The organism is Rhodococcus sp. 1R11 (assembly GCF_004563845.1).
GTDB lineage: Bacteria > Actinomycetota > Actinomycetes > Mycobacteriales > Mycobacteriaceae > Rhodococcoides.
On record NZ_SPNG01000012.1, the window covers coordinates 114,457 to 172,127 of the forward strand.

Here is a 57,671-nt window from a genome sequence, read left to right on the forward strand (position 1 = left end):
AACTCGTCGCTGTTCATGGTGATGCAGTCGGCGTACGCGCTGTTGCTGGCTCGATTGAGCGGCACCACCGACATCGCCATCGGCGCGCCGGTGGCCGGTCGCGGTGAGCCTGCACTCGACGACCTCGTCGGAATGTTCGTCAACACGTTGGTACTTCGTACCGACGTCGATCCGGCACTGTCGTTCGAGCAGCTGCTCGCTCGCGTCCGCGACACGGATCTGTCGGCATTCGCGCATGCCGACGTTCCGTTCGAGCGCCTGGTCGAGGTTCTCAATCCGGTCCGATCGACATCACGGCACCCGTTGTTCCAGGTGGCGCTGTCGCTGGAATCGGCCATGTCTCGTGAACTCACCGTCGGTGGGCTCCGCGCCGTGGCCGCCGAATTCGACGTCCCGATAGCGAAATTCGACCTCCAGCTGTGGCTCACCGAGCACCAGGTCGACGGAACTGCCGCGGGTATCGATGCGGTGTTCGAGTACGCAACCGATCTGTTCGACGCCGATCTGGTCGACAGCTTCGCGCAACGCTTCCTGGGAATTCTGGACGCAGTCACCACCGACGCGTCGGTTCCGGTCGGCGACGTCGACATCGTGGACGCCGCCGAATACGAATCCGTCGTGTCCACCTGGAACGTGTCCGGGCCGGACGTCTCTCGCGACGTGACGCTGATCGACCTGCTCGACGCCGCGGCCTCGGCACGGCCGGACGGAGTGGCCGTGCGCTTCGGTGACACGTCTCTGACGTACGCCGAGTTCGATGCTCGGACCAATCGCCTTGCCCGCGTACTGATCTCGCACGGCGTCGGCCCCGAGAGCCTCGTCGCAGTCGCCCTGCCGAGGTCGGCGGAACTCGTCGTCGCGCTGGTCGCAGTGGTGAAAGCCGGTGGCGGTTACCTCCCCGTCGATCCGAGCTACCCGCTGGACCGCGTCGAGTACATGCTCGACGATGCGCGTCCGACATCAATTCTCTTCTCGGGAACAGACCCGATCGAGCTGCCCGCGGACGTCGAATCTCGCATCGGCGCAACGTTCGTCGACATCGACACGGTCGATCTGTCGTCGATCTCGGACGCACCGGTCACCGACACCGATCGCATCCGCCCGCTTCGCCCCACCAACGTCGCCTACGTCATCTACACCTCGGGTTCGACTGGTCGCCCCAAGGGCGTTCTGGTTCCGCACCGCAACGTGGTTCGGCTGCTCGCGAACACCGATGCGGTCTACGGCTTCGGAGCCGACGACGTGTGGACGATGTTCCATTCCTACGCGTTCGACTTCTCGGTGTGGGAGCTGTGGGGTCCGTTGCTGTACGGCGGCACTCTGGTGGTCGTCGACTACTTCACCTCGCGCTCACCCGAAGCGTTCCATCAGCTGCTCGTGGACGAACGAGTGACGGTGCTGAACCAGACTCCGTCGGCGTTCTACCAACTCTCCGAGGCCGATCGCACAGCGGCCTCGACCGGCGGCGAGCTGTCTCTGCGTTACGTCATCTTCGGCGGCGAGGCCCTCGAACAGCGTCGATTGAGCGGCTGGTTCGAGCGGCACGGCGATCGTGCACCGCAGCTGATCAACATGTACGGCATCACCGAGACCACGGTGCACGTGTCCTATCAGGCGTTGGGCTCCGCGTCCGTCGCAACGACCGCATCGGTGGTCGGCAAGCCGATCGCAGGGCTGCGCGTCTACGTTCTCGATACCCGGCTCCATCCGGTCCCGGTCGGGGTGCCCGGCGAGATGTACGTTGCCGGTGGACAATTGGCCCGCGGATATCTGGGACGCGCGCCGCTCACCGCGGTGCGGTTCGTGGCCGATCCGTTCGCCTCCGGCTCCGATGCCGGGTCGTTGCTGTACCGCACCGGCGACCTGGCGCAGTGGAACGCGTCAGGCGAGCTCGAGTATCTGGGCCGTTCCGACGATCAGGTCAAGGTGCGCGGCTTCCGAATCGAGTTGGGTGAGGTCGAGGCCGCGGTCACCGCGCACCCCGCCGTCACCCAGGCTGCCGTCGTCGTCCGTGAGGATTCGCCCGGGGCGGCCCGGTTGGTCGCCTACGTGGTCTCGGCCGTGGTGAACGGTCGGCCGACACTCGACCTCGAGGACCTGCGAACCGGCATCGCCGAACTGTTGCCGGAGTACATGGTTCCGTCGGCGTTCGTTGCGCTGGAGACGATTCCGTTGACGGTCAACGGAAAGCTGGACCGGCGCGCACTGCCTGCGCCGGTGTTCGAGGTGCGAGATTTCCGCGCACCGACGACACCGATCGAAGAGATCGTCGCCGACGTCTTCGCCGACGTCCTCGGCGTCGAGCGGGTAGGACTGGACGACGACTTCTTCGAGCTCGGCGGCAACTCGCTGATCGCCACCCAGGTGGTCTCGCGGCTCGGAGTCGCTCTCGACGCCACCGTGCCGGTGCGCATGCTGTTCGAGGCGTCGACGGTCGCGCTGCTCGCGGTGCGCGTCGAGCAGGCCGCGGGGGAGGGCGGCCGGACTGCACTGGTTGCGACCGTCCGGCCGGAACGCATCCCGTTGTCGCTTGCGCAGCAACGCATGTGGTTCCTCAACCGGTTCGACGTCGACTCCGCCGCCTACAACATTCCGTTCGCGTTAAAGCTGACCGGCGACTTGGACGTCGCCGCACTGCAGGTCGCCATCATGGATGTGATCGACCGGCACGAGTCGCTGCGCACCGTCTATCCCGACACCGCGCACGGACCGCAGCAGTCCATTCTCGACGCCGCTCAGACGGTGCCGAACCTGATGCCGATTCCGACCTCGGCAGCCGACATTCAGCGACAGGTCTTCGCACTCGCGTCGACGACGTTCGACGTGACCGTCAACGTGCCGATCCAGGCCCGACTGTTCGAGATCGGCCCACGCGAACACGTGATCGCCATGGTGGTCCACCACATCTCGGCCGACGGCTGGTCGATGGGACCGCTGGCCAGAGACATCATGATCGCCTACGCCTCGCGCACCGCGTGGGAGAACCCGGCCTGGATGCCGTTGGAAGTGCAGTACGCCGACTACAGCCTGTGGCAGCGTTCGGTTCTGGGCTCCGAGGACGATCCGCAGTCGCTGATCTCCGGTCAGGTGAACTACTGGGCCGACATCCTCGCCGGCCTACCCGACCAGCTCGATCTGCCGACCGACCGGCCGCGCCCCAGCCGCCAGTCCTACCAGGGCTCCTCCATCGGATTCGATGTGCCTGCCGATGTACACCAGGGCCTGTCCGCTCTGGCGCACACCCACAACGCATCGCTGTTCATGGTCGTCCACGCCGCACTGGCCGTGCTGCTGGCCCGACTGTCCGGCACCGAGGACATCGCCATCGGTACTCCGGTCGCCGGCCGCGGTGACGCAGCGCTCGACGACGTCGTCGGCATGTTCGTCAACACGCTCGTTCTGCGCACCGACATCGACTCCGGACGCACGTTCTCCGAACAGATCGGCCGCGCGCGCGAGGTAGCGCTCGGTGCCTTCGGCCACGCCGATCTACCGTTCGAGCGTCTGGTCGAGGTTCTCAACCCGTCTCGGTCGCAAGCTCGTCACCCGCTGTTCCAGGTGATGCTGTCGTTCGAGAACCTCACCCGTACCCATGTCGACCTCCCGGGCCTGTCGGTGGACAGTGTCGCCCTCGACGCCGAGGTCGCCAAGTTCGACCTGCAGCTCACCGTCACCGAGTCCATCGGACTGGACGGCCGCGGACAGGGCATGGCCGCCGAACTGACCTACGCGACAGACCTTTTCGATGCCGAGACCGTCCGCGGTTTCGCCGATCGATTCGTCCGGATGCTCACGGCCGTGGTGGCCGATTCGTCGGTGGCCGTCGGCGACATCGATCTGCTCGACGACGGCGAGCACGATCGCGTGGTGGCCGAATGGAACGACACCGAACACGAGGTCCCCGCCGACATCACTCTGGTGGACCTGTTCGACCGACAGGTCGACCTGACCCCGGACGCAACTGCGCTGGTCTTCGAAGGTGAGCGGCTGACGTACGCCGAGTTCGATGCACGAGTCAATCGTCTTGCGCGCCATCTGGTGTCGGTGGGCGTCGGGCCCGACACGTTGGTCGGCCTCGCGATCGCCCGCAGCCTCGACCTGTTCGTCGGCATGTACGCGATCGTCAAGGCCGGGGCCGGATACGTGCCGATCGACCCGACGCAACCGGCGGATCGCAACGACTACATCGTGGCCACCGCGGCACCGATTCGGGTGTTGTCCACCGTGCGCGATCACGTCGAATTCCCTGGCGTCGACACGATCGACATCGACACGCTCGATACTTCGAACCTGTCGTCGGAACCGTTGCGCGACAACGATCGCCGCGCCCCACTGCACTCGCAGAACCTGGCGTACGTCATCTTCACGTCGGGTTCTACGGGCCGCCCCAAGGGCGTCGGGGTGTCGCACGACGCGATCGTCAACCGACTGCTGTGGATGCAAGGCGAGTACGCCCTGACTCCGCGCGACGTGGTGCTGCAGAAGACGCCGTCCACTTTCGACGTGTCGGTGTGGGAGTTCTTCTGGGCGCTCCAGGTCGGTGCCTCGGTGGTCATCGCCGTTCCCGACGGTCACCGAGATCCCATCTACCTGCTCGATGTCATTGCGCGCGAACGCGTTTCGGTGGTGCACTTCGTGCCGTCGATGATGTCGGTGTTCGTACCCGAAGTCGAGCGGCGTCGCAGCGCGGGAGCCTCGCTCCGGCTGATGTTCGCCTCCGGCGAGGCGCTACCGCCCACCACCGCTCGTGCACTGCGGCGTGCGGTCGCCTCGGTGGAACTGCACAACCTGTACGGACCGACCGAGGCGGCCGTGGACGTGACGTACCACGCCGTTACGGATTCGGACTCCGACGTCATGCCGATCGGTGCTCCGGTGTGGAACACCGCTGTCTACGTGCTGGATTCGCGACTGCATCCCACCCCGGTCGGTGTTGCAGGTGAGCTCTATCTCGCCGGCACCCAGCTCGCGCGCGGCTATGTGGGTCGCCCCGACCTGACCGCGGACAGGTTCGTCGCTCACCCGTTCGCCGATGGCGGTGCGCGGCTGTACCGCACCGGCGACGTGGTGCGCTGGAATCGCGACGGCGAGCTCGAATACGTCGGACGTTCGGACTTCCAGGTCAAGTTGCGCGGCCTGCGCATCGAACTGGGTGAGATCGAGACGGCGCTGCTCGCCCAGCGGTCGGTCTCTCAAGCCGTCGTCGTGGTCCGCCGCGACCAACTCGTCGGATACGTGGTTCCTTCGGGAGTGTCGGTAGACACCGGAGCCGTTCTGTCTTCGCTACGCGGCCGTCTGGCGGAGTACATGGTGCCGTCGACACTGATCGTGCTGCCCGAGTTCCCGCTCGGCGCCAGCGGAAAGCTCGACCGAAAGGCGTTGCCCGACCCCGCGTTCGAGGTCACCGAGTACCGCGAACCGACCAACGACATCGAACGCACCGTCGCCGAGGTGTACGCCCAGGTGCTGGGCGTCGAGCGCGTGGGTCTCGACGACGACTTCTTCGAGCTGGGCGGAAACTCGCTCATCGCAACGCAACTCGTCTCCCGACTCGGCGTCGCGCTGGACACCCGGATCGCCGTTCGCGAGCTGTTCGACGCGTCCTCGGTGGCCGACCTCGCAGCCAGACTGGGCACCCTGGTCGCCACCGGCAGCAGGCCGCCGCTGGTACCGCAGCAGCGTCCGCAGCACATTCCGCTGTCGCTGGCGCAACAGCGGATGTGGTTCCTCAACAAGTTCGACGTCGAGTCGGCGGCCAACAACATCCCGATCGCCGTCCGGTTGTCCGGTCTGCTCGATCGCCGGGCCATGCAGATCGCGGTCGCGGACGTCGTCGCCAGGCACGAGTCTCTGCGGACGGTGTTCCCGGAGACCGACGGCACGGCTCATCAGGTGATCGTCGACGCGCAAACGGCCACACCGGAATTGACGCCGATCGACATTTCCGCGCACCAGGTGGCCGATGCCATGCGCGAGCTGGCGACGACAGGATTCGACCTGTCGAAGGACCTCCCTTTCCGTACCCGGTTGTTCGAGGTGAGCCCCACCGAGCACCTGCTGGTGTTCGTGGTGCACCACATCGCCGCCGATGGTTTTTCGCTGGGCCCGCTCACTCGCGACGTGATGAATGCCTACGCGGCGCGGTCGATGAACCAGGAGCCGTACTGGACTCCGCTTCCGGTCGACTACGCCGACTACAGCCTGTGGCAGCGCGAGGTGCTGGGCTCCGAGGACGACCCCACGTCCGTGGTCTCGCAGCAGATCGACTACTGGACGACGACGTTGGCCGGTCTACCCGATCAGCTCGATGTGCCCTCCGACCGTCCCAGGCCGGCAGTGGCGTCGAACAGCGGTGCGCTGGTGCGTTTCTCGATCGACGGAGAACTGCATCGCGCTCTGATCGAGGCGTCCCGACGTGAGAACGCGTCGCTGTTCATGCTGGTGCACACCAGCCTTGCGGTACTGCTGTCGCGGTTGTCCGGCGAGACCGACATCGCGATCGGCACACCGGTCGCGGGCCGCGGTGAGGCGGCGCTCGACGACCTGATCGGCATGTTCGTCAACACCCTCGTGCTCCGAACGGAGATCGACACCGCGCGCAGGTTCGACCAGGTACTCGCCGATGCTCGCGAGACCGATCTGTCGGCGTTGGCACACGTGGACGTTCCCTTCGAGCGTCTGGTGGAAATCCTCAACCCGGTACGGTCCACGGCACGTCATCCCCTCGTTCAGGTGGTGCTCGCGTTCCAGAATTTGGGGCAGAAGGATCTCGAACTACCGGGACTGTCGGTCTCTGGCGTCGACTTCGAGACCCTGGTTGCACTGTTCGACCTGCAGTTCACGTTCGTCGAATCGTTCGGACCCAGTGGCGCGGCGCAGGGTATGACGTTCGATGTCACCTACGCCACCGACCTGTTCGACGAGTCCACTGTGGTCACCCTGGGTGAGCGTCTGATCAAGGTCCTCGAATCCGTCGCCGACAACCTCTCGACCGTCGTGGGCGACATCGAACTGCTCGACGACGTCGAGTACAAGCGCGTGCTCGACGACTGGAACGACACCGACCACGACGTCGACCGGTCGCAGACGCTGGCCTCCCTCGGGCGGTCGGTCGAATCCGACGGAACCGCACTGGTATTCGGTGACGAGTCGGTGTCCTACGGTGAGTTCGACGCACGGGTGGCTCGTCTGGCGCGGTACCTCGTCGATCGTGGTGTCGGGCCCGACACCACCGTGGCGATCGCTGCCCGTCGTTCGGTGGAGCTCCTCGTCGGAATTCACGCGATCGTCGCGGCGGGCGGTGCCTACGTACCGATCGACCCGGATCAGCCTGCCGAGCGAATTGCGCACATCCTGCGCACCGCGGCACCGGTGTGCGTACTGAGCACGTCACGAGACTCGGTGGATGCCGACGGGCTCGACGTGATCGACATCGACGTTCTCGACCTGTCCGGGGTCTCCGATGCACCGATCACCGACGCGGACCGAATCGGTGCACTCGCACCGACGAACACCGCGTACGTCATCTTCACGTCCGGGTCGACCGGGCAGCCGAAAGGCGTGGCCGTCACACACGAGGCAATCGTCAACCGTCTGCTGTGGATGCAGTCGGAATACGAGCTCGCCGCCGACGATGTCGTGCTGCAGAAGACCCCCGTCACGTTCGACGTGTCGGTGTGGGAACTGTTCTGGCCGTTGCAGATCGGTGCGACGCTGGTCATCGCGAAGCCGGACGGGCACCGAGACCCGCAGTACCTGCTCGAGACCATCGAGGCGCAGTCGGTCACGACGGCACACTTCGTGCCGTCGCTGCTCGAGGTCTTCGTCTCCGTCGTCGCAGCCGAGCAGTCCTCGTCGGCTGCGTCGCTGCGGACTCTGTTCGCCTCCGGTGAGGCGCTGCCCGCCGAGGTCGGCGAACGCGTCCGACGCGTCCTGCCGGGCGTGGCGCTGCACAACCTCTACGGACCCACCGAAGCGGCTGTCGACGTCACCTATCACGAGGTGTCGCAGGCGGACGTCGACCTGGTTCCGATCGGTGTTCCGGTGTGGAACACCAGAACGTACGTCCTCGACTCCCGACTGTCCCCGGTCGCTCCCGGGGTCGCAGGTGAGCTGTATCTGGCCGGAATCCAACTGGCCCGCGGCTACCTCGGTCGAGTGGATCTGACGGCAGACCGATTCCTACCGGATCCGTTCGGCGAACCGGGTTCTCGCATGTACCGCACCGGCGATCTGGTGCGCTGGCGGGAATCCTCGTCTCACACCGGGCGTCTGGAGTATCTGGGCCGCACCGACTTCCAGGTCAAGTTGCGTGGTTTGCGCATCGAACTCGGGGAGATCGAGACCGTGCTGCGCCGGCACCCGTCGGTGGAGTCGGCCGTGGTGCTGGTTCGGCAGACGGCCGTGGCAGGCGATCAACTGGTCGCCTACGTGGTCCCCGCCGCCGGTGCGACCGTCGACGTGGCCGACCTGGCGGCGTTCGCCGGCCGCTCGCTCGCCGGTTACATGGTTCCGGCTGCGACCGTCGTGCTCGACGCACTTCCGCTGACCGCCAACGGCAAGCTCGACCGGCGTGCCCTCCCGGCACCGAATATCGAGCAGCGTGCTTTCCGTGCTCCGACGACCACGTCGGAAATCGTTGTGTCGCAGGTGTTTCGCGACGTACTGGGCGTCGATGTCGTCGGAGCCGACGACGAGTTCTTCGCTCTCGGCGGTAACTCGCTCGTTGCCACCAGGGTGGCGTCGCGCATCGGTGCCGCGACGGACACCACGGTCAGTGTTCGGACCATCTTCGAGGCGTCGACGGTAGCGGCTCTGGCGGCGAAGCTGGACGAACTCTCGGGATCGGGTCGCAAGATTCCGCTCGTGCGCACCGAGTTGCCGGACTTCGTTCCGCTGTCGCTCGCACAGCGCCGGATGTGGTTCCTCAACCGTTTCGACGTCGATTCGGCAACGGAAAATCTGCCCGTAGCCATCGAATTGATCGGCGACCTCGACGTCGCCGCGCTGCGCTCTGCCGTGGCCGACGTGATCGAACGGCACGAATCGCTGCGCACCGTCTACCCCGAGGTGGACGGGGTGGCATCTCAGGTGATCGTCCCCGCAGCGCAGGTGGCCCCGGAGCTGGCACCGACGAAGGTCATCGCCGACGACGTCACCGCCGCCCTGGCGGAGTTCTTCGTGCAGGGTTTCGACGTCACTGCCGCACCCCCACTCCGCGCCATCCTGCTCGAGCTCGACTCGAACCGGCATGTGCTGGCGTTGGCCACACATCACATTGCCGCAGACGGTTTCTCGATCGGACCGATGACCCGCGACCTCATGGTCGCGTACGCAGCCCGGAGTGCAGGAAACGAACCGGGTTGGGCACCGCTCGCGGTTCGCTACGCCGACTACACCCTGTGGCAGCAGACCGTGCTCGGTTCCGAGAGCGATCCCGATTCACCGGTGTCCGGCCAGATCCGACATTGGACGCGAACGCTGTCGGGGTTGCCGGACGAGAGCACGTTCCCCGGCGACCGAGTGCGCCCCGATCGGTCGTCGTACCGCGGCGGCAACATTCGGCTGACGCTCGATGCCGAGACGCATGCGCGCCTCGGCGCGGTAGCCCGCGCCAATCAGAGCTCTCTGTTCATGGTGCTGCACTCTGCTCTCGCGGTGTTGCTCTCCCGGTTGTCGGGCGAAACCGACATCGCCATCGGTACTCCGGTCGCCGGTCGCGGTGAGGCGGCACTCGACGACGTTATCGGTATGTTCGTCAACACCCTCGTGCTGCGTACCGAGATCGATCCCGGTGCTGCCTTCACCGAACTGCTCGCCCGAACGCGCAACACCGATCTGTCGGCGTTCGCGCACGCGGAGGTGCCGTTCGAGCGACTCGTCGAGGTACTCGACCCACCGAGGTCGGCCGCGCGGCATCCGCTGATCCAGGTGATGCTCACCGTGCAGAACATGGAGCAGACCGAACTCGAGCTCCCTGGCCTGACCGTGCGCGGAGTCGATCTCGACGTCGAGACGGCGAAGTTCGACATCCAGTTCACGTTCACCGAGAATCAGGCGGACGGCACCTCGGCCATCGACGTGACGTTCGCCCGTGATCTCTACGACGACGACACAGCCCGCGCCTTCGGTGAGCGCCTGATCCGCGTGCTGGAGTCGGTCGGTACCGATGCCGAGCAGCCCGTCGGGGACATCCCGGTGATGGATGCGGCCGAGCGCGATCACGTTCTCGCCCTTGCCCAGGACGCACCGGCGGTCGCGGATTCTGCCGACTCCATCGTCTCCCTGTTCGCCGCCAGGGTCGCGGAGAACCCGGACGCTGCCGCCGTCGTCTTCGACGGTCGGTCGCGCACGTACGGAGACATCGACACCGAGTCGACGGCACTGGCGAGAGTTCTTGTCGCACAGGGTGTCGGCCGCGAATCCGCGGTCGCAGTCGTACTGCCTCGCACGGCCGATCTCGTGGTGGCGCTGCTCGCGGTGCTCAAGGCCGGAGGTGCATACGTACCGATCGATCCGTCGTACCCGGCCGATCGCATCGAGTTCGTGCTCGCCGACTCGCGTCCCGCCGCGGTACTGACCTGGACCGGCGTCGAGGTCGCGCTGCCGCCGGAGCTGTCCAGGGTCGACATGGACACCCCAGCGGACGAGTCCCAGTTCGCGACGGGCGTTCTTCCCGCGGTCACGGCTGCAGAGGCTGCGTACATCATCTACACCTCGGGTTCGACCGGCACCCCCAAGGGTGTCGTCGTCCCGCACCGCAACGTCGTTCGCCTGCTGGCGAACACCCAGCGGCACTTCGATTTCGGTCCCGCCGACGTCTGGACTCTGTTCCACTCGTACGCGTTCGACTTCTCCGTGTGGGAACTGTGGGGCCCGCTCACCACGGGTGGCACCGTCGTCGTGGTCGACTACTTCACGTCGAGGTCGCCGGAAGCGCTGCGCGAGTTGTTGATTCGCGAACGCGTGACCGTGCTCAACCAGACCCCGTCTGCTTTCTACCAGTTCGACCAGGCCGACCGCACGGCATCGGGTGCTGCAGAGTACGCGCTGCGCTACGTCGTCTTCGGCGGAGAAGCGTTGGAGCTGCGTCGATTGAGCGGTTGGTTCGATCGGCACGGTGATCGTTCCCCACAGTTGGTCAACATGTACGGCATCACCGAAACCACCGTCCACGTCTCGCATCGGGCTCTCGATGCGCAGGCGGCCGCGGAGGCATCGGGGTCACTGGTGGGTCGGGCGATCTCCGGGTTGTCGGTGTACGTGTTGGACGCGCGACTCGGCCTCGTGCCGGCGGGTGTCCCGGGAGAGATGTACGTCTCGGGCGGTCAGGTGGCGCGGGGATACCTGGGTCGGCCGGACCTGACGGCGACACGATTCGTGGCAGATCCCTTCGCCGGCGACGGATCCGTGCTCTATCGCACCGGTGACGTCGCCCGGTGGTCGCCCACCGGTGAGCTCGAATTCGTCGGTCGCGCAGACGATCAGGTCAAGATCCGCGGCTTCCGCATCGAACTGGGCGAAGTCGAATCGTCGGTTCTGTCGGCTCCGGCCGTCGGACAGGCCGCGGTGATCGTGCGCGAGGACGCTCCGGGTGCCGCGCGCCTGGTCGCTTACCTGGTGCCCGCAACCGGTTCGACGATCGACGTCGACGCCGTCCGCGCGTCGGTGGCCGAGCAGCTCCCCGAGTACATGGTCCCGTCGGCGTTCGTGGTGCTCGACGCAATTCCGTTGACCATTAACGGAAAGCTGGACCGGCGAGCGTTGCCCGAACCGGCCGCACGAACCCGTGAGTTCCGGCAACCGACGACTCCGATCGAGTCCATGGTCGCCGAGGTGTTCGCCGACGTCCTCGGTCTCGACCGGGTCGGTCTCGACGACGACTTCTTCGAACTCGGCGGCAACTCGCTGGTGGCCACCCAGGTGGTGTCCCGGCTCGGTGCCTCCGCCGACACGACGGTCCCGGTCCGGGCATTGTTCGAGGCCCCGACGGTCGCGGCACTCGCCGCGAGGGTCGAGCAGGGCTCGGGCGCGCGGCCGGCGCTGGTGCCGGGGCCTCGTCCCGATCGAGTTCCACTCTCGCTCGCGCAGCAGCGGATGTGGTTCCTCAACCGGTTCGACTCGGACTCGACGGCGTACAACATCCCGTTCGCCCTGCGGCTGAGCGGCGCTCTGAATGTCGGCGCGTTGCAGAGCGCGGTCTCGGACGTCATCGAGCGGCACGAGACACTGCGATCGGTGTACCCGGATTCGCCCGAAGGTCCGCATCAGGTTGTGGTGCCGATGTCCCAGGTGCCGACGACTCTCGACGTGATCGACACCGACGCGGAATCGGTGACCGCTCGGGTGCTGGAACTGCTGGCGTCGACGTTCGACGTGACTGCAGAGGTTCCGTTGAAGACCTCGCTGTTCCGAGTCTCCGACACCGAGTTCGTGCTGGCGATGGTGGTCCATCACATCAGCGCCGACGGTCTGTCGATGATGCCGTTGTCGACCGACGTCATGACGGCCTATGCCGCCCGTACCCGGCAGTCCGATCCCGCATGGGCACCGCTGCCGGTGCAGTACGCCGACTACGCGCTCTGGCAACGGGACGTTCTCGGCTCCGAGGACGACGCCGAATCGATTGCAGCGCAACAGATTCGATACTGGTCTGCCGCGTTGTCGGAGTTGCCCGAGCAGATCGAGTTACCTCTCGATCGCCCGCGTCCGGCGAGCCAGACCTTCCGCGGCAATCGCATCGATTTCCGAATCGACGTCGACGCGCACGCCCGTCTCGCGGAACTGGCACGCGCGCACAACGCGACCGTCTTCATGGCCGTGCATGCGGCCTTCGCGGTGCTGCTCTCGCGGATCTCGGGGTCCTCGGACATCGTCGTGGGTACACCCATCGCAGGTCGCGGCGAGGCCGAGATCGAGAACCTCGTCGGCATGTTCGTCAACACCCTGGTATTGCGACTCGATGTACCGGGCGAGGCGACCTTCGGCGATCTCCTCGACGCCGCACGTGAAACGGATCTGCAGGCGTTCGCCAACTCGGACATCCCGTTCGAGCGGCTCGTCGATGTGGTCAACCCCACGCGCTCGACGGCTCGGCACCCGCTGTTCCAGGTCGGCTTCTCGTTCCAGAACTTCGCTCGCCGCGAGTTCGAGCTCGACGGGTTGGAGATCTCGGCGCTCGACACCGAGACCGGGAACTCACAGTTCGATCTGCATCTGATCGTGTCCGATGCCCCACAGGGCGACGGTGCGGCAGGTGGCTTCGATGCCCTGTTGACCTATGCGACGGATCTGTTCGACGAGAGCACCGCTCGTTCACTCGTGGCCCGTTTCGAGGCCGTGCTGGCCGCCGTCGTGGCGTCGCCGTCGACACCCATCGGTGATCTCGACGTGCTGCTGGACGGCGAGCGATCTGCGATCGTCGAGGACTGGAACGCCACGGTTCACGATTTCGGTGCCGTCGAAGACACGACCCTGCCCGATCTGTTCGGTGCAGCCGCCGAACGCGACCGCGCTGCAGTCGCACTCGTCCACGACGACGGCGTGGTGACGTACGGAGAGTTCGCCGAGCGGGTCTCGCAGCTCGCGCGTCATCTGATCGGCATGGGTGTCGGGCCGGAAGTGCCTGTCGGCCTTGCCGTTCGGCGCTCGGTCGATCTCCTCGTAGGCATGTACGCCATCTCGACGGCAGGCGGGGCGTACGTTCCGCTCGATCCCGACCAGCCGGCCGAGCGCAACGCGTTGGTCCTCGAGACAGCCGCTCCTGCGTGCATTCTGATCTCCGGCGATGTGGGTGCCGAGATCACCGATGCTGCCCCGATCGTGGATCTGGCCCGGTTCGACGCCGATGCCTACTCGGGTGCTCCGGTGGACGCGTCCGAACGCACCGGTGCACTCACTGCCGCCAACACCGCGTACGTCATCTTCACGTCCGGATCGACCGGTCGTCCGAAGGGTGTTGCGGTCTCGCACGGTGCCGTCGTCAACCAGCTGAACTGGCTGCGTGCGGAGTACGCACTCGACGAGACCGACGCAGCGCTGCTCAAGACGTCAGCCACGTTCGACCTGTCGGTGTGGGAGTTCTGGTCGCAGCTGACCTCCGGCGGACGGCTGGTCGTGGCCGAGGCCGACGGTCATCGTGACCCCGACTACCTGCTGGAGCTGATTCGCACGCAGTCGGTGACGACACTGCACCTGGTGCCGTCGATGCTGTCGATGCTCGGCACCGTAGCCGCGGGCGAGGTATCGCCGAGCCTGCGGCGGGTGCTGGCGATCGGTGAGGCACTGCCTGCTGCCGTTGCACAGGAGTTCCGCAAGCGGAACGGATCGACCGAACTGCACAACCTGTACGGGCCGACCGAGGCAGCGGTGTCGGTGACCGCGCACGCGGTGACGGACGCCGATGCGACCGCGGTGCCGATCGGTGTTCCCGAGGCGAACACGACGGTGTTCGTGTTGGACTCGCGGCTACATCCGGTGCCTGTGGGTATCAGTGGCGAGCTCTACCTGGCCGGCGCGCAGCTGGCGCGCGGCTACTTCGGGCGCGCGGACCTGACGTCGGAGCGATTCGTCGCCAATCCGTTCGACGCGAACGGTTCTCGGATGTACCGCACCGGCGACCTGGTGCGCTGGCGGGTGCCCGTCGTCGACGGAACGCCGGCCCCGGCGCACCTCGAGTACATCGATCGTGCCGACTTCCAGGTGAAGATTCGCGGATTCCGCATCGAGCTCGGTGAGATCGAAGCGGCCCTGCGGTCGCAGTCGGCAGTGGCAGATTCTGCCGTCGTGGTGCACAGCGGCGAGTCCATGGGTGACCAGTTGGTGGCCTACGTCGTCGGCCGGGCCGGGGAGGTCGTCGATGTCGCGGACGTGGAATCCCAACTCTCGCATCTCGTTCCGTCGTACATGGTGCCTGCGGCATTCGTGGTGCTCGAAGCGCTACCGCTCAATGCCAACGGAAAGCTGGACCGAAAGGCGCTGCCCGCGCCGCACTTCGAGGCCACCGAGTTCCGCGCACCGGTCACCCCGATCGAGGAGATCGTTGCAACGACCGTTGCCGAACTGCTCGGGCTGGACCGCGCGGGGCTGGACGACGACTTCTTCGCCCTCGGCGGAAACTCGTTGATCGCAACCCAACTGGTCTCGCGCCTCGGCCAGGCTCTCGACGCGCAGATTCCCGTGCGATCGGTGTTCGCGGCGTCCACGGTGGCGGGCCTGGCTGCACACATCGCTCCGCTCGTCGGCGGCGGTGCCCGCCGGGAACTGACGGTGCGCGAGCGTCCCGATCGACTACCCCTGTCGATCGCCCAGGAACGGATGTGGACGATCAACCGCATCGACCCGGGCTCGTTCGCATACAACATCCCCGTTGCGGTGCGGTTGACCGGTGCCCTCGACATCGCCTCGCTCCGCGGCGCGTTCGACGATGTGCTCGGCCGCCACGAGATTCTGCGGACGGCCTACCCCGACTCGGTCGACGGCCCGGTGCAGCAGATCGGTGGCGTCGCCGACGTCGGGGTGGATCTCGAACCCGAACAGGTGGCACCGGACGCTGTGGTGTCCCGCCTGACCGACGTCCTCGGTGCGGGATTCGACGTGACGAAGACCGTCCCGGTCCGGGCTGCACTGCTGCAGGTCGGCGACGACGAACACGTCCTCGCCGTGGTGGCTCACCACATCGCCGCCGACGGGTTCTCGATGGGGCCGTTGATCCGCGATGTCATGGTCGCCTACACCGCTCGGGTGGCGGGGGAGATGCCGTCGTGGGCACCGCTGCCGGTGCAGTACGCCGATTTCGCGCTGTGGCAGCGTGACGTACTCGGCCGCGAGGACGACCCGGACAGTCCCTTGGCGAAGCAGCTGGCCTACTGGACCACCGAGCTGGCGGGCGCGCCGGAACAACTGGCGCTGCCGCTCGATCGTCCACGGCCCCCTCGACCGACCATGGAGGGCGCGTCGTACGGCTTCACGTTCGGCACCGACGTGGCGTCGGCCATCGAGAAGATCGCCCGCGAGCATGCGGCGACGACGTTCATGGTGGTGCACAGCGCGTTCGCGGTTCTGCTGGGCAGGTTGAGCAACTCGTCGGACATCAGTATCGGCACCCCGACCGCGGGACGCGGCGAGGAGCAACTGGACGACCTGGTCGGCATGTTCGTCAACACGTTGGTGCTGCGCACGCAGATCGATCCGAACGGCACGTTCCTGGACCTGCTGCGTCAGGCGAAGGACAAGGACCTCGCGGCGTTCGGCCACGCGGACGTTCCGTTCGAGCGGCTGGTCGATGCACTCGGTCGTGCTCGGTCGAGCGCCTACACGCCGCTGTTCCAGGCGATGTTGACGTTCCAGAACCATGCGACGGGCACGTTCGAGTTGCCGGGCCTGCAGGTGCAGGCGCTGCCGGCAGGCGACGATCAGGCGAAGTTCGACCTTCAGCTGACCGCTGTCGAGAACTTCGACGAGACCGGAGCGCTGCAGGACATCGAGGCGACGTTCACCTACGCGACGTCGATCTTCGACGAATCGACGATCGCGACATTCGCCGAGCGGCTGTCTAAGATTCTGCAGACGGTCGTCTCCGATCCCGAGGTGGTGCTGCGATCCATCGACATCCTCACGGACGAGGAGAAGGCCGAGTTCGCACCGCGCGCCAAGCCGAAGACGGTCGACGACCTGCCGCAGTTGATTGCCGACGCCGCCGCGATCGCGCCCGATGCGGTGGCACTCGAGCACGAATCGACGAGCGTCGATTTCGCGGCCCTGAACGCCAAAGTGACGCAGATGTCGGCGACGATGGGCGCGGCGATGAAGCCGCAGGCTCTGGTGACGGTCACGCTGTCCGCACTGATTCCGGGCATCTTGCCCGCCCTCGGTGCAGAGGGGTTGTCGACCGCTCTGGCATCGTTGATCCAACGGGCGGAGTCGGTGATCGCGTCGTCGTGACGAAAGCCGAGCTCGCCGGTTGTGCACGTGGATCGATCAGGAGGAAAAGTTAGATGGCGGTTGGACGTCGACGCGAGGCAGCATTGACGGTCGAGGACCTTCCGCGCTTGGTTCGGAGCGTCGCTGCGGTCGAACCGGACCGCGTGGCGCTCGCGCACCTCGGCACGGAGTTGACCTACGCCCGGTTGGACGAGGAGATCACCACCCTCGACACGGCCATGGGTGGGGTTCTCGGCCCGGACGCGCTGGTTCCGGTCGTGCTGTCCAACACCGTTCCCGGCCTCATCGAGGCCACCGACGGTGGTCTCGACGCCGTGGTCTCGTCGGTGGTGTCCGATGCCGCGACGGTTCTCGGTGACGACGACTCGGCGTCGAGCCCGGCCGAACCAGAAGCGACCACCCTCTACACCCTGTTCGCCGATCAGGCCGAGCGGACACCGGACGCGCCCGCGCTCGTGTTCGGCGACGTGACTCGGACCTACGGCCAGTTCGCAGAGTCGGTCGAACGCCTCGCCCGGGTTCTGATCGAGCGGGGAGTCGGCCCGGACTCGACGGTGGGGCTGTCGATCCGCCGCTCGTTCGATCTGCTGGTGGGTATGTACGCCATCTCGGCAGCCGGTGGTGCCTACGTTCCGTTGGACCCCGAGCACCCGGTGGATCGGCTCGCCTACGTCCTCGATACCGCGCGACCGGTTCTGGTGCTGACGACATCGGAGGACCTGCCGCAGTTGCCGGACGGCACGCAGACTCTGCTCGTCGATGCCGTCGACGTCACCGGCGTGACTGCAGGGCGCATCACCGATGCGGACCGGCTCGGCACCCTCGGCGAGGACGACCTCGCGTACGTCATCTTCACGTCCGGTTCGACCGGGCGTCCGAAGGGCGTGGCGGTGGGCCACCGCGCGATCGTCGCCAACATTTCCTGGCGGCAGCGGGAATACACGATGACCTCGGCCGACGTCGTCTTGCAGAAGACGCCGTTCACGTTCGACGTGTCGGTCTGGGAGTTCTTCTGGCCGTTACAGATCGGCGCGACACTGGTGATCGCCGAGCCCGACGGGCACCGCGACCCCGCCTACCTCGCCCGCGTGATCGCCGAGCACGGCGTGACGGTGACCCACTTCGTACCGTCGATGCTGTCGGTTTACGTTGCCGAACCCGCTGCCGCACAGGCCGATTCGCTTCGCATGGTGTTCGCCTCCGGTGAGGCGCTGCCGGCGCGCACCGTCAACGCGTTCCACGCGATCTCCGACGCCGAGTTGCACAACCTGTACGGTCCCACCGAAGCAGCCGTCGACGTCACGTACTACCGAACGCAGCAGGTGGAGGACGGCTCGGTGCCGATCGGCGCTGCCGTCGACGACACCGACCTCTACGTGCTCGACGAGGGTCTGCGGCGCTCACCCCGGGGAGTCGAGGGAGAGCTCTATCTCGCGGGCGTGCAGCTCGCTCGCGGATACCTCGGACGCACGGACCTGACGTCCGATCGATTCGTCGCCGACCCGTTCGGTGAGCCGGGGGACCGGATGTACCGCACCGGCGACCTGGTGCGCCGACGCGCCGACGGCCTGATCGAGTACATCGGCCGCACCGACTTCCAGGTCAAACTGCGTGGCCTCCGTATCGAACTCGGCGAGATCGAACAAGCGCTGCTCGCCGAGCCGCAGGTGACCCAGGCCGCGGTGCTCGTTCACGCCGACCGATCGCAGGCCCAGTTGGGTGAGCAGCTCGTCGGCTATGTCGTGAGCGCCGAGCCCGATATCGATCACGACGGCCTCGCGGATGCGGTGCGACGGCGCATGCCCGAGTACATGGTGCCGTCGGTGTTCGTCGTGCTGGACGAATTCCCGCTGAACGCCAGCGGCAAGCTGGACCGAAAGGCCTTGCCTGCGCCCGATTTCGCCTCGCTCGTACGCGAATACCGTGCCCCGGGCACCGACACCGAAACGGCCCTGGTGGCAATTTTCGAGACTGTCCTCGGGATGGACCGTATCGGCGTGGACGACGACTTCTTCGTCCTGGGCGGAAACTCGCTCAATGCCACCCGCGTGATTGCGCGAGTCAATGCGGAGCTGGGCACAGCGGTGGATGTGCGGTCGTTCTTCGACGCACCGACCGTCGCCGAACTCGCCGCGGCCGTCGATGCCGCAGGCTCGACGCACGCGCGACCTCCGTTGGTGGCGCAGCAGCGGCCCGAACGTGTGCCACTGTCGCTGGCCCAGCAACGGATGTGGTTTCTCAACCGATTCGAGCCGGACTCGGCTGTCAACAACATCCCGGTCGCCATCGCGCTGAGCGGCGAACTCGATTTTACCGCCCTGCAGGCGGCCTTGATCGACGTATTGGACCGGCACGAGTCGCTGCGGACGGTCTACCCCGATCACGACGGCATCGGTTTCCAGCAAGTACTCGAATCCGATGCGGCGGCAGTGGAATTGGAGCGCGCGACGGCCACCGATGCCGACGTCCCCGCCGTGCTGCTGGAGTTCGCGCTCAGGCCCTTCGATCTGGCGGTACAGCTGCCCTTCCGGGCGGTGCTTCTCGAGACGGCCGAGACCGAGCACGTGCTCGCGTTCGTGGTGCACCACATCGCGGCCGACGGATTCTCGATGGGCCCGCTGACCCGCGACGTGGTGGCCGCATACGTGGCGCGCACCAACGGGCAGCAACCACAGTGGACTCCGCTCGAGGTGCAGTACGCCGACTTCACGCTGTGGCAGAGGGCTGTCCTCGGCAGCGAGGACGATCCAGAATCTCTGATCTCGGCGCAGGAGAACTACTGGCGGCACCAACTCGGCGGCGCACCCGACCAGTTGGAGCTACCCACCGACCGTCCCCGCCCGGCGGTCGCCACGACCAACGGCGGCACGCACACGTTCGAGATCGACGGCGAACTGGTCCGCGCGCTGGAAAAGCTCGGAAGAGAGCACAACGCAACGACGTTCATGGTCGTGCACGCCGCGCTGGCCGTGTTGTTGGCCAAGCTCGCGGCCGCCGACGACATCAGTATCGGTACGCCGGTCGCCGGCCGTGGAGACGCGGCACTCGACGACGTCGTCGGCATGTTCGTCAACACGCTGGTGCTGCGCACCGGAGTCGATCCACGGACGTCGTTCGACGATCTGCTGCGCGAGATCCGGGAGGTGGACCTCGCTGCGTTCTCGCACGCCGACGTGCCCTTCGAGCGTCTGGTGGACGTGTTGACCCCGGTGCGCTCGCAGGCACGCCACCCGCTGTTCCAGGTGATGCTGACGTTCCAGAACCTGGATCGAACCTCGGTCGAACTCCCCGGCCTGACCATCGCAGCGGTCGACTACGAGGCAGACCTGGCAAAGTTCGATCTACAAGTGACGCTGTGGGATTCGGCACCGGCCGGCTCCGAGCCCGCGGGCCTGACCGTCGCCCTGACCTATGCTGCGGACCTCTTCGACAAATCGACGATGGACCGGTTCGGGGAGCGGTTCGTCCGTGTACTTCGTGCGATCACTGCAGCGCCCGCCGCAGCCGTCGGAGAGATCGACCTGCTCGACTCGGGCGAGCGGGAGTCGGTGCTGGCGTTCGGTTCGGGTCCGGCACACGAGATGACCGGCGGAACAACGTTGGTGGGGCAGTTCGATGCTCGCGTCGAGCAGACCCCGGACGTGCAGGCCCTGGTGTTCGAGGATGTTCGGCTGACATACGCCGAGCTCGATGCGCGCGCGAACCGCCTGGCGCGGTACCTGTTGTCGGTGGGCGTCGGGACCGATTCGACGGTCGGCCTCGCGGTCGGTCGCAGTATCGAGTTGTTGGTCGGTATGTACGCGATCGTCAAGGCGGGTGCCGCGTACGTACCTATCGACCCGGGTCAGCCGTCGGAGCGCAACGAGTACATCGTGAGTACCGCGTCGCCGGTACGGGTGCTCTCGAGCACCCGAGACCACGTCGAGTTCTCGGGTGTGGAGACGGTGGACATCGACACCGTCGACGTGTCGGAATACTCGTCGGCACCGGTGACCGATGCGGAGCGGTCGGCGCCGCTGCGGCCGGACAACCTTGCATACGTCATCTTCACCTCCGGGTCGACGGGACGGCCGAAGGGCGTCGGCGTATCGCACGCGTCGATCGTCAACCGGATGTCGTGGATGCAGCACGAGTACCCCCTCGGTCCGCAGGACGTGGTGTTGCAGAAGACGCCGGCTACGTTCGACGTGTCGGTGTGGGAGTTCTTCTGGGCCTTCCAGGTCGGCGCATCGGTGGTCGTCGCGGTTCCCGAGGGTCATCGGGATCCGTCGTACCTGCTCGATGTCATCGCACGCGAACATGTCTCGGTAGTTCACTTCGTGCCGTCGATGATGTCGGTGTTCACACCGGAGGCGCTGCGTAGGCCCGACGCGGGAGCGTCGCTGCGTACGGTGTTCGCCTCGGGGGAGGCGCTTGCGCCTGCTACTGCACATTCGCTGCGCCGCGCGCTGCCGCAGGTGTCGGTGCACAACCTGTACGGCCCGACCGAAGCTGCTGTCGACGTGACCTATCATGCGGTCTCCGACGCGGACACAGTCGTGGTGCCGATCGGTTCACCGGTGTGGAACACCGATGTGCGCGTTCTCGATTCGTCCTTGCGGCCGGTTCCGGTCGGGGTGTCGGGAGAGCTCTATCTGTCGGGTGTTCAGCTCGCCAGGGGATACGTGAGCCGACCCGATCTGACCGCGGATCGCTTCGTTGCCGATCCGTTCGCGGTCGACGGTGCGCGGATGTACCGAACCGGCGACGTGGTGCGGTGGCTGCCCGCCGGTGAAGTGGAGTACGTGGGCCGGTCCGACTTCCAGGTGAAGTTGCGTGGTCTCCGTATCGAACTCGGCGAAATCGAATCGGCTCTGTTGGACCTTCCCGAGATCGCTCAGGCCGTGGTTCTCGTGCGACGGGAACAACTGGTCGCCTACGTCGTTCCCACCCAAGGCCCGGTCGATGTGGACCGGGTACGCACCGCGCTACGCGGACGTCTGGCCGAGTACATGGTGCCGTCCACCGTCGTGGAATTGGCCGAGTTCCCGCTCGGCGGAAGTGGCAAGCTCGATCGAAAAGCGCTGCCCGATCCGGAATTCGAGGCAACGCCCTACCGAGCGCCGTCCGATCCGGTCGAAGAGATCGTCGCGAACGTGTTCGGCGCGGTCCTCGGACTCGACCGAGTCGGTGTGGACGACGACTTCTTCGCGCTCGGCGGTAACTCGCTCGTCGCCACTCAGGTCGCCGCACGACTCGGTGCCGAACTGGGCACGACGGTGCCCGTCCGAACGATGTTCGAGGCAGGCACGGTGGCAGCCTTGGCTGCTGCGTTGGAAAGCCACGTCGGCCACGGAGTCTCCGCGCCTCTGGTGCCGCAGGAACGCCCCGAACGAATTCCGCTCTCGCTCGCCCAGCAGCGGATGTGGTTCCTCAACCGATTCGAGCCCGAATCGGCGGTCAACAACATCCCCGTGGCGATCCGGCTCACCGGAGCACTCGACACTGCGGCCCTGAACGCGGCCGTCATCGACGTTCTCGACCGGCACGAAGCACTCCGCACCGTCTACCCGAGTGTGGACGGGGCGGGGCATCAGGTGATCCTGCCTGCCGAATCGGTGGCACCGGACCTGACGCCCACCACACCGTCCGCCGACGGTGCGGTGGCCGACCTGATCGCCTTCGCCTCCGAAGGATTCGACGTCACCCAGTCGATTCCTCTGCGCGCCAAATTGTTCCAGGTGAACCACGACGAGTACGTGCTGGTCGTCGTGGTTCACCACATCAGCGCAGACGGGTGGTCCATGGGGCCGCTGACCCGCGACGTGATGACGGCTTACCTCGCTCGTGTGGCCGGCGACGCTCCGCAGTGGACGCCGCTGGCGGTTCAGTACGCCGACTTCGCGCTGTGGCAGCGCGCCGTGCTCGGCGACGACTCGGATCCGAGCAGCCTGATGGCAGCACAGGCGAACTACTGGCGTTCGGCCCTGGCGGACCTGCCCAGTGAGCTGACCCTGCCGTACGACCGACCGCGTCCTGCGGTCCAGTCGTACTCGGGCGGGCGGTTCCAGTTCGACATCGATGCGGATCTGCGTGCGTCGCTCGACGATCTGGCCCGGTCGACCGGAACCACCCTCTTCATGGTGCTCCACGGTGCTCTCGCGCTGTTCCTGGCTCGCATGTCCACCTCGGACGACGTTGCGGTGGGTACCGCCGTCGCAGGCCGCGGCGAGGCCGTCCTGGACGACGTGATCGGTATGTTCGTCAACACCCTGGTGCTCCGGACCTCGGTCGATCGAAGCAAGGGATTCACCGACCTCCTCGGCCACGTCCGGGACGTCGACCTCGATGCATTCGCACACGCGGACATCCCCTTCGAGCGGCTCGTCGATCTGCTCGAACCCGAGCGCACGACGGCCAGACACCCGCTGTTCCAAGTCGCGATCGCGTTCGAGAACCTGCCGCCGAGCGAATTCCACCTACCCGATCTGACGGTCTCGGCGGTCGACGTCGAGGTCGACACCGCCAAGTTCGACCTGTCGCTGACGCTGCACGAGAAGTCCGACGGCACCGGTCTGTCCGCCGGTTTCCTCTACGCGCGAGACCTGTTCGACGAGAAGACGGTCGAGGTGTTCTCGCGGCGTTTCCGTTGGCTGCTGGAAGCGATCGTGGCGACGCCGAACACCCCGGTGGGCGATCTGTCCATCCTGTACGACGACGAGTTCGACCGGCTCACCCACGTCCACGGTGACGACGTGTTGGCCGGCGGCACTCTGGCCGAGATCTTCGCTGCCGGAGCCGCACTCGACCCGTCGGCGACCGCGATACGCTACGAGGGGCGCTCGATCTCGTACGCCGAACTCGATGCGACGTCCTCGCAGCTCGCCCGGGTACTCATCGAGCGCGGGGCCGGCCCCGAATCCGTTGTGGCTCTGGGATTCCAGCGCTCCTACTTCATGGTGCTCGCGGTCTGGGCAGTGGCGAAATCGGGGGCTGCGCACCTACCCGTCGACCCGACGTATCCGCAGGATCGCATCGCCCACATGGTCTCGGACTCCGAGGCCGTACTGGGCCTGACCACCCGGGCGCACTCGGCTCGGCTCCCCGGCGGACAGCAGGATCTGGTGTGGCTGAGCGTGGACGACGAGGAGTTCGTGGCCGAGGTTCGCACCCGCTCGGCCGAGCCGGTCACCGACGCGGACCGCCTGCGACCCGTCACGTTCCAGAATCCGGCCTACGTCATCTACACCTCGGGCTCGACGGGCAAGCCGAAGGGTGTCGTCGTCACGCACGCCGGACTCGGCGGCGTCCTCGACGCAGCAACCGATCTCTATCACCTGAAACCGGCCTCGAGGTTCCTGCACGTCTGCTCGCCCAACTTCGATCCGTCGGTTCTGGAGTGGATGGCGGCATTCTCGGTCGGCGCGACGTTGGTCGTCGTACCGGCATCGATTCTCGGTGGCACCGAATTGGCCGAACTGCTGAAGGTGGAGAGGGTCACTCATACGATCATCACGCCTGCAGTACTCGGCACGATGGATCCCCACGGGATCGATTCGCTCGAGGTCCTCTCGGTGGGCGGCGACGTGACCACTCCCGAACTGCTGGCCCGATGGGCAGGGGATCGGAAGTACTTCAACGGGTACGGCCCGACCGAGACCACGATCATCTCCAGCTTCGCCGAGTTGACGCCCGGCGAGCCGATCACCATCGGTCGACCGATTCACGGCATGTCCGTGCTCATCCTCGATTCCCGACTCGAACCGGTTCCGACCGGTGTCGCGGGTGACCTGTATCTGTCGGGCGGTGCGCTCGCTCGCGGCTATCTCGGTCGGCCCGGTCTGTCTTCCGAGCGCTTCGTGGCCAACCCGTACGGCGTCGACGGCGCACGGATGTACCGCACCGGCGACGTCGTGCGATGGACGGACGAGCTGCAGCTGCAGTTCGTCGGCCGCACCGACTTCCAAGTCAAGGTGCGCGGCTTCCGTATCGAGCTCGGTGAGATCGACTCCGCGCTCACCGCTGTTCCCGAGGTCGACTTCGCCGTCACACTCGGTCACGAGCTGCCGTCGGGCGTCACCACCCTCGTGTCCTACGTGCTGCCGACGCGCGGTTCCGTCGTCGACGTCGACGAGTTGACCGCTTTTGTCGGAAAATCATTGCCCGCGTACATGATTCCGTCGTCCATCATCGTTCTCGACACCGTTCCACTGACCCCGGTGGGCAAGTTGGATCGCGCCGCGCTTCCCGCACCCGTGTTCGAGGCTCGTGAATTCCGAGCACCCACCACCGCGGTCGAAGAGATCGTTGCCGGAGTGTTCGCCGACGTCCTGCACATCGATCGAGTGGGGCTGGACGACGACTTCTTCGCCCTGGGCGGTAACTCGTTGATCGCCACCCAGGTGGTCTCGCGCCTCGGCGCGGCACTGGACACGGTGGTGCCGGTGCGGGCGCTGTTCGAGAGCTCGACCGTGGCCGCACTGGTGGCGCACGTGGAGAGCGCTGTCGGCTCGGGCGGGCGAGCCGCACTCGTGGCGGGTCCGCGTCCGGAGCACCCGCCGCTTTCGCCGGCGCAACAGCGGTACTGGTTCCTCAACCAGTTCGACACGACGTCGTCGGTGGACAACATTCCGTTCGCCGTGCGGTTGTCGGGTGAGCTCGACGTTGCTGCGCTGCAGTCGGCGGTACGCGACGTCGTCGAACGCCACGAGTCTCTGCGTACCCGGTACCCGGACTCGGCACAGGGCCCGTTCCAGCAGGTGTTGCCGGCGTCCGAGGTACCGATGGACCTCGGCGTCCTCGACGTGGTCGGTGCGAACGTCGTTGCCGCCGTGACCGAGTTCTTCGCGCGTGGCTTCGACGTCACCGCCGAGGTACCGGTCGATGCGCGAGTGTTCCGCGTCGACGAGAACGAGCATGTCTTGGCCTTCGTCGTACACCACGTGTCGGCCGACGGCGCGTCGATGGGCCCGCTGGCCGTCGACGTCATGACCGCATACACCGCGAGATCTGCAGGGACGGCTCCGGACTGGGAGCCGCTCGAGGTGCAGTACGTCGACTTCGCGCTATGGCAGCGCGCCGTGCTCGGTACCGAATCGGATCCCGATTCGGTTGCAGCGCAGCAGGTGTCGTTCTGGAAGGATGCGCTCGCCGAGCTGCCGGATCAACTGGTACTCCCCACCGATCGCCCGCGCCCGCCGGCGCAGAGTTTCCGCGGCGACGCCGTGCGGTTCACCGTCGACGCCGGCACGCACGCCGCTCTCGCCGAGCTCGGACGTACCGAGCAGGCAACGTTGTTCATGGTGGTGCACTCGGCATTCGCGGTGTTGCTGGCACGCTTGTCCGGTTCCGAGGACATCGCCGTCGGAACGCCCATCGCCGGCCGAGGTGAACGGGCACTCGATTCGATGATCGGTATGTTCGTCAACACCCTGGTCTTCCGGTCGACCGTCGAATCGTCGATGACCTTCCGCCAGTTGCTCGCTCAGGCCCGTGAGCGGGACCTGGCCGCGTTCGCGCACTCCGACGTTCCGTTCGAGCGTCTCGTCGAGGTGCTGAACCCGGTGCGTTCGACGGCACGCAACCCGCTGTTCCAGGTAGGCCTGTCCTTCCAGAACCTCGCCGAGTCGACGTTCGAGCTGCCGGGTCTGACGGTGAGTGCCGTCGAGCCGGATGCTGTGACGGCCAAGACCGATCTGCAACTGTCCATCTCGGATCGTTACGACCCGGATGGCTCGCCTGCGGAACTGTCGGCCGAATTCAGTTACGCCACCGATCTTTTCGATCGCGCCACGGTCGAAACGTTTGCCGACCGGTTCGTTCGCATCCTCGCCGAAGTGGCCCAGGATCCCTCGGCCGTCATCGGCGATCTCGCTCTGCTCTCGCCCGAGGAGCACACCCGGATCGTGCGCACCTGGAACGACACCGATCACGATGTCGATGCGTCGCAGACCCTGGTATCGCTGTTCGACCGACAGGTGCAGGCGCAGCCCGACGCGATCGCGGTGGTCCATGCGGGAGAATCGCTGTCGTACGCCGAGTTCGATCGTCGAATCAACCGGTTGGCTCGCGTCCTGATCGGTGCCGGCGTCGGCCCGCAGGTGACGGTGGCCCTGGCGATCAGGCGCTCGGTGGATCTGCTCGTCGCGATGTACGCCGTCGCCAAGGCCGGCGGAGCGTACGTACCCATCGACCCGGATCAGCCGGCGGACCGCAACGCCTACATTCTCGAGGTAGCCGCTCCCGCTCTGGTGTTGAGCACTGCGCGTGACGATGTCGACTTCGAGTCGATTCCGGTTCTGCTCGTCGACACCGATCCCCGACTGCTGGGTGCAGAGGTCTCGGACGCGCCCGTCACCGACAGCGAGCGCACCTCGCCGCTGCGGCCCGCGAACACCGCGTACGTCATCTTCACGTCCGGATCCACCGGCCGTCCCAAAGGCGTCGCGGTCGGTCATGCCGCCATCGTCAACCAGCTGCTGTGGCAGAGCGCCCATTACGGGCTGGGCAGCACGGACCGGGTACTGCTCAAGACTGCCGCCACTTTCGATCTGTCCGTGTGGGAGTTCTGGGTCGCCACCGTCTCCGGTGGTGCGATCGTGGTCGCCGACGCCGAGGGCCATCGCGATCCCGCCTACCTCGTCGATCTGATGAACCGGGAATCGGTGACGACACTGCACACCGTGCCGTCCGTGCTCGACGCGTTGGTCACGGCTTCGGCGGGAGCTCTGCCCGAACATCTGACGCGGATTCTGGCGATCGGCGAAGCACTGCCGGTCGCCACGGCCGAGCGCACGCTGCGCAGTTCTGCTGCGCGACTGGACAACTTGTACGGACCGACCGAGGCAGCGGTCTCGGTGACCGCGCATCGGGTGACGACCGTCGACGGCACGGCCGTCCCCATCGGCGCGCCCGAGTGGAACACCCGTGTCTACGTGTTGGACTCGCGTCTGACTCCCGTTCCGGTCGGCGTTGCAGGCGAGCTCTATCTCGCGGGTGCGCAGCTGGCCGACGGGTACTTCGCGCGGCCGGATCTGAGCGCCGAGCGTTTCGTCGCGGACCCGTTCACCCCCGGCGGCCGCCTGTACCGGACCGGTGACCTCGTGTCCTGGCGCGCCCACGGCGAACTGGAGTACGTCGGGCGCACCGACTTCCAGGTGAAGATTCGCGGTTTCCGTATCGAACTCGGCGACATCGATGCCGCTCTCGGATCGCTCGACGAGATTCGCGACGTCGCCGTGATCGCTCTCGCGGACACGGGATCAGGCGCGCGGCTCGTGGCCTACCTCGTGCCCGCCGATGGGGTGACGCTGGATCAGGACGTCATCCGTCGTGCACTCGCCGAACGTCTGCCGTCGTACATGATCCCGGCTGCCTTCGTCGTGCTCGAGGCTCTTCCTCGAGGCGTCAACGGCAAGCTGGATCGACAGGCGCTCCCCGAACCGCAGTTCGAGACTGCCGAATTCCGCGCGCCGACCAATCCTGTGGAAGAGGCCGTCGCGGCGGTGTTCGCCGAGGTGCTCGCTGTCGAGCGCGTGGGTCTGGACGACGACTTCTTCGCGCTCGGCGGTAACTCGCTCATCGCTACCCAGGTGGTCTCCCGGCTGGGGGCGGCGCTCGATACTCAGGTGCCGGTCCGCTCGATCTTCGAGTCTCCGACGGTGCAGTCGCTCGCACGTGCGATCGAGTCCGAGGTGGGTACCGGTGCGCGCCGGGCACTGACGGCTCGGACGCGACCGGACTCGGTGCCGCTGTCGATGGCCCAGCAGCGCATGTGGTTCCTGAGCCAATTCGATCCGACCTCCGCCGTGAACAACATCCCGGTCGCTATTCGGTTGTCCGGCAGTGTCGATGTCGATGCACTCACCAACGCCGTGTACGACGTGCTGGCACGGCACGAGATTCTGCGCACCGTGTACCCGGAGGTCGACGGACGAGGCCATCAGGTGGTGCTCGGTACCGCGGAGGCCGGCGTGACGGTTGTCGTCGACGACGTCGACGAGAATTCGATCGAGCAGGCGCTGCGCGACTTCGTGTCCGCGGGTTTCGACGTGACCCGAGCTGTTCCGGTCCGAATCCGGATCCTGCGGGTCAGCGAGACCGAGCACGTACTGGCCTTCGTCGCCCACCACATCGCCGCGGACGGGTTCTCGATGGGACCCCTGACGCGCGACGTCATGGTGGCCTACACCGCCCGTGCCGCGGGGGAGAACCCGCAGTGGGCACCACTTCCGGTGCAGTACGCGGACTACGCGTTGTGGCAACGCGAGGTACTCGGTTCCGAGGACGACCCCGATTCGCCGTTGGCGAAGCAGCTCGCCTACTGGACGACGGCTCTGGCCGGTGCCCCGGCACAGCTCGATCTCGCGACCGACCAACCGCGTCCGGCGGTGGCGTCGTATCGCGGTGCGGCATACAACTTCTCGATCGACGAGGCTCTGCAGTCGAACATCGCTCGGGCTGCCCGCGCCAACAACGCCACGAACTTCATGGTGGTCCACACCGCGCTCGCGGTGCTCCTCGGCGCGATGGCGGGTACCGACGACGTGACGATCGGAACCCCGGTCGCCGGCCGCGGTGACGCCGATCTGGACGAGCTCGTCGGCATGTTCGTCAACACGCTCGCCCTGCGTACCGCGGTGCACCCCGCGGCAACGTTGCGCGAGCAACTCGCCGCAGTTCGCGAGGCCGACCTGGGGGCCTTCGGGCACGCCGACGTGCCGTTCGAGCGGCTCGTCGACGAGCTGGCCCCGGACCGCTCACAGGCTCGCCACCCGATCTTCCAGGTCATGCTGACGTTCCAGAACCTGAACCGCCAGACGTTGGCCCTGCCGGGGTTGAGTGTCGAGGGCATCGATCTGGGTAGCGCGTTCGCGAAATTCGACCTGCAGGTGACGCTGTGGGAGAACACGGACGACCACGGTGCTCCCGCCGGAATCGACGTGCAGTTCGACTACGCCACAGATCTTTTCGAAGAATCGAGCATGGCCTCCCTCGGGCGACGGCTCGTCCGGGTACTGCACGAGCTGACCGACGCACCGGACGGGATCGTCGGCGACGTCGACATCCTCGAGGAGGGCGAACGTACCCGCGTCCTCGAGGATTGGAACTCCACCGCGCACGAGGTGGATCCCGGCGCAACTCTGGTGTCGCTGTTCGAGACCCGAGTTGCCGACTCCCCGGACAACACCGCCACGAGCTTCCTCGACGACCGGGTGACGTACCGCGAATTCTCCGAACGGGTCAACGCGCTCGCGCGTCTGCTCATCGCCGAGGGAGTCGGCCCGGAAACTGTGGTGGCGACGGCCATGCGCCGCTCCATCGACATGCTGACGGGTATCTACGCCGTGCTCGCCGCCGGTGGTGCCTACGTTCCGGTCGACCCGGATCTACCGGCAGAACGAATCGGCTACATCCTGGACACGGCGGCACCGGTGGTGCTGCTCACGACCGCGCGCGACGGTACAGATCTCGTGACCGACGCCGCCAGAATCCTGGTCGACACCGTCGACACGACAGGTCTGTCCACGGCACCGGTGACCGATGCCGAGCGAACCGCACCGCTGCGACCGGCGGACACCGCGTACGTCATCTTCACCTCCGGCTCCACCGGTCGCCCCAAAGGCGTTGCGGTCAGCCACGAGGCCATCGTCAACCGTCTGCTGTGGATGCAGGCCGAATACCGTCTCACCGAGCAGGACACGGTGTTGCAGAAGACGCCGGTCACGTTCGACGTGTCGGTGTGGGAGCTGTTCTGGCCGTTGCAGATCGGTGCCGAACTCGTCATCGCAGTGCCCGACGGCCATCGAGATCCGGCATATCTGGTGAGCACCGTTGCCGAACGTGGCGTCACGGTCGCGCACTTCGTCCCGTCGTTGTTGGCCGTGTTCGCCGCTGCGGACGGTGTCTCGAACTGCACCGGCCTGCGCGCGGTGTTCGCCTCCGGTGAGGCACTGCCCGCATCGGTGGCGGGCGCGCTGCGCACTGCTCTGCCCGCAACCGAGCTGCACAACCTCTACGGCCCGACCGAGGCCGCTGTCGACGTCACGTATCACCATGTTCTGCCGTCGGACACCGTGTCGGTTCCCATCGGTGCACCGGTGTGGAACACGAGGGTGACCGTGCTCGACGCGCGCCTGCACCCCGTTCCCGTCGGGGTGCCCGGAGAGCTGTATCTCGCGGGGCGTCAACTGGCCCGCGGATACCTCGGCCGCCCGGACCTGACCGCCGACCGGTTCGTCGCCGATCCGCACGGCGCAGCCGGCTCGCGGATGTATCGCACCGGAGACCTGGTGCGCTGGAGGCGAGACGGCGAACTCGAGTACCTCGGCCGCACGGACTTCCAGGTCAAACTCCGAGGCCTGCGGATCGAACTCGGCGAGATCGAAGCCGCGCTGACCGCAGACCCGTCGGTCGATCAGGCCGTGGTTCTCGTGCGCCGGACGCCGTCGGCAGGCGAACTTCTGGTCGGGTACGTCGTTCCCGCTGCCGGGGAGACCATCGACACCGCAGCGGTCACTGCGTCGGTCGCCACTCTGGTTCCGGAGTACATGGTTCCGGCCGGGCTCATCGTGCTCGATGCCCTCCCGCTCGGGCCGAACGGCAAGCTGGACCGCAGAGCGCTTCCCGAACCCGAATTCGGCAGCGATGCCGAATTCCGTACGGCGACAACCGACACCGAGCGCATCATCGCCGACGTGTTCGCCGACGTCCTGGGCCTCGAGACGGTGGGCGTCGACGACTCCTTCTTCGCTCTCGGTGGCGACAGCATCGTGTCCATTCAGTTGGTCTCGCGCGCCAAGGCCAGGGGAATTCAGTTCGGACCGCGGGATGTGTTCGAGCGCAAGACCGTTGCCGGTCTCGCCGAGGTCGCCGTGATCGTCGGTGAGGGCAATGACGCGGTCGTGCTCGAGGAACTCGACGGCGGCGGAGTCGGTTGGATGCCGCTACCCCCGTTCGGTGTGGCGATGATCGAACGCGGCGGCGGGTGGTCACGCTTCCACCAGGCCGTCACCTTGGAGTTGCCGATCGGTATCGACCGAGCCGGAATTCTCGCCACGGTGACTGCAGTGGTCGATCGACACGACGTGCTGCGGTCCACCCTCGTGCACGACGACCGCGGCTGGGGCCTCGATGTTGCGGGCACCGGTGCCGTCGACGTGGATGCGTTGCTCACCCGCGCCGATACCGATTCGGCTGCAACGGTATTCGACGATGCAGTCGGAACGCTCGACCCCACGACCGGTCGCATGCTCGCCCTCGTCTGGGTCGATCGAGGACCCGAGGAAGCGGGCACGCTGACCGTCGCGGCGCACCACCTCGTGACCGACGGAGTGTCGTGGCGAATCCTGGTCCCCGACCTCGTCTCCGCCTGGGCTCAGGTGTCCGGGGGAGTGACCCCGAGCCTCCCCGAGGTCGGAACCTCGATGCGGCGTTGGACCCATGCACTGGTCGACGCGGCAGCGAGCGAGGCGCGGCTGGCCGAGTTGCCGCTGTGGCGCTCGATCGCAGACACCGAGGATCCCGTGCTGGGCGACCGCCCCTTCGATCCCGCAGTCGACGTCGTGGCGACGCTCGAACGGGTGAACATCGAACTGGCACCCGACGTCACGCGCACCCTTCTGACCACCGTTCCGGAGATCTTCCGCGGTGGTGTGGGCGACGGGTTGCTGGCCGGGCTCGCCTTGGCCGTCACCAGACTGCGGTCCGAGCGCGGCATCACCGCACCGGCAACACTGGTGCAGCTCGAAGGCCACGGCCGCGAGGAAGCGGTGGTTCACGGAGCTGATCTGGGACGGACCGTCGGCTGGCTGACGAGCCTGTTCCCCGTTCGCCTCGACCTGACCGGGATCGACGTCGACGCTGCGTTCGCGGGAGGGTCGCAGCTCGGCGATGCAGTCAAGGCAGTCAAGGAGCAGATGCTGGCGCTGCCCGATCGAGGCATGGGCTGGGGACTGCTCCGGTACCTGAACTCGGAGACCGCTGCGGAACTGGCCGAACTCGGCACCGGACAGATCAGCTTCAACTACCTGGGCCGGGTCGACGCCGGCGAGGTCCCGGACGAGATGAAGTCGCTCGGCTGGTTGCCGGCCGCCGACGGTGAGCTCTCCGCGCCCGGTGACGCCGACATGGCCGCGAACAAGACCGTCGACATCAACGCGATCGTGCTCGACACCGACGAGGGCGGGGTCCTGAGCGCCGGCTTCGCGTTCCCGACCGGAGCCGTGTCCGCGGACACGGTCGAGCGTCTCGCCGGGCTGTGGTCCGAGGCGTTGACGGCGCTGGCCGCGTACGCCGAGGCACCCGGCTCGGGTGGCTTGACCCCGTCGGACGTGCCTCTGGTGGCCCTGTCGCAGGCCGACATCGCGTCCTTCGAGGCGCGATACCCACAGCTGACCGACATCTGGTCGCTGTCACCGTTGCAGCAGGGGTTGCTCTTCCACGCGTTGTTCGCCGATGCGTCGATCGACGTCTACACCATGCAGGTCGTACTCGACCTGGCCGGCGAGGTGGACGCCGAACGGTTGCATCACGCTGCCCAGACACTGCTGGACCGGTACGACAATCTGCGTACCTCGTTCACCGCGACCGCGGACGGTGAGACGGTGCAGATCGTCCATCGGAACGTCGTCCTGCCCTGGACGACGATGGACCTGTCGCACCTCGACGAGCCGGAGCGGGGCACTGCCGTCGCCGAAGCCCTGGCCGCGGAGCAGCGACGACAGTTCGACGTCTCCACCGCACCGCTGCTGCGTTTCGTCCTGGTACGGATCACCCCGACCACGTACAAGCTCGCAATGACCAACCATCACGTGCTCCTCGACGGCTGGTCGCTGCCGCTGGTGATGAAGGAACTGTTGTACCTGTACGCCGCTCGGGGCTCCACGGCGTCGATGCCGAGGGTTCGCTCGTACCGCTCGTACCTGACATGGCTGAATCAACAGGACCCGGCTGTGTCCCTCGGTGCGTGGACCACGGCGCTTGCCGGAGTCGAGGAACCGACGTTCGTCGCACCGCCGAGCGTCGGACGAGAGATCTCCTCACGCTCGGCCGAGACGGAGCGATTCGTCGACGCCGAGACCACCGCGGCGCTCGTTGCGCTCGGTGGCAGGCTCGGCGTCACCGTCAACACGCTGGTGCAATCGGCGTACGGCCTGCTGATCGCACACATCACCGGCCGCACCGACGTCGTGTTCGGTGCGACGGTCTCCGGACGTCCCGCTGCTCTTTCCGGCGTGGAGTCGATGATCGGGCTGTTCATCAACACCATCCCGGTGCGAGTTCGATTCGATCCCGCCGACACGGTGGAGAGCTACCTGGTCCGGATCCAGGGAGAACAAGCAGACCTGCTCGACCACCACCACATGGGACTCGTCGACATTCAACGGGCGATCGGAATGGGAAATCTGTTCGACACCCTCACCATCTTCGAGTCCTACCCGGTGGATGAAGCCGAATTGACGCAGCAGGCGGCAGCGATCGACGGAATGACCGTCGAGTCGGTGAGCTCGAACGACAACACCCACTACCCCCTGACGTTGTTGGTCGTGGCCGAGGAGCGAATCTCGTTCACGCTCAAGTACATCAGCGATCTGTTCGACGCTGCATACGTCGACTCGATCCTGTCCCGGCTCGTCGGTGTTCTCGAGACCTTCGTCTCCGACACCACGGCGGCGGTCGGCGATATCGATCTGCTCGGCTCGCACGAACGAAACCGCGTGATCGAGACCTGGAACGACACCGCGCACGAGATCGACGCAGGTGGCCGGTTGACGGCTCCGTTCGCGGCTCGGGTCGCGGCGAACCCGGACGCCACGGCCGTGATCTTCGAGGACACCGTCGTGACCTACGCGGAGTTCGCGGAGCGAGTCAATCCTCTTGCCCGACACCTGATTTCGCTCGGCGTCGGCCCGCAGTCCCTCGTCGCGCTCGGGATGAGGCGAGGCATCGATCTGATGGTGGGCATGTACGCCGTCCTCGAAGCCGGCGGCGCATACGTGCCCATCGATCCGGATCATCCGGCCGAGCGCATCGAATACATTCTCGACACCGCGGTGCCCGTCGCCGTTCTCTCGACCAGCCACGATCGGACCGGACTGCCGGAACGGTTCCCGATCCTCGAACTGGACACCCTCGATCTCGCCGCCTACTCCACCGACGCCGTGGCAGACGCAGACCGGTCGGCACCGGTACGCCCGGAGAACACCGCCTACGTCATCTTCACGTCCGGCTCGACCGGACGACCCAAGGGTGTCTCGGTGCCGCACCGCGCGATCGTCAACGAGATGGCCTGGATGATCGACCAGTACTCGCTCGACGAGAACGACGTCTACCTGCAGAAGACGGCAACGACGTTCGACGTGTCACTGTGGGGCTTCTTCCTGCCACTCCAGGTCGGCGCGAGCGTCGTCCTCGCCACCCCCGACGGCCACCGCGACCCGGCCTACGTCGCGGACCGGATCGCCCGGAACGGCGTCACCGTCACGGACTTCGTACCGTCGATGCTCACCGTGTTCGCGGCGTACGCCACCGCGGAGCAGTGCCGGTCCTTGCGACACGTCTACGTGGTGGGTGAGGCACTGCCACCGGAGACTGTGACGGACTTCCGAGCGATCACCTCTGCCGGGATCCACAACCTGTACGGCCCCACCGAGGCAGCAGTGACGGTGACCTATTGGGAGACGTCCACCGACGAGGGCGCGACCGTCCCCATCGGAGCGCCGGAATGGAACACCCAGGCCTACGTTCTGGACAGCAGGCTGCATCCGGTGGCCGCAGGTACCGCGGGTGAGCTGTATCTGGCCGGAACCCAGCTCGCCGACGGATACCTCGGGCGCGTCGACCTGACGATGGACCGCTTCGTCGCGAACCCGTTCTCGGCTGCCGGCGAGCGCATGTATCGCACCGGAGACCTCGTCCGATGGCGATCGGGCCCGGGCACCGCAGGAGTCCTGGAGTACATCGGGCGCACCGATTTCCAGGTCAAGTTCCGTGGCCAGCGGATCGAGCTCGGTGAGATCGAGACCGCAATGTTGGCCCACCCGGACGTCAACCAGGCCACGGCGGTAGTGACGACCACCGGTGCCGGCGACCAGCTCGTCGGATACGTGGTGCCTGCACCGGGTAGAACGCTGGACCCGGCCGCCGTACGCACCTTCGTCGGCGACGCGCTGCCGACGTACATGGTGCCGGCGGCGGTGATGGTGCTCGCCGAATTCCCGCTGAACACCAGCGGAAAGCTGGACCGAAAAGCACTGCCGGAGCCGGTGTTCGAGGTTCGTCGGTTCCGGGCTCCGGCGACTCCGGTCGAGGAGATCGTGGCGGAGATCTACGCCGAGCTGCTCGGCGTCCAGCGCGTCGGATCGGACGACGACTTCTTCGATCTCGGCGGCAATTCGCTGATCGCCACGCGAGTGGCGGCACGGGTGTCGGCTGCGCTCGGTAAGAAGGTCGGTGTCCGAGACCTGTTCGAGGCCTCGACGGTCTCGGCACTCGCCGCGCGCGCCGAATCACGCATCGACGACGCGAACGATGTGCCGCTGCGCCGCCGACCGGCCGGACAAATCGTGCCGTTGTCGCTCGCGCAACAGCGCATGTGGGTACTGAACCGACTCGACCCCGAGTCCGGTGCCTACAACATGCCGATGGCGCTCCGTCTGCGAGGCGAGCTGAATGTCGCGGCACTGCAGACCGCCGTGTCCAGCACCGTGGAGCGGCACGAAGCACTGCGCACGCGCTACCCGGAAGATACGAACGGTTCGCCGTATCAGGAGGTCGTCGACGCCGGATCGGTCGTACCCGATCTCACTCCGATCGATGCGCCCAACGACTCCGACACCGCCGAGCGGATTCGCGCACTCGTCTACGAGGGCTTCGACGTCACCGTCGCACCCCCCGTCCGGGGAGCACTGTTCCGCTTCGGTCCGGACGAGTACGTCTTCGTCATCGTCATGCACCACATCAGCGGAGACGGCGCATCGATGGCACCGCTGGCCCGAGACGTCATGACTGCTTACCTCGCTGCCGCGTCGGGAACCGACTACACACCCGAACCGCTGACGGTGCAGTACGCGGACTTCGCGGTCTGGCAGCGGCAGGTGCTGGGGTCGGACAGCGACCCCACATCGATCCTGTCGCAGCAGTTGTCCTTCTGGACGACCGAGCTCAGCGGGATCACCCCGGTCGTGTCGTTGCCGTGGGATCGGCCGCGAGCCGCCACCGCGAATCTGCGCGGAGCCAGTGTGAACGTCGAGCTGGACGAGTCGGTACACACCGGGCTGGCGGCGATCGCGCGCGAGAACAACGCGACTCTGTTCATGGTGTTGCACGCGGTACTAGGGGTGTTGTTGTCGCGGATGAGTGGCTCCCGCAGCTTCGCCGTCGGCACACCGATCGCCGGCCGCGGGCACGAGGCGCTCGACGGACTGGTCGGCATGTTCGTCAACACGCTGGCACTGCGTACCGACGTCGACCCCGATGCGACGTTCGCGGAGTTGCTGACCGCTCTACGCGAGACAGACCTCCGGGCCTTCGCGCATTCCGACGTACCGTTCGAGCGGGTCGTCGACACCATCGCGCCGGACCGGAACGCCCGGTACACCCCGCTGTTCCAGACGGTTCTGTCGGTGGAGCCCCACGGCGAGGCGCGCTTCGAACTGCCGAACCTGGTCGTCGAACCCGTCAGTGGCTTCGAACCGACGGCGAAATTCGACCTGCAGGTGACGGTGGAAACCCAGCACGCCGACGGCAACAGCGGTACCGGAACCCTGAACGTCGAATGGGTGTACGCCGCCGACCTGTTCGACGAGTCCACTGTGGCCTCACTTGCGGAACGATTCGCGCGCATCGCCGGTGCGGTGGCGGCGACACCTACGGTCGTCGTCGGGGACATCGACGTGCTCGACGCCGCCGAGCGGACGGCACTGACCGAGACCCCGCAGACCGCGGACGCCATCGCGGCACCGGCACGGTCGGACCTGACATTGCCTCAGGTACTCACCTCGACGGTGGACGCAGATCCCGACGCGCCCGCGTTGTCGTCGGACGGAGTCGAGACCACCTACCGTCAGCTCGACGAGCAGTCCTCGAGGATGGCTCGGGTACTGATCGAGCGCGGCGTCCGAACTGGAGTCGTCGTCGGAGTCACCGTCACCGACGCTGTTTCGGCCGTCGTGACGCAGTGGGCGGTGGCCAAGGCAGGCGGAGCCGTCGCCCCTTCGAACTCCTCCGACGTCATCGACCGGGCAGGCGCATCCGTCCTTGTCCTCGACGGTGACGACGTGCCGAGCTGGGCCGGGTCCGTCACGACCATCCACCTCGGGCATCCGGACGTCGTCGACGCCATTGCCGCGAGTTCCGGCCGGCCGGTGACGTATTCGGACAGAACGGACGTGCTGGGACCCGACAGTCCAGCGCTGGTCGTGGGCGACGACAGCACCGTGATCGATCACGGAACACTCGCGGCACTGGCGGCGAGCGCAGCGACGGACTGGTCGGTGGCCTACGATTCACGGCTTGCCGTTCCCACCCGGTTCGACACCGGTGCAGCAGTTCTGGCCGGTGTGGTCGCCGTGACGGCAGGTGCAGCCCTGGTGACCGATCGGGCGGAGTCCGCCGAGGACGCCGCCGACATCGTGTCCGCAGAATGGGTCACCCATGCGTTCCTCTCCGCAGCAGATGCCGCCGCGGTCGATCGCCTGCAACCCGAGGACATCGAAGACCTCGTTGCGATCGTGTCGGTCGACGGCGACGGTATCGAGATGAGCGGTGTCGACATACCGGTGCATCGTCTGCCCGGATCGATGGGAACCGCCGACCGATAGGGTGAAGCGAACTGCAACGCTCGCCGCGTCGTGGACGATGAACGGTCGGATCGGCCTACGCGTCGTCCACGACCACGCGCGGGGCAACACTGGTGAGGAGTCATAGTTCAGATGAGTTCGGATGGATCGACCGGCACACCGTCCGAGTCGGGCGGCCGAGTGGGTGGGCGGTCGAGCCGCCCCAGGCCTACCCGTGCACGACCCACCCGACAGCGTCCGGCTCGCACGGTTGCGCTGCCGACTCTGCTGGCCGCGGCGGTGGAAAAGAACCCGGACGGTACCGCGGTGGAATTCGGCACCCGGTCGCTCACCTATCGGGAAATCGACTCCCGGTCGTCCAGGCTCGCGCGGCTGCTCATCGAACGCGGGGTCGGCCCCGAGGATTTCGTGGCTTTGGCACTGACCCGTTCGATCGAATCGGTCACGGCCGTGTGGGCCGTGGCGAAGACCGGTGCTGCGTTCGTGCCCATCGACCCGAATTACCCGGCTGCCCGCATCACACACATGGTGAACGACTCCGGCGTTCGGATGGGTCTCACTGCAACACAATTCGAGGAATCGATGCCGACGTCGGTGTCGTGGATCAGCCTCGACTCGTCCGACACCGAAGACGCGCTCGAGGGGTTGTCCGACGAACCCGTCGTGGCAGACGACCGACGGTCGCAGATTCGCCCGTCCACACTCGCGTACGTCATCTATACCTCCGGCTCGACCGGTCTGCCGAAAGGCGTGGCCGTCTCCCACGCCGGACTGGCTCCGCTCAGCTCCACTCAGGTCGAGACTTTCGGGCTGGACTCCGATTCGCGCACACTGCATTTCGCATCACCCAGCTTCGACGCGTCGGTGCTGGAGCTACTGATGGCGGTGGGCGCAGGCTCGACGATGGTCATCGTCCCGCCCGGCGTCTACGGCGGTTCCGATCTGGGCGACATGCTCCGTCGCCACCGCGTCAGCCATGCGTTCATCACCCCGGCAGCGCTGGCATCACTCGATCCGGCAGAGGTGCCCGACATGCGAGTGCTCGCGATCGGCGGCGAAGCCTTCACCTCGGAGTTGATGTCGAAGTGGGCACCGGGCAGACGTTTTCACAACGTCTACGGCCCCACCGAAGCGTCGATGGTATGCAACATCTCGCCGCCGCTGAACGCCGGCGAAGCCGTGCTGCTCGGGCCGTCCACGAAGGACATGGGCTACCACGTTCTCGACGACCGGTTGCGGCAGGTACCCGCCGGGGTGCCGGGGGAGCTGTATCTGACCGGTGCCGGCCTCGCGCGGGGATATCATCGACGATTCTCGCTGACCGCGGCGCGATTCGTTGCCAATCCTTATGCAACCGAGGGTAGCTCGGATCAGAGTCGACTGTACCGCACCGGCGACCTGGTGCGCTGGCGGGAAGTGGCGTCCGGACGCACTCTCGAATACTTGGGCCGCAACGACTTTCAGGTCCAGATCCGAGGCTTCAGGATCGAGCTCGGAGAAATCGATGCCGTTCTCACGGCGCAGGACGGGGTCGATTTCGCAGTGACCCTCGGCCACCGCAGCCCCACCGGCGCAACCGTTCTCGCAGCCTACGTACTGCCGTCGGCAGGGGTGGACGTCGACCTGGACCGGGTGCTGGACGAGGCCGGCCGCAGTCTGCCTGCACACATGGTGCCCTCGGTGATCACGCGGATCGATTCGATCCCGCTGACTCCCACCGGCAAGCTGGACCGAGACGCATTGCCGGAACCGGTGTTCGAGGCCGCGGAGTTCCGGGCCCCCTCGACCCCCACCGAACACGTCGTGGCCGATATCTTCGTCGAGCTGCTCGGGACCGAACGGGTCGGCCTGGACGACGACTTCTTCGCGCTCGGCGGCAACTCCCTGATCGCCACACAGCTCGCCGCTCGATTGGGTTCGGCTCTGGGCGTCCATGTTCCGGCGCGCTCGGTGTTCGAGTCCTCCACCGTGGAGGCCCTGGCGCAGGCCGCCGATTCGGCCGATGGTCCGGTTCGCGCCGCGCTCGACACGTCGAGGCAGCGGCCCGAGCGAATTCCGCTGTCGTCCGCACAGCAGCGAATGTGGTTCCTCAACCGCCTCGACACCGATTCCGCTCTGAACAACGTGCCGGTCGCTCTGCTGCTGCGCGGAGAACTGGATGTCGACGCGCTGCAGGCCGCCGTAGGAGACGTCGTCGGGCGACACGAAACGTTGCGCACCGTGTACCCGGAGATCGACGGTGTCGGCTACCAACAGGTGCAGGACGAGGCCGAGGCGCACGTCGGGATGGACGTGGTCCGCATCGCTCGCGACGACGCGCTTGCTGCGGTCACACAGTTCTTCACCCGGGGATTCGACGTCACCGTCGAGATCCCGTTTCGTGTCCGGCTGTTCCACATCACGGACCCCGCCGGTGCAGCACCGGAGTACGTGCTGGCCTTCGTTGCCCACCACATCTCGGCGGACGGGCTCTCGATGGCTCCGCTGTCCCGAGACGTCATGACGGCGTACCTCGCGCGGCGCGGCGGATCGGCACCGCAGTGGCCACCGCTTCCTGTCCAGTACGTCGATTACACACTCTGGCAACTCGACATGCTCGGCTCCGAATCGGATCCGAAGTCGGTGGCCCGCAAGCAGATCGACTATTGGCGCCGCACGCTCGACGGCCTCCCCGAGCAGTTGGATCTACCCTCCGACCGGCCGCGCCCGCGGGTCGCATCGGGACAGGGGGCGGTGACGGCGTTCGAGATCGACGCTGACCTGCACGCCCGCGTGCTCGAGTGTGCACGCGAGCACGACGCCACCGCGTTCATGGTGGTGCACGCAGCGCTGGCGGTGCTGCTGGCCACGTTGTCCGGGACGGCTGACATCGCCGTTGGAGCACCCGTGGGTGGGCGCGGCGACGCACGGTTGGACGACCTGGTGGGCATGTTCGTCAACACGGTGGTCCTGCGAACACAGATTGCCCAGGATGCCCCGTTCGGCTCTGTACTCGATGCCGTACGTACCTCCGACCTGGAGGCTTTCGACAATGTGGACGTGCCCTTCGAGCGTCTTGTCGAGGTACTCGATCCGGTGCGTTCACAAGGGCGGCACCCGCTGGTCCAGGTGGCGTTGTTCTTCCAGAACTTCTCCCAGGGGTCGTTCGAGCTCCCCGATCTCGGCGTCGAGGCATTCGGTTCAGGGGCGGCGTCGGCGAAGTTCGATCTTCAGGTGACGCTCACCGAACTCGGGGACGGCGCAGGTCTGGTCGGCGAGCTGATGTACGCGACGGATCTGTTCGACGAATCGACGGTGGCGTCGTTCGGGCGACGGCTGGTGGCTGTTCTCGAGGCAGCGACCGCTCGTCCGAATGTTGTGGTCGGTGATATCGACGTTCTCGATTCGGCCGAGCGCGAACGAATCGTGTTGCGAGGCAACGGCGACGAGGTGGCTGTCTATTCCGGCGAGGTGTTGTTGGACGGCTTCGACCGCGTGGCGGCCGACACGCCCGACGCGGTTGCGGTGGTGTTCGGTGAACGGTCGCTGACGTATCGGGAGTTCTCGGCTCGGGTGGACGCGACTGCGCAGCTGTTGCAGGAGCACAGTGCCGGGCCCGGTGTTCTGGTGGGGCTCGCGATGCGGCGGTCCGTCGAGTTGGTCGTCGGCATGTATGCGGTGCTGCGGTCGGGCGCGGCGTACGTTCCGGTGGACCCGGATCAGCCGACCGAACGTAACGACTACATTCTCGACACGGCCTCTCCGGCGGTCGTGTTGTCCACTGCACGAGACGAATTCGTCACTGCCACCACAGTTCCGGTGGTCGACATCACGGACCCGCCGGAGCCGTCCGAGTCGGTGGTGTTTCCGCGAGCCTCCGGGGACGACCTGGCGTACGTGTTGTTCACTTCCGGGTCGACCGGTCGTCCGAAGGGCGTGGCGATCGAACACCGGGCCATCGTCAACCAGATGGCCTGGATGGCGCAGGAATACGGACTCGATGCGTCGGATGTGTACCTGCAGAAGACGGCGACGACGTTCGATGTCTCGCTGTGGGGCTTCTTCCTGCCGCTGCGAACCGGCGGTCGGTTGATCGTTGCGGCCCCGGGCGCGCAGCGTGACGTCGAGGCGGTCGCCGCCGATATCGCGCGGCACGGAGTGACCGTGACGGACTTTGTGCCGTCGATGCTGACGGTGTTCGTCGAAGCGGTGTCGGCGCAAGCCATTTCGTCGCTGCGCCATGTTTTCGTCATCGGTGAGGCGCTGCCCGCGGGTACCGTCGATGCCTGGCGGGCAGTGTCGGATGCGCGGGTGCACAATCTGTACGGGCCGACCGAGGCGGCGGTCAGCGTCACCTATCGCGATGTCTCCAAGGACGGGGCGCGTTCCGGATCGGGGCCCGGATCGGTCTCCATCGGTGTGCCCGAGTGGAACACGTCGGTGTACGTACTGGATGCGCGGTTGCATCCGGTACCCGCGGGCGTTCCGGGGGAGTTGTACTTGGCGGGTGTGCAGTTGGCGCGGGGTTACGTGGCGCGGCCCGATTTGTCGGCGGAGCGGTTCGTGGCGAACCCGTTCGGCGATGCGGGGGCGCGGATGTATCGCACGGGTGACCTGGTGCGGTGGTCGATGGATTCCGATCGGCTCGAGTACATCGGTCGCACCGACTTTCAGGTGAAGTTCCGCGGGCAGCGAATCGAGTTGGGAGAGATCGAGACTGCGCTGACCGCGCGGTCGTCGGTGAGCCAGGCTGTCGTCGTGGTGTCGAATTCGGCGGTGGGCGAGTCGCTGGCGGCGTACCTGGTTCCTACACCCGGCATCGACATCGACGTCGAGGTCGTTCGGGCGGAGGCGGTGTCCGCGCTGCCGTCGTACATGGTTCCGTCGGCCTTCGTCGTGCTCGACGCTCTACCGCTCAACGCTGCGGGAAAGCTGGATCGTCGTGCGCTGCCTGCTCCGGAATTCGAGACCCGCGAGTTCAGGGCCCCGCAGACACCGGTAGAGGAAGCAGTTGCCGGAGTTTTCGCGGATGTTCTGGGAGTCGAACGAGTAGGACTCGACGACGACTTCTTCGCGCTCGGCGGCAATTCGCTGATTGCGACTCGGGTGGTGTCACGCCTCGGTTCGGTTCTGGGGGTGAAGGTCGCGCTACGTGCGCTTTTCGAGGCACCGACCGTGGCGGAGCTGGCGGTCCGGGCGACCTCCGGCGTGGGTGGCGGTGCAGGTGTTCCGTTGACTCCACGAGAACGACCGGATTCCGTTCCGTTGTCGATGGCGCAGCAGCGTATGTGGTTCTTGAACCGGTTCGAGCCCGAATCGGCGGCTTACAATCTGCCGATCGTGATTCGTTTGTCCGGACGGCTGAACGTCGCTGCGTTGGAAGCGGCTGCCAGGGACATCGTGGCCCGTCACGAGACACTGCGGACGGTGTATCCGGAGGGCAGTTCGGGACCGAGTCAGGTCGTGCTTCCGGTCGCAGAATCATTCGTATGGCATGGCGTCGAACCGACCGACGATGTCGGCGTGATGAACCGAGTACTGCAGATCGTGGGTGAGGGATTCGACGTCACGTCGGTAGTTCCGGTGCGCGTGGAGCTGCTCCGAGTTCGTCCGGACGAATTCGTCTTCGTACTCGTGGTGCATCACATATCGGCCGACGGTTCGTCGATGGCACCCTTGGCTCGAGATCTGATGGTTGCGTATGCGGCTCGTGCCGAAGGCGAGGTGCCGAGCTGGCGTCCGCTACCGGTTCAATACATCGACTACACGCTGTGGCAGCGCGAGGTGCTGGGCACCGAATCCGATGACAGTTCGTTGATGTCGAAGCAGCTGACGTTCTGGAAGGACGCGCTTGCCGATGCACCCGATCAGCTGAAGCTGCCCACCGATCGTCCGCGGCCGACGGTCCAGTCGTACGCCGGCGCGCGGCTGCAGTTCGCGATCGACGCGGACCTGCATCGATCGTTGGAGGCACTGGGGAGGCGACACAACGCATCGTTGTTCATGGTGTTGCATGCGGCGTACGTGGTGTTGCTCGCGCGAGTTGCTGCTGTCGACGACGTCGTGATCGCAACCCCGGTCGCGGGACGTCCCGATGAGCAGCTCGAAAATCTCGTCGGGCAGTTCGCGAACACGCTCGTGTTGCGCACTCGAGTCGATTTCGGTGCGTCGTTCGATTCGTTGTTGGCTTCTGTCAAAGAGCGTGATCTCGATGCGTTCGGTCACGCCGATGTACCGTTCGAGCGTCTGGTCGAGGCGATCTCTCCGGCACGATCGACCTCGCATCAACCGCTGGCTCAGGTCGGATTCTCCTTCCAGAATTTCCGCCGCGACGAGCTCGTCCTGAACGGTCTGACGATCGGACCGGTCGATTTCGAGTTCGACACCTCGCAATACGACATTCATCTGATCCTCAGCGACGGTTACGACGAACACGGTGAGGGCACGGGAGTCGGTGGTGTGTTGACCTACTCCACCGATCTGTTCGACGAGGCAAGCGTGGCTGTTCTGGCGGAGCGGTTCCGGTCCGTTCTTTCGTCCGTTGCGTCGGATTCGGCACTGCCAGTAGGCGATATAGAGGTCATGACAGACAGTGACCGGGTCTCGATGGACTCGGGCATCGCCGGTCTCGCGACGCCGATCGATCCCCACGACACGTTGGCCTCGCTGTTCGACGAGCAGGTCGCCGCCAACCGCGACAGCATTGCGGTGATCTACGAAGACACGACGCTGACGTACGGCGAGTTCGATGCACAGGTCAACCGGCTGGCTCGGCACCTGACCACGATGGGTGTCGGCCCCGAAGTCCTTGTCGGGCTGCACATCCGGCGCTCCGTCGAATTGCTCGTGGCCATGTACGCCGTGACCAAGGCCGGCGGTGGGTACGTTCCCCTGGATCCCGACCAGCCGGTCGACCGATCGAACTATGTGCTCGATACCGCCGGGGTCGTTGTGGTGTTGACGACCACCCGAGACGTGTTGCCACAGTCGATGTCGACGGGGCGCACGGTGGTTCCGGTCGATGTGGTCGACCTGACGACGTATTCGTCGGCACCTGTTCGCGCCGACGAACGTCGCGGAGCGTTGACTGCCGGGTCCACGGCGTACGTGATCTTCACTTCCGGTTCGACGGGACGTCCGAAGGGGGTCGTCATCGAGCACCGGGCAATTGTGAACCAATTGCTCTGGAAGAGAGATTGTTTCGGTTTGGGTACGGGCGACGTGTCGATCATCAAAACCGTGGCGACGTTCGACCTGTCGGTGTGGGAATTCTGGTCGTCGTTGACTTCCGGAGGTGCCGTAGTGCTGGCATCGAACGACAGCTACCGCGATCCGGCCTACCTGCTCGAGCTGATGGCACGGCATTCGGTGACGACTGTGCATGCCGTGCCATCGATGCTGTCCGCTTTGACTGCGTCGGGGAACGTCCCCGCTCGCAGGGTGCTCGCAATCGGTGAGGCCCTACCGGTGGAGGTCGCCGCGTCGGTCGATCGGTCCGAATCAGTAGAGGTGTACAACCTGTACGGTCCGACCGAGGCCGCGGTCTCGGTGACCTTCCACAAGGTGCTCGGCAGCGACAGCGATGTGGTCCCGATCGGCCGGCCGGAGTGGAATACGTCCGCGTACGTCTTGGATTCACGATTGCATCCAGTGCCTGCCGGGGTTCCGGGGGAGCTGTACCTCGCGGGGGTACAGCTGGCTCGTGGTTACGTGTCGCGGCCGGACCTGTCCTCGGAGCGCTTCGTTGCCGACCCGTTCGGTAGTGCGGGTAGCCGTATGTATCGCACCGGCGATGTCGTATCGCGTAGAAACGACGGCGAATTGGTGTTCATCGGCCGTACCGATGATCAGGTCAAGGTGCGAGGCTTCCGAATCGAGCTGGGCGAGATCGATCACGCGCTGCGAACGCTCGCGGGTGTGTCCGATTGTGCAGTCGTGGTCCGGGACAGTGGTCGTTCCGGCGAACAGATAGTCGCCTACGTGGTCGGCGGGTCGGGTGACGTTCTCGACACGGCCGACCTCCGCGCCCGACTGAGCGCGCTCGTACCGTCGTACATGGTTCCGGCCGGCTTCGTCGTACTCGATTCGTTGCCGCTCACCGTGAACGGCAAGCTCGATCGTCGTGCGTTACCCGATCCGGTGTTCGAGCCCCGAGTGTTCAGAGCTCCGTCGACACCGGAGGAGCTCGCCGTTGCGGCAGCGTTTGCCGACGTACTCGGTATCGAACGGGTGGGGTTGGACGACGACTTCTTCTCACTCGGTGGCAACTCGCTTCTCGCAGTGACGCTGGTGTCCAGGCTTCGTGCCGAACTCGACGGCGGACCGATCCCACTCACGTGGGTGTTCGTCGATTCATCGGTGTCCGCGCTGGCGGCGCGTGTTGCCGAACGTGGCGCGCACGAATCTCGGGGCACGGAACTCAGCGGACTCGAGATTCTGATACCGCTGCGAGTAGGTGGTTCCTCGGCCCCACTGTTCTGCATCCACCCCATCGTCGGTCTGTCCTGGGCCTTCGGCGCTCTGGCGGCGCACGTCGGAGACGATCGCCCGATCTACGGGCTGCAGTCGCCTGCACTCTCGGGTACCGAACCGATGCCGCAGTCGTTGGAACAATGGGCCGCCCTGTTCGTGGACAAAATTCGCACCGTCCAACCGTTCGGCCCGTATCACCTGTTGGGTTGGTCCATGGGTGGAGCGATTGCGCACGCTATGGCCGTTCGATTGCAGCGTGAGGGCCAGGAGGTCTCGACGCTGGCCCTGATGGACTCGTTCGTCGCAGGTAACACCGACCACGTCGTGGACAGGCCGGTATCGGTGGACGAGATGCTCGGTGGTCTGGGCATCGCTACCGACGACCAACTCGAGATCGGGGGACTGACAGTCGACTCGGTGGCCGAACTGTTGAAGACGATGCCGGCACCCTTCGACTCGATTTCCCGTGAGCGGGTCGCCGAGATACTCGACGGGATCGCGCACTCGGCAGAGCTCCTCGACTCCTATGTGCCACAAACCTTCACCGGACGGGCGCTGCTGTTCGCATCGGTCACCGACGATCCCACGGGCGAAGCGGCAGCGGCCTCGTGGCACGGTGCACTCGGTGAGGGCGTGACGGTTGTTCCGGTCCACTCGACACACTGGCAGATGGCGTCATCGCCGGCATTGACCGAGATCGGGCCCGTGCTGGACGCGGAATTGCGGCGGTAGCCCGTCCGGCAACGACGAAGGCCTCACGACATCATGTTGTGAGGCCTTCGTTCCGCGTATGTGCGGATGTTCAGCAGGGTGCCGGTGTGGTGGCTGCGTAGTCGGGATCGAGTGCGGTCTTCACCATGTACAGGGGAACGGGATCGGCGACGAGACCGACGTGCGACGTCGTCGCCGTGGGGCACACGTCCTGAACCCAGACGTTGTGGACCATCGCAGGATCGCCGGACTTGAGGAAGGTGTTGGCCGGCGGTGTCGAGACGGTGTCGTTGCGCGTGGCGATGACGGTGTATTCGACCCCGGGTTGGACGTCTCCGCCCTCGTTCAAGCTCGTGAGCGTCGTCGAACCGACGAGTTGCTGGGCACCCGCCATGTTGTACGTCAGCGGGGTGATCGCATCGCCGGGCAGGCCGAGCGAGGTGAGCAGTTCGGAGAGCTGCTGCAAACCACCGAAGGTTGTGCCGTGGTTGGTGGCACCCAGTGTGACCAGTGTGTGCACCTTGTTGCGGGCGGGGTCCTGCGCATCGGTTCCGCCATCGAACTTCATGTACTGCCGAGTGGCGGTTCCGCCCTGCGAATGGCCGACCATGTCGACTTGCTCGGCACCGGTCGCCGCTAGTACTTCGTCGACGAAACGGCCGATCTGTCGGCCTGACTCAGCGATGTCGCCGGAGCCCCAGATGGTCGTGGTCGGGTCGAGCAGCAGCGGCACTCCGCCGTAGTTGGGCGCGAAGACGCAGTACCCCTCGCTCTTCAGCTGCGGCGCCAAGATCTTCCACGTCGACGCATCCATCTTGGTTCCGTGGACGAGCACGACCGGACGGGGATGGGCCGCGCTGGGAACGCAGCCGAAGTCGTTGGCACCCTCGAGCGCAGGCGTCGCGGAAACCGAGGTGCCGGTGGGCGACGGTGCAGCGACCGCTGTGCCTGCCCCGGTGAAGGACAGGGCACCGGCCACCGCGACAGCAACCGCCGTGGGCAATACTCTCGTGAACTTCTTCGGCATGGCCTCTATCTCGTCTGGGGCGTCGGATCCGCCACTGTCACCTGCGTCTACGGTATCGACCGTAACAGCCGGACATGTTGTCGTAACAGTCGTGCAGAACAAGACTGCAGTTCGGGCGGGCCGTCGGGCCAACGCGTGTGGCGGACATCACCAACCGAAGGTGCCGTATCTGATGCCGGCGCGAATCTCACCGACTCGGATGACGAACGCGCGCAGCCAATGGCCCCGAGACATCCCGGTGAGCGACGTCGGCAACAAGGGATTACGCAGCAGCAGTGCCATCCACCAAATAGCGACCCGTCCCACTTTCAAGGCCGGGCAGCCCTGCGGACGGTAGATTCCGCGCAGCTTGGCGAAGCCGAACCCGAGACGAAAGGACTGTCGCAGGAGAGGGCGTAACTCGTCGCGCAGTCGGTACGCCACCACTGCCTCGGTACTGAACCCCAGGGTGTAACCCGCGAGTTGCGCACGCCAACTGAACTCGACATCTTGGCTCGCTCTGTAACGGTTGTCCATACCGCCGAGATCGCTGTACACCGATGCCCAGCAGGCCATGCTTGCGCCGATCGCGAACGGTAGGAAGTCGGTGCTGCCCTGCTTCTCCGGCGGCACAGTGGGAGTCCACGACAGCGCCCGGGCACTGTTGAGCGTCTCGGTTTCGACCGCGGTACCGACTACGTCGAAGGACGATGCCTTCTGCACCAGCGTGGTGAGCCACGACGCATGCACGACATCGTCCGAGTCGCAGAAAGCCAACAGGTCACCGGACGCCTCTCGGGCGCCGCAGTTGCGTGCGTAGCCGGCTCCGGTCTCGCGGGAAGCATCGACCGACCTGAGCCGCAGCCGCTCTTGCAAAGGATGGGTGACTACGTACTCGCCGAGGTCCCCGGCCCGCGTGTTGTCCGCGATGAGCACCTCGAACGGAAACCCGAAATCCTGGTCGGCCAGAGCCTGTAACTGTGCGTCCAACTGTGGTCCCAGGCTCCCAACCGGGACTATCACCGATACCGATGGATGCTCAACTCGTGCCTGGTCGACCACAACAAACCCCCCGATGAAGAAAATGGCGGCCGGGCGGAGCGATCAGCCCGACGCGGATGCCTTCTTGTACCCCCGGATCGCAGGGTAGAGGAAGATCACGACCATTCCCAGAGACCACGCAAGAGTTTGGAGAACCGGAGTCATGACGGGCCCTCCGAGAGCCAGCGCGCGCATGGCGGAGACCGCAACCGACATCGGCTGCGCTGCAACCACCGGCTGCAGCCAGAGCGGATACGCGAGGACGGGGACGAATCCCGCATTGAAGAACATCAACAGCGTGCAGAAGATCGACACCACCTCGACCAGTGGTGCGTCGCCGGCCGCCGTGGCCAGGAACGTGATCATGACTGCGAACCCGATACCGAACACGACCGGAATGAGGAGCAACAAGATGCCGGCCTGAATTCCCTGGGTGAACCTGAACCCCAGTGCTACACCGGCACAGATGATGACCACGGTGGTCACAAGCACTCGAACCGCTTCGGCGATCATCCTGCCCAGTAGGCCGGCCGCACGGTGAGTGGGCGTTGTCCAGAACCGAGCCAACAGACCCGACTTTCGTTCGCCCTTGAGGCCGACAGCACTGACGATGGACCCGAACATGGCTCCGACCAGAGCGATCATCGGCACCTGGCCGTAGATCGCCGGCGATCCGGTGGCCGCGGAAATCGAGTTCCCGAGCACGACACGGAACATGACCAGCATCAACGCGGGGTACAACAACGCCTGAATCATCGTCGACGGATCGCGCATCCATCGCATCAGAAGTCGCTTGGCCTGGATCAGGCTGTGTGTCCCGAGCGCACGAATCGACCCTTCTCGCAGAGCCATGTTGGGTTCGGGAAAGGTCAACTTGGATACGCGTGCAGCGTTCACCGACGCTTCTGTCATCGTCATCTCGGACTCGTCATTCTGGTCTCGAGCTCGCCCAGATGGCGAGCGGGACGAAGAACAGGAGTAGGCCGCCAACCCAGGCGAGGGATGGCCACAACACCTGGAAGCTGACTCCGCCCTCGGCCATGTCACGCATAGCGAACGAGAACTGCGAAATCGGTTGATTGCGAACGAACGGTCGGATGAGTTCCGGGAAACCGCTTTCGGGAACGAATCCGCACGAGGCCATGCCGAGGATGAGCTGGGGCAGGGTCAACACCTGGCTGGTCGCTTCGGGGCTCTTCGAGAGCGTTCCGATTGCATCGGCACCGACCGACAACGTGGTGCTGATCAGCATGGCGAGCGCGCAGAACAACAGGGCCTGACCGAATCCTGCAGAGAAGCGAAAGCCGATGACGTAGCCGAAACCGAGTGCGGATACGAGAGATACCAGCGAACGAACGACACCACTCGAGATTCGCGACACCAGCGGGACACCGCGTACGACGGGCATCGTCTTCAACCGAGAGTTGAGTCCACTCATCGCCTCCGTCGATGCCCTCTGCGCGGCGGAGATGGCAGTGAACGCCATTGCCTGCAGCACGATGATCGGCATCAGAAACTGTGCGTAGTCGATGCCCTGCAGGCCCATCACGAACTTGAGCGGAAGGTAGAAGCCGATAGTGAAGATCAGCGGAGCGATGACCGCGATCAGCAGCTCACCTTGGGTGAGCATCGTCCACAGTGCACGCCCGGTCAGCGCCTGCCACTGCACGAAGCCGGACGGCCGCGTTCGTGACCGGCGCTTGGGCTGCTGCGTCGTCGACCCGGTGGTTGTCCTGGGAGCGGTGACCGCACGCGTATTCGAGACGCCTCGCGTCGTGGCCGTCACGGTGTGGGGCTCGCTTGCGAATGGCCGGTGAGGGTCAGGAAGACGTCGTCGAGCGAGGGGCGGCGCAACGCGATGTCGGCCAACACGATCCCACGGGCATCGATACGGCGGAGGATCTCGGACAGGGTCGCGGCACCGTCGGGGGCAGGAACGGACAGGCGATCGGATGCGGCAGTGATCTCGGCGTGTACGGCCGGAGGCACCATGTCACCCAGCGCCTCGGCAGCTGCTCGCAGCTGACCAGGATCGAGGGGCACCACTTCGCAGTAGCTACCGCCGGTCATGGCCTTGAGCTGATCGGACGTGCCCTCGGCGATGACCGTCCCCTTGTCGATGACAATGATGTTGTCGCTCAATACGTCTGCTTCTTCGAGGTATTGCGTCGTCAACAACACGGTGATGCCCTGCGCCTTGAGCGCCTCGACCAACGACCACACACCTTGCCGGCTGCGAGGGTCGAGTCCGGTGGTCGGCTCGTCCAGGAACACGACTTCGGGACGCACGACCAGGCCGCACGCGATGTCGATGCGACGGCGCATACCGCCTGAATAACCCCGGACCGGACGCTTACCGGTATCGGACAGGTCGAATTCGTCGAGCAGGGCCTTGGCGCGAGCCTTCGCAGCCTTCTTGTCCAGACCCATGAGGCGACCGAACAATTCGATGTTCTCGCGCCCCGAAAGAGTGTCGTCGAGGGCGGCGTACTGACCCGTCATCATGATCGATCGACGCACCGCAGGAGCGTCGGCAGCAACATCGTGACCGGCGACGAAGGCCCGGCCACTGTCGGGCGCGATCAACGTGGAGAGCACCTTGACGGTCGTGGTCTTGCCCGCACCGTTGGGTCCGAGAATGCCGAGCACGGTTCCCCGCTCGGCAGAGAAGCTGATGCCGCGCAGCGCATGCACGTCGCCGAAGGACTTGTGTACGTCCTCCACGTGTACGGCTGCGTGCTGAGCTGACGACATCGGATCTCCGAGCTGTGGGGTGAATGGGGCCGGGGCAGTGCCGGGGCCCGTGGAGGGAGGGCCACTACTTGATACGGGAACTGCCGGGAAATGTTACCTGTGGATTGCAGTCGCAGATGTTCTGCCGTCAGCCCCAATCGATATCGATACTGTCCTCGACGTCCAGCTTTCGGCACAGGGATCGCAGTCCGCTGTAGTCCTGGACCAGCGCTCGACGGCTCCTGTCGGCCTCGACGTCGGCGATCATGGCCTCGGCTCCACGGATTCCTTCGAGTTCGAGAATGCGCGCCCAGGTCGAGAAGTCGCTGCTCGAGAACGCATCCATGCCGTCGACGAGGCCGTCGAGGAACTTCTGTCGATCGTTGGGTCCGAGCCTGTCGAAGACGATCGCCGCCATGTCGTCGGCAATGGATGCGTGGCAGTACTCGTCGCGATTGTGCAGTTTGACCGTCGCCCGATTGATCGGCTGAATGACGTCGTCGTCCTCGATCAGATCGAGGTATGACGTGATGGAGATCTCTGCAACCGTCATGAAGGCGAGCGAACTGATCGCCGCAGACCACGGGTCGTCGCTGGTCGCCTGAGCGGTCCGCTGGCGACGGACGGTGGAACTGAACGGCAGCGATCGTTCGGACAACGCCCAACCGCGACCGCGACGGGTCGCCGCACTCGCATTGAGGTGCATCAGCGTGTGGTACTGCTCGTCCACCATGGCCTGAGTCACCGCGACCGCGAGGGTGTCGCCCATCCCGGTCTCGAACACATCCTGGGCCAGCAGCGAAAATCCCGGATGGACAACGTGCTGCTCGACATCCATGACGTTCTTGTTGAACGCGATCCAGCCCCAGGCCCGCAGGCGATCCTGCTGCTCCGGTTCGGCACCGAGGAATGTGTCGTGTTCACCGAACGGGATCAAGGCGTCGGGGAAATCTCGCTTGGTCGTGTCGAACAAATCGTCCAACTGGGGTTCGGGCTTCTTGACGGTGGCACGCTGCGACCAGTTCTTCGCCAACCGCGCTACGACCGCGCTCTCGACGACATCGTGGGGGTCGTGCTCCGGCAAGGTCGGCTGTTCCAACATCGTGTGCCCCGCCTCCGCGTCAGACCGGCGATCACGAATTGCCGCCGGAACCTCGAACGATACCGAACAACTCGGCACAGACGGATCGATAGCGATCGGCGGAGCCGCCGAGCGTACTGCCCGCTCGGGTCATCAGTTCGGCGAACTCGGACCCCGAGCCGGATTCGACGGTCTCGCCGAGCAGTTGCGTCGCGCGGTGCAGTGCCGCCCTCGCGTCGGCGGCGTGCGGGTTGCCTGCCTGAACGTCCCAGTACACCTCGGGCTCCCCACCGGTGATGCGTGCGAGGACGGCGAGCATCGTCGTATGTGGGGGAGGAGCGATGGCATCGATGTCGTCGAACGGCAGATCGAGCTCGGCCAGAGCGAGACCGAACGCGAGAACACTGGCGTGGGTGAGCGCCTGAGTCGCCGCAGCGAGTCGGTCGTGACGCTCGGCGTCGAGGAGAACAGTCCGGCCACCCCAGTGCTGCAGTCTGTCGACGAACGCGTCGACAGAGGTGCCGGGACGGTGCACGACGACGGCAACGGGGCGTCCGTTCATGCCCAGGGACGGTGCGAACATCGGGTTGATGCCCAGCGTCGGGCCGAGATGCCCGCCGTGGCCGACGTGCTGCGAGTAGCCGGACTTGACCGACAACGTCTCCACCAGCAGAGCGTCGGGGCGTATTGCGGTCAGGTCGGCCGACAGTGCCACGTTCTCGGGCACAGCGAGCACGACCGTCGAGGCAGCCGCCAGGGCGGCTACGACTCGGTGGCCGGGTGCGGTGATGTCGCCGACCAGTGTCGAGCCGTCGACCGATGTCGGATCGGATCGAGCGTCGACGACGGTCACCTGCCCTCCGTCGCCGCGCAGGAGGTCGACCAGCAGCCGGCCGACGGCACCGGAGCCACCGATCACCACTACCGAGTTCTGCTGCGCCGATCTCGTCACCGTGTTCATCGGTCGAGTATGTCAACGAGGGGCTGCAGATACCCAGATCGTGATGTCGGCGTGGACCACCTCGACGCCCGCGCTGTCCCGGATGGCCACGGGAACTGCGATCTCGCACCCGTCGGTGATCGTCGCGAAATCGGGGATGGTCTCGAGTTCTGCCACCGCGCGCAGTGACGTGGTCGCTTTCGCCAGGTACTGGACGGTCATCGACTTCGGGATCCAGCGGTGCGACGTCGGAACGGTGGCCTCGGCGAGCATCCCCATTGCGACCTCGGCGAGATTGCACGCGGCGATCGCGTGGAACGTGCCCAGGTGGTTGCGGATCCCCAACCATTTCGGGGCCGTGACCTCGCAGCGCCCCGGTTCCAGCGCAACCACCCGCGGCAGCACGGACGCGAAGTAGGGCACCCGAAGACACAAGCCGATGGAGAACACGGTGGATCCGATAGTGTTGTTCGGCAGCTTCGACCAGGCGCGGTATGTGGCCCCGGTGGTGGTGGCGACTGTGTTCATGGGCTTACCTTACTGCTGAGTAAGGTCGTGCCGGGTACGCGGATCGACCCCGAGTTGATCTGTCGCGCTCACTGCGGCATACTGGTCGGGTTGCCTGGACACGGGACGCGCTTGCGTGCGGCCTGAACCAGGTGAGTCGATCGAAGGATCGGCTGAGCAGAACATGAGACCAGCGCTCCACGTGAGCGCGTCCGGACCACCAGCTCGATCGGTGTGGATTTCCTTCCTCGGATGGTTGAAGCGAAAGTTTCAGCGCAGAAGAATGAGCGGAATCGCGACACGCCCGACCGCGTGGACCGGAGAACCATGACAGATGAAGAGCGGCAACGGATACAGGTCACGCCTGGTCGTCAACGTTTTTCACTGTCGTGTGTGCACGAAGGCAGTTCGAGTCGGAGGGATTCCCCCGGCTCGGGGACTGTGCAGACGAGGTGGAGCAGGCCGAACGGCCCGTTCTACGACCAAGCGGCAAGAAAAGGACACTAAGCGTGGCGGGACAAAAGATCCGCATCAGGCTCAAGGCCTACGACCATGAGGCGATCGACGCGTCAGCGCGCAAGATCGTCGAAACGGTCACCCGTACGGGTGCCCGCGTCGTCGGACCGGTGCCGTTGCCGACAGAAAAGAACGTGTACTGCGTCATCCGTTCGCCGCACAAGTACAAGGACTCGCGCGAACACTTCGAGATGCGTACTCACAAGCGGCTCATTGACATCCTCGACCCGACACCGAAGACGGTGGACGCGCTCATGCGCATCGACCTCCCGGCCAGTGTCGACGTCAACATCCAGTGAGCGCGGAGACAACGATGACTGATAACAAGAACCGGCCTGCGACAGGAATTCTGGGCACCAAGCTCGGAATGACCCAGGTCTTCGACGAGAACAACCGCGTCGTTCCGGTGACCGTGATCAAGGCAGGCCCCAACGTGGTCACCCAGATCCGCACCCAGGAACGTGACGGCTACAGCGCCGTCCAGGTCGCATTCGGTGCGATCGACCCGCGCAAGGTGAACAAGCCCACCACCGGCCAGTTCGAGAAGGCAGGTGTCACGCCGCGTCGCCACATCGTGGAGATTCGCGTTGCCGACGCCTCGCAGTTCGAGGTCGGCCAGGAGCTCACGGCTGCAGTGTTCGAGGACGGCGCATACGTCGACGTCACCGGCACCAGCAAGGGCAAGGGTTTCGCCGGAACCATGAAGCGTCACGGCTTCAAGGGACAGGGCGCGAGCCACGGTGCACAGGCTGTGCACCGTCGTCCCGGATCCATCGGTGGCTGTGCAACGCCGGGTCGCGTGTTCAAGGGAATGCGCATGTCCGGACGTATGGGTGGCGACCGCGTCACGACGCAGAACCTCTCGGTCCACAAGGTGGACAGCGAGAACGGTCTGCTGCTGATCAAGGGAGCGATCCCGGGCCGTCGCGGCAACGTCGTGATCGTCAAGTCTGCATTGAAGGGTGGTGCACGGGCATGACCAGCCTCGAGAAGAACACCGAGACCAAGCTGACGCTCGATGTCAAGGAAGCCGGCGGCAAGACCAACGGCACCGTCGATCTCCCCGCGGAGATCTTCGACGCACCGGCGAACATCGCGCTGCTGCACCAGGTCGTCATCGCACAGCTGGCAGCTGCTCGTCAGGGAACCCACTCCACGAAGACTCGTGGCGAGGTTCGCGGCGGCGGCAAGAAGCCGTACCGGCAGAAGGGCACCGGCCGCGCCCGTCAGGGCTCGACCCGCGCTCCTCAGTTCGTCGGCGGTGGCACGGTCCACGGACCGCAGCCGCGCGACTACAGCCAGCGGACGCCCAAGAAGATGAAGGCCGCCGCACTGCGCGGAGCCCTCTCCGATCGGGCCCGCAGCGAGCGCTTGCACGTCATCACCGAATTGGTTGCCGGACAGGTTCCGTCCACCAAGGGCGCGAAGACGTTCCTCGCCGAGATCTCGGACCGCAAGAAGGTCCTGCTCGTCGTCGGCCGCGAGGACATCGCAGCCTGGAAGAGCGTCCAGAACCTGGGCGGCGTGCACCCCATCGCACCCGACCAGCTCAACACGTACGACGTGCTCAACGCCGATGATGTCGTTTTCAGCGTGGAAGCGCTGAACACCTTCATCGCTGGGCCTGCAAAGAACGAGGAGGCAAGCAAGTGACCACGATCGCCGATCCCCGCGACATCTTGCTGGCACCGGTCATCTCCGAGAAGTCCTACGGACTGATCGAAGAAGGCACGTACACGTTCCTGGTGCACCCGGACTCGAACAAGACGCAGATCAAGATTGCCGTCGAGAAGATCTTCGACGTCACCGTGACCAGCGTCAACACGATGAACCGTCAGGGCAAGCGTAAGCGGACCCGGTTCGGTTACGGCAAGCGCAAGGACACCAAGCGCGCGCTCGTAACGCTCTCCGCCGACAGCAAGCCCATCGAGATCTTCGGAGGTCCGGTCGCGTAAGCGACTGGGA

The 57,671-nt window shown here is 65.8% G+C and carries 23 protein-coding genes and 1 tRNA gene (1 of these 24 running past the window's edge); 7 read left to right on the forward strand and 17 right to left on the reverse strand.

Annotation, left to right across the window (positions count from 1 at the left end):
- The 9 genes from E4P29_RS26035 to E4P29_RS26075 all read right to left on the reverse strand — a co-directional run.
- A protein-coding gene (locus E4P29_RS26035) for a hypothetical protein (protein ID WP_167735561.1) crosses the window boundary here: on the reverse strand, positions 1 to 146 show its 5' portion. It extends 121 nt beyond the left edge of the window; only the first 146 of its 267 coding nucleotides appear in the window; its start codon is at positions 144 to 146; the stop codon falls past the left edge of the window.
- 145 nt (positions 147 to 291) lie between these two features.
- A complete protein-coding gene (locus tag E4P29_RS26040; protein ID WP_167735562.1) occupies positions 292 to 798 on the reverse strand; it encodes a hypothetical protein in 507 nt (168 codons plus the stop codon).
- A 1,083-nt stretch (positions 799 to 1,881) separates the two neighbouring features.
- Positions 1,882 to 2,541: a hypothetical protein gene (locus tag E4P29_RS26045; RefSeq protein ID WP_167735563.1), complete on the reverse strand. Its 660-nt coding sequence runs from the start codon at positions 2,539 to 2,541 to the stop codon at positions 1,882 to 1,884.
- Between the two features lie 242 nt (positions 2,542 to 2,783).
- Positions 2,784 to 2,951, reverse strand: a complete 168-nt coding sequence (locus E4P29_RS26050; protein ID WP_167735564.1) for a hypothetical protein — start codon at positions 2,949 to 2,951, stop codon at positions 2,784 to 2,786.
- Positions 2,952 to 3,117: 166 nt separating this feature from the next.
- Positions 3,118 to 3,483 carry a hypothetical protein gene (locus E4P29_RS26055; protein ID WP_167735565.1) on the reverse strand — a complete coding sequence of 122 codons (366 nt, stop codon included), beginning with the start codon at positions 3,481 to 3,483 and terminating at the stop codon, positions 3,118 to 3,120.
- A gap of 6 nt (positions 3,484 to 3,489) precedes the next feature.
- On the reverse strand, positions 3,490 to 4,410 hold the full coding sequence (locus E4P29_RS26060; protein WP_167735566.1) for a hypothetical protein: 921 nt from the start codon (positions 4,408 to 4,410) through the stop codon (positions 3,490 to 3,492).
- Positions 4,411 to 4,728: 318 nt separating this feature from the next.
- Positions 4,729 to 5,196 carry a hypothetical protein gene (locus E4P29_RS26065; protein ID WP_167735567.1) on the reverse strand — a complete coding sequence of 156 codons (468 nt, stop codon included), beginning with the start codon at positions 5,194 to 5,196 and terminating at the stop codon, positions 4,729 to 4,731.
- Positions 5,197 to 5,283: 87 nt separating this feature from the next.
- Entirely contained in the window at positions 5,284 to 5,889 is a 606-nt protein-coding gene (locus E4P29_RS26445) for a hypothetical protein (RefSeq protein WP_245154425.1), read from the reverse strand.
- Between the two features lie 88 nt (positions 5,890 to 5,977).
- Positions 5,978 to 6,084: transfer RNA gene (locus tag E4P29_RS26075), tRNA-OTHER, on the reverse strand.
- On the opposite strand from E4P29_RS26075, the gene E4P29_RS26080 reads away from it, so the two are divergent.
- From E4P29_RS26080 to E4P29_RS20430, 3 genes are all read left to right on the forward strand, one after another.
- The gene (locus E4P29_RS26080) at positions 6,037 to 16,941 is read left to right on the forward strand and encodes a non-ribosomal peptide synthetase (RefSeq protein WP_245154426.1); all 10,905 of its coding nucleotides are present in this window, start codon (positions 6,037 to 6,039) and stop codon (positions 16,939 to 16,941) included. The genes E4P29_RS26075 and E4P29_RS26080 overlap by 48 nt on opposite strands.
- Positions 16,942 to 16,994: 53 nt before the next feature.
- Positions 16,995 to 38,741 (forward strand): non-ribosomal peptide synthase/polyketide synthase, encoded by a 21,747-nt coding sequence (locus E4P29_RS20425; RefSeq protein WP_135046970.1) that lies wholly within the window; start codon positions 16,995 to 16,997, stop codon positions 38,739 to 38,741.
- Between the two features lie 111 nt (positions 38,742 to 38,852).
- A complete protein-coding gene (locus tag E4P29_RS20430) occupies positions 38,853 to 47,903 on the forward strand; it encodes a non-ribosomal peptide synthetase (protein WP_245154427.1) in 9,051 nt (3,016 codons plus the stop codon).
- 70 nt (positions 47,904 to 47,973) lie between these two features.
- Here E4P29_RS20430 and E4P29_RS20435 read toward each other — a convergent pair whose 3' ends face one another.
- The 8 genes from E4P29_RS20435 to E4P29_RS20470 all read right to left on the reverse strand — a co-directional run bounded on the left by E4P29_RS20435 (position 47,974) and on the right by E4P29_RS20470 (position 55,211).
- Entirely contained in the window at positions 47,974 to 48,909 is a 936-nt protein-coding gene (locus E4P29_RS20435) for an alpha/beta fold hydrolase (protein ID WP_135046971.1), read from the reverse strand.
- A 147-nt stretch (positions 48,910 to 49,056) separates the two neighbouring features.
- Positions 49,057 to 49,950: a glycosyltransferase gene (locus E4P29_RS20440; RefSeq protein WP_348539776.1), complete on the reverse strand. Its 894-nt coding sequence runs from the start codon at positions 49,948 to 49,950 to the stop codon at positions 49,057 to 49,059.
- Between the two features lie 42 nt (positions 49,951 to 49,992).
- Positions 49,993 to 50,847, reverse strand: coding sequence for an ABC transporter permease (locus E4P29_RS20445; protein WP_135046973.1), 855 nt, complete (start codon positions 50,845 to 50,847; stop codon positions 49,993 to 49,995).
- 10 nt (positions 50,848 to 50,857) lie between these two features.
- Positions 50,858 to 51,715 (reverse strand): ABC transporter permease, encoded by an 858-nt coding sequence (locus E4P29_RS20450; RefSeq protein ID WP_135046974.1) that lies wholly within the window; start codon positions 51,713 to 51,715, stop codon positions 50,858 to 50,860.
- Positions 51,712 to 52,683, reverse strand: a complete 972-nt coding sequence (locus E4P29_RS20455; protein WP_135046975.1) for an ATP-binding cassette domain-containing protein — start codon at positions 52,681 to 52,683, stop codon at positions 51,712 to 51,714. Before E4P29_RS20455 ends, E4P29_RS20450 begins: the two co-directional genes overlap by 4 nt.
- 127 nt (positions 52,684 to 52,810) lie before the next feature.
- Positions 52,811 to 53,764: a diiron oxygenase gene (locus E4P29_RS20460; protein ID WP_135046976.1), complete on the reverse strand. Its 954-nt coding sequence runs from the start codon at positions 53,762 to 53,764 to the stop codon at positions 52,811 to 52,813.
- Between the two features lie 31 nt (positions 53,765 to 53,795).
- The gene (locus E4P29_RS20465; protein WP_135046977.1) at positions 53,796 to 54,704 is read right to left on the reverse strand and encodes a prephenate dehydrogenase dimerization domain-containing protein; all 909 of its coding nucleotides are present in this window, start codon (positions 54,702 to 54,704) and stop codon (positions 53,796 to 53,798) included.
- Between the two features lie 12 nt (positions 54,705 to 54,716).
- Positions 54,717 to 55,211, reverse strand: a complete 495-nt coding sequence (locus E4P29_RS20470) for a hotdog fold domain-containing protein (RefSeq protein WP_135046978.1) — start codon at positions 55,209 to 55,211, stop codon at positions 54,717 to 54,719.
- Positions 55,212 to 55,699: 488 nt separating this feature from the next.
- Between E4P29_RS20470 and rpsJ the strand changes: the two genes are divergently transcribed.
- The 4 genes from rpsJ to rplW are packed head-to-tail and all read left to right on the forward strand — an operon-like array spanning position 55,700 to position 57,661.
- Positions 55,700 to 56,005 carry a 30S ribosomal protein S10 gene (gene rpsJ, locus E4P29_RS20475; protein WP_003938093.1) on the forward strand — a complete coding sequence of 102 codons (306 nt, stop codon included), beginning with the start codon at positions 55,700 to 55,702 and terminating at the stop codon, positions 56,003 to 56,005.
- 14 nt (positions 56,006 to 56,019) lie between these two features.
- Positions 56,020 to 56,685, forward strand: coding sequence for a 50S ribosomal protein L3 (gene rplC, locus E4P29_RS20480; RefSeq protein WP_027496309.1), 666 nt, complete (start codon positions 56,020 to 56,022; stop codon positions 56,683 to 56,685).
- Positions 56,682 to 57,359: a 50S ribosomal protein L4 gene (gene rplD / locus E4P29_RS20485; RefSeq protein ID WP_135046979.1), complete on the forward strand. Its 678-nt coding sequence runs from the start codon at positions 56,682 to 56,684 to the stop codon at positions 57,357 to 57,359. Before rplC ends, rplD begins: the two co-directional genes overlap by 4 nt.
- Complete coding sequence (gene rplW / locus E4P29_RS20490) at positions 57,356 to 57,661, forward strand: 50S ribosomal protein L23 (RefSeq protein WP_027496310.1); 306 nt, start codon at positions 57,356 to 57,358, stop codon at positions 57,659 to 57,661. Before rplD ends, rplW begins: the two co-directional genes overlap by 4 nt.
- Positions 57,662 to 57,671 lie beyond the last annotated feature (10 nt).

Coding starts and splice junctions, on each gene's coding strand:
- E4P29_RS26050 (WP_167735564.1), bottom strand. CDS start 2,951: ATGATGTCTCTGGCCAGCGGTCCCATCGACCAGCCGTCGGCCGAGATG.
- E4P29_RS26445 (WP_245154425.1), bottom strand. CDS start 5,889: ATGAGCCGTGCCGTCGGTCTCCGGGAACACCGTCCGCAGAGACTCGTG.
- E4P29_RS20425 (WP_135046970.1), top strand. CDS start 16,995: ATGGCGGTTGGACGTCGACGCGAGGCAGCATTGACGGTCGAGGACCTT.
- E4P29_RS20430 (WP_245154427.1), top strand. CDS start 38,853: ATGAGTTCGGATGGATCGACCGGCACACCGTCCGAGTCGGGCGGCCGA.
- E4P29_RS20435 (WP_135046971.1), bottom strand. CDS start 48,909: ATGCCGAAGAAGTTCACGAGAGTATTGCCCACGGCGGTTGCTGTCGCG.
- E4P29_RS20445 (WP_135046973.1), bottom strand. CDS start 50,847: ATGACGATGACAGAAGCGTCGGTGAACGCTGCACGCGTATCCAAGTTG.
- E4P29_RS20455 (WP_135046975.1), bottom strand. CDS start 52,683: ATGTCGTCAGCTCAGCACGCAGCCGTACACGTGGAGGACGTACACAAG.
- E4P29_RS20460 (WP_135046976.1), bottom strand. CDS start 53,764: ATGTTGGAACAGCCGACCTTGCCGGAGCACGACCCCCACGATGTCGTC.
- E4P29_RS20465 (WP_135046977.1), bottom strand. CDS start 54,704: ATGAACACGGTGACGAGATCGGCGCAGCAGAACTCGGTAGTGGTGATC.
- E4P29_RS20470 (WP_135046978.1), bottom strand. CDS start 55,211: ATGAACACAGTCGCCACCACCACCGGGGCCACATACCGCGCCTGGTCG.
- rplC (WP_027496309.1), top strand. CDS start 56,020: ATGACTGATAACAAGAACCGGCCTGCGACAGGAATTCTGGGCACCAAG.
- rplD (WP_135046979.1), top strand. CDS start 56,682: ATGACCAGCCTCGAGAAGAACACCGAGACCAAGCTGACGCTCGATGTC.